This is a genomic window from Methylophaga sp. OBS3, from assembly GCF_026319325.1.
In the GTDB taxonomy this organism is placed as follows: Bacteria; Pseudomonadota; Gammaproteobacteria; order Nitrosococcales; family Methylophagaceae; genus Methylophaga.
Map to the genome: position 1 here is coordinate 1 of NZ_JAPDMU010000007.1, position 48,254 is coordinate 48,254.

The window sequence follows — 48,254 nt, forward strand, 5'->3', positions numbered from 1 at the left end:
GGTCATGCAGACCAGTTTTCAGGTTTACGCCGTTTGACCAGTTAACTGCTGGGTCATATTTTTCTGCAACCAGCAATTCACCTGATTCACGATCCATGGTGTAACCGAAACCGTTACGGTCAAAGTGAACAGCAGTTTTACGCATTTTGCCGTTGATTTTTTGATCCGCAAGGATAACTTCGTTAACACCGTCGTAATCCCACTCATCGTATGGTGTCATTTGGTAGACCCATTTCGCCATACCAGTGTCTAAATCACGACCCCACAGAGACATTGTCCATTTGTTGTCGCCTGGACGTTGTACTGGGTTCCAAGTAGATGGGTTACCGTTACCGTAGTAGAACAGGTTCAGGTCTGGATCATAAGAATACCAACCCCAAGTTGTACCACCACCGATTTTCCATTGGTCACCTTGCCAAGATTTCAGTGAAGAATCCTTGCCAACTGGTTTCAACATAGACATTGTTTTGTCTGGGTCAACCAACATTTCTGCATCAGGACCAGTGCTGTACGCTTTATATTGAACGTTACCGTCTAAGTCGTATGCTTGAACATAACCACGAACACCGAACTCACCACCTGAGATACCAACGATGATTTTGTCTTTGAATACGTGAGCAGCAGCTGTGCTAGTCGCACCAACTTTTGGATCATCACGTTTGTCAGACCAAATCGCTTCACCAGTTTCAGCGTTTAAAGCTACCAGAGTAGTATCCGCTTGGTTCAGGAAGATTTTGCCGTCAGCATAGCTCAGACCACGGTAAACAGTGTCACAGCACATAACTGGCACAGTTTCGTCGTAGTTTTGGCTTGGCTCATATTTCCATTTGATAGCACCGTCGTTGTTTAAATCCAACGCGTAAACGATGTTAGGGAATGGCGTGTGAACGTACATAGTGCCGTCCATGACCAAAGAGTTACCTTCGTGGCCACGCAGAACACCAGTTGAGAAAGACCAAGCCATGTTCAGATCTTTGACATTGTCTTTATTGATTTGCGTCAAAGTGCTGTAACGAGTGTTTGAGTAGTTACCAGCAGGCATTACCCAGTTGTTTTCATTTTTTTGCAATGTAGCAAGTTCATCTGCAGCAACCAGACCTGGTGCTACTAAACCCATCATTGCAATTGATAATGTTTTCAGCTTCATAAAGTTATCCTCTATATTTTTTGTGTTCATGATGTTCAGCAGTGACTGCTTATTCATGAGGTTGTGACTTTATTCCGGTTTTGCCCCAAAATCATTAGGAGGTAATCACTATGTAATTGGGATTTTTTCCCGAACCAGCCTGTAAACCTTATAAAACCTTAACTAACACAAAAAACAAGAACGGGAAAAATATCCCGATTAGTCATTATTGATGACGTTGTACTTTATGGCTAAACGAACCAATTCAACCGATGAAGTAAAGCCAAGCTTATGTTTCAAAACGGTTTGATAGTTTGCAACGGTTTTATGTCCCAAACTGAGCTTTGCGGCAATTTCATCAAGTGGCAGCCCCTCAGCCAACAATCGGAACACTTCAAATTCCCTAACACTCAAACGGCGAGTCGGGTCATCATCACCTGACACACTCTGTAATGCGATGCGTTGTGCCATGTCAGAACTAAGATATGTTTTCCCCGTTGTAAAGACATGTCTGATGGCCGCTAATAATTCATTTGCATCACCAGACTTAGACACATATCCGACAGCACCGGCTGCCATCGACTGCACAGCCAATGTTGCGTTTTCATGCATGGAAAACATGATGACCCTTGCTTGTGCATAACGCACTTTTATTCGGCGTAATGCTTCAAGGCCACCAATCCCCGGCATGGTCATATCCATCACCACAACATCAGGATCGAGCTCGGTATACAACTGGTAGGCCTGTTCCCCACTTACCGCCTCACCGACAACTTCCATATCCTGATGACGCTCCAACATGCGTGCCAGCCCAGATCTGACAACTTCATGATCATCCGCTAATAATATTTTTATTGTATTCATATCGATACCCACTACAACGGTATACTCAACATCAGCTTCATCCCAGTCCCTGGTGATGATACTACCGTAAACTCACCCGATAGAGATTCAACTCTCTCCCTCATTGCCAAAAGACCATAACCGTCACTCACCTCATCAAGATCACAACCGTAACCATCATCACTTACGGTCAAGGTGACTTTCTCTGGTGTTTTCAGCAAATGTATTTTGACGGTTACTTTGTCTCCGGCATGTCGGAAGCTATTGGTAAGTGCTTCCTGTACCGCGCGATATACCGTCAAGTTTATCGTATCGGTTAAGCCGGCTAATTCGCCGTCGATACGAAGTTGGATATCCTGTCCTGGGTGACGTTGTCGTGAGTCATCGACGAGGTCAATCAAACTTGCTGCCAATCCAGCCGTCTCGAGAGACGGTGGTCGCAAACGTTTTAACATTGAGCGGACAATACCCGTGAGTTGCCGATTAATTTTATCGATCGACTCGCCCGCTTGTTTTGCTTCATCCAGATCTACCGCGGTTGCTATGGTCGCGGTATCAAATCTAATTGCCGTTAAATGCTGACCAATTTCATCATGTAGTTCGGCGGAAATACTTTTACGTTCATCTTCATGCAAGGTCAGTAGCTGTTCATTCAATTGACGTAATTGTCGATTGTAACGCTGCAATTGTTCGCCAATTTTATCGAGCTGGGTACCCGCGGTAATAATACCGGTCATCCCGGCTAATCGGCGGTGCTTCACAGGCTGGTTTTCAGTCATCTGGCGACTGATTTTTAATAATTTTTCGACCGGTTTAAAAATAAATGACGCTAAAACAGCAATCAGCAAACTACCGATAAGAAACATCAACATCAGCGGGAAAATAACTTCGGTACTGGTTTGCCAAACCTCGTTGATGACACTATTAAGATTATGGGTAATCCGGATCTGACCAAGTTGCTTACCGCCAAGCTTTACTTCTTTTTCGATAGGCTCGACATAAAGGTAGTTAGCCAGCATGTCGTAAATCCAACTTGGAATTGCGCTCGATTGGTCGATATTGAGCGGTTTATTGGCATCTAGTAACTCGCCCGATGGACTAATGAAATGCACATCGAGATGCTCAATGTTATGCATCCGTTTAAGATCAAAGATTCGCTTTATTGCGCGATCACTGGGGTACATGCCAGTTTGTTGAAATTCGGCTTGAAGTGCAACGGTCTGCAATTCGACAAGATAGTCTGTCAGCGCCGTTGTCATTTCCATATCGGCTTCGACTTGAGTATGCACATCCCTAAGTGCCATATACTCAGCAATGACAAGCCCTACCAGCAGTATGCCCATAGCGATGGTATTAATTCGGAGTAACAATCCCATGTTTACTGCCCAATGAACATGCTTGAATGACCTTGCTGCTAAATGGATTCTTATTTTAAATATACTTAGCTGCGTGAAAATATGAAAATGTGATCATTGATTATCTTACGACAGACAAAAAAAAGCCCCGAACTAATCGAGGCTTTTTTATTAAATGCGTTATCTGCGATTAACGATTGCAGATGTACATGGTTACTTCAAAACCGAAACGCATGTCTGAATATTCTGGTTTAGTCCACATGGTAATCACCTCCCAATTTATTCGGCCAATTCCGAATTACGATTACATGATAGGACGCAGCGTCAAATGACCACAGAGAAATTTACGCGTTAACACTCAGGATTTTCCTGAATGGTCAGGCATCTAGCAAACCACTACGAATTGCAAGGCGTGCCAGCTCTGCTGAGTTAGAGACATTGAGCTTTTGTTTGATATTGGTGTGATGCGTACCGACGGTTTTAGGGCTTAAACTCAAAATATCTGCGATGTCATTGACTGTTCTGCCCTCAGCCAATAATCGAAATACTTCAAACTCCCGCTGACTCAACACATCTAAAGGATTTTCTGAGCCGGTAAGTTTTTGCATGGCTATCTGCTGCGCGATTTCTGGTGCGATACAAGTTCGACCTTGTGCAACTAACTCTACGGCCTTCAGCATTTCTTCAGGTGCACTGCGCTTAGGAATAAAACCGAGTGCGCCTGCTTGCATAGCTCGCGTCGTAAATACGCTATCTTCATGAACACTTAACACCAAAATCTTGGCTTTGGGCTCACGGGCAATAATCCGCTCAATGGCACCGACACCACCAATACCCGGCATGGAAATATCCATGACCACCACATCGGGATGATGTTTGCCAAAGTCCTGTACTGCTTGCTCGCCACTGCCCGACTCACAAATCACCTCAAACTTTTCGCCATCTTCGAGTAAACGACGAAAGCCGGCCCTGACCAATTCATGATCATCAACAAGCAACACTTTAGTTTTGGTCAGACTCATGTCAGTTTTTTACTCCCAGAGGTATTACAACAGTCAGGTTTACACCTTCACCTAAACGACTGTCTAGGGTAAATGAACCACCCAGACTTTCCGCGCGCTCACGCATTCCCAACAAGCCAAAATCTACATCAGAATGAAAATCATGTACTTCCATCCCTTTACCATTGTCACGAATATTGATTTCTAATACGTCGCCACTATCAATGGTTTCACGATGAACAGCAATACTAATACGACTTGCACTAGCATGACGTACGGCATTGGTCACAGCTTCTTGTACAACTCGAAAAACTGTCATATTCGTTGATTCATTCAAGCCGCTGACATCACCCTGTACATCAAGGCTGAAAGTAATATCCGACTGACGTTCTTGCCAATTTTTCACGGTCTCTTCGAGCGTTGCTAGCAGGCCCAAATCATCTAAAGGACTTGGCCGTAAACGCGTAATCATATTATGCACAACATCATAAATATGACTTGCCGTATCAATGATTGCCTGCGAGCTTTGATATAACTTAGGCTCAGTATCTTGTGTTCGATTACGAATCAATACCGCATCCGTTTTAATCGCTGTCAGACATTGTCCCAACTCATCATGTAACTCCCGAGCAAGATGGCGACGCTCCGCTTCTTGGGCCTCATCCATATGTTTGGTAAGCATGCGAGTTTCATGTAATTGCGCACGGGCTTTTTCGGCTTGGCGATGTTCGGTGATGTCACGCAGCGTACAAATCACGCCGATCACACAACCATCTTTTTCAAGCAGCGGCACTGTCGACATTAACAAAGCGATTTTTTCACCGTCTGGTTGTACCAAACTGGTTTCCAGATTTTCTACCGCGCGGCAGCCTTCGATAACACTGATAATTTCATTACGATTTTCTTTTAAACCCAATGTCGCCAATGATTCACCAATCAACATCGGTGTTTGCCGAGAAAACATCCTTTCAGCGGTGGCATTACAGAAAGTGATATAGCCAGCGTGATCTAAAGACAAAATCGCATCACCGGACTGTTTTACCAAGGTGGCTAAACGACGGTTTTCTGCACTACTTAACTCTAGCGCTTCACCAACTCGATTAAATGTCTGACTGATTTGATCCATTTCAGCTAGTGCAAATCGCGGCAAGCGTAAATGTAAGTCACCACGCTCAAACCCTGATAAAGCATCGAGCAGACGTTGCAAAGGTCGCATTAACCAACCAACGCCCCAATACAAAAAAGCCGCTAGTAAAATAAAAATCACAATACCCAGCGCCATAATGTCGCGAATGTCGCGCCAGCGCTCGGCGATTTCTAACATTGGCGCGGCATAAATCACCATGTGACCATCACCAAAACGACGCGATAACGGTTTTATTTCTGGAAATAAATAAGAAACGAACCAATCCGGTGGGGTATCTTGCAGATTTTTATCAGGTTGGCCTTCAAACATCAGACCTTGTTGATCAAACATCAAAATATGCAGGCTACGCATTTCACTTAATGCCATCACCAGCTCTTTCATGTGTTCGCTCACTTCACGATCACGATTTAATCGTGCACCCGCCAAGGTCACGGTAATGATGTGAGCGGTGGTGTCCATGGTGTCTTGAACTTCCACTTTCACCGACTGTTTGGCATTGACCATCAATACCAAACTGCTTGCTACCACTGACAACAATAAAATCAGGGCAAAGAACAGATTTACTTTGAGCTTAAGACTCATTGCACCTCAGTTTCCGTCGTACCTTTGGCGCCCATATTATCGACCCAACGCAAACGAATAACATCGCCTTGTTTACCACCTTTTAACTGAAATGCAAAAAATGGATTTCGTGATGTCGCCGTACCACATTTGATGGTCAGCACTTCCTTATCATTCCGCCAGCAGCGAATATCCTGAATAAATTCAGCCGGAATCAATTCATCATCAGCATTTTTTGCCCTACCCGTGTGCATTGGATGCGCCAGCAAAATACGCACTAAGGTATCGCCATTTTGTAATTTGGCTCGGATCCGATCTTTACCGCGAACAGCCATTAAGCACAGCCTCCGATATCAATTTCGACAAAACGACGCGTGACATACAATTTATCGTCAGCTCGAATAACTGCCAACATATCAGAATCTTCGGCAACCTTGAGCATGGTTTTAAATGGCAACATCACATCGTCATTTGGCTCAAAACTCATTGCCAATGGTGAAGGATTTTTTTCCACCAACAATGCAACGTGCTTGATATTTTCCAGCGTTGTATTAATTTCAACCGGCACAGTTGCACCATTAATGGCATAAGTCGGTGGTGAGCCAACACTGAAATGCACGGCATCATCATCGATTAAATCTGCTTCCCCCAACAACGCCAGTAAAGCATCTTCAACGGTTTCAGCTTTAAACGCATCTCGCGGCCAATGGGCTAACACTTGTCTTGGTAATAACAAACCACTGCTCGCCACCATTGCCAACGTGGCTGCCGAAACGCCTCGTTTCAGCCAATACCGCCGTGCTTCATCAAATTCGTTGCTCATTAGAAGTTTTCCATCGTTGCCAATTGCGTTTCGATTTCACGCAAACGCGCACTGATTTTGGCACGTTGAAACTCATCTCCGCGAGCATAATCTGCTGCAATCCTTAATTGGTCTGCCGCGGCAGCCAACTGACCACTTTCATAATATGACTCTGCTAACCAAACATGAGATTCACTCAGATTACCCATTCGTTCATGGGCTTTAGCCAATAAACGATACAATTCTCGTGAGCTTTCCCCCACGTCTAATTGGCGCTGCAAAACCGTTACCGCTTTACGTGCTTGCCCAGCCCGTAATAACGCTTCAACTTGTTTCAAAGAAAGCGCCCGGTCATCAGGGTATAAACGCTGAAAATCATCGTAAATATCTAACGCCGCCGTTGTGTTACCAACAGCCATCTCAATATCCGCTAATGCCAGTTGATAAGCCAAGCGGTCACCATCTTTTTCAATCAATGGCATTAATACTTTACGCGCCTCAGTATGTTTATTACCGCGCATTAATGCCTGTGCCAAACCATAGCGGGTAATATCTGCATCATCGCCGTTTTCAGCCAATTTTTTACGATATTCATCTGTTTGTTCACTGAGATTATCAGTCATCATCACCCGCAGCTTTTCACGCATTAAATAAAACTGCTTGGTGTCACGACGATTTGTCGGCACCGGATAATTCTCAGCTCGGGCACGCGTTTCGGCGATACGTGATCCCGTGATGGGATGCGTTCTTAAAAATTCAGGAACATGACCACCACCATAAAACCGGCTGGCAACCTGTAATTTTTCAAAAAAGCTTGGCATTGCATAAGGATCAAACCCTGCATTCACCAATGTTTGCATGCCTAGATTATCAGCCTCCGCCTCATGAGCGCGGGTGTAGTCGATTTGCATCTGAATCGCCCCACCTTGCACCGCCATAATCGCCGCACTACCCGCGCTTGGATCGGCAATACCCAATAATGCCGCCGCAATCATGGCGGCCGTCATTGGCACACTTAAGCGTTCAGTTTTTTCATAACTACGAAGGATATGACGTTGCGTAACGTGAGCGATCTCATGCGCTAGAACAGAGGCCATCTCATCTTCGGTATCTGCCGTTAACATCAAACCACTATGAATACCGATAAAACCACCGGGTGCAGCAAAGGCGTTGATCGAGGCTTCGGGGACCATAAAAAAGTTATAAGGTCGGAGTGGCGCATCACTACTGGCTACCAAACGATTACCCAGATTTTTAATGTAATCGTTGATTTCAGGGTCTTGGACTAGGTCAACCTGTTGCTGTAACTGCCAGAAAAAGCGCTGACCAACCTGATATTCCTCGATAGGTGAAACAAGCGCACCGGCACTATCGCCCATATCGGGAAGCTGAATATTAGGGTTTGCATGGCTCAACATTGCTGTCAGCGCCAATACCGACATCATAATAAGTTTTTTCATAGTACTTTTAGACTCTGACTGTTAAGTCCGGTTCCAGCATTAGTGCCATGCGAAAATGCTGCAATGTGTTTATCATGACCGTCTGAAGTTTAATTTTGGAGACCCAAGTATGTCAGATTTTTCTGCAGAAATTGACACTTCCGGACTGAATTGTCCGTTACCAGTGCTCAAGGCCCGCAAAGCGCTCTCCACTCTGACAGCCGGACAACGATTACACCTTATCGCAACCGACAAAGGCGCAAATAAAGACATACCTGTATTTTGTAAGATGACTGGGAATCCACTGATCTCAACGCACGAAACCGACGAAAAACTTTACTTCATCATAGAGAAAGGCTGATAACGTCACAGAACCGTGTTGGGATATTCCGCGATACTAATGCCGGTTTCGGTATCCAATAAAACAACATCATAAACTCAACCAAGTGGATTCGTTTCCATATTGATGCTGAACAAAAGCTGCATACCAATAGCGGTAACCATGATCGCACTGCAAGCTTTGAGCATTTTCTTGCGAAGCCAACCTATAAATATAGGCCGATAGGAGGCCCAACATGGATTTTATCTGGAAAACATTTTTAAAAGGGCTTGCAGCTCTTTTGCCTGTTGGCCTGACGTTATATCTCGTCTATTGGCTGGCACTGTCGGCTGAAAAAGCGATAAGCCCGCTTATCAAAGCGTTTATTCCAGATCATTTTTACTGGCCTGGAATGGGCTTGCTGGCAGCCATCGGCCTTATTTTTGTTATTGGTATTGCCGTAAATGCTTGGTTAGTACAACGCCTGTTTGCCATGGGTGAGTCGATGATTGAGCGTATCCCACTTATCAAGTCTATCCATGGTGCGTTGCGTGACTTTATGCATTTTTTCTCGCGCGACAAACAAAAAGATAATCTCAATAATGCTGTTGCCGTCACGATTGGTGATATCAAACTAATTGGTTTTCAGGTGCGCGATAACGTTACCAATATTCTTGATAGCAATGAGACAGATACTACTGACAAAGTCGCGGTTTACCTGCCAATGAGTTACCAAATCGGTGGCTATACCGTGCTCATTCCTCGCGAGCAAGTTCAGCCATTAAAAATGGGCAATGAAGATGCCATGCGTTGGATATTAACGGCAGGACTTTCAACCAATGATAAAGATACCCGCCAAAAACCGGTAATCGAAATTCACCAGTAACTGAAAGGTTATTGCGCCTCACCACGGGTAAATTTATAAAACAGGTTAGGCTCACTCACAATATACACAGCATCATCAGGGCCGATGGCAAGTCCTTCGGCCTGTGGAATGCTTGCCTGTAGTCCATGTGCACCACGACGCAGATTAAGAAAGCTCACCGCCTCACCCGCTAAATCATACTCAACTACCATTTTTGACTCATCACTAAGAAACACAAGATGCCTTGCATGTTGATCGTGGGTTACTGATGACAAATCTCTGAGCCATAGCCGGCTTTTTCGTTCGGTATGCAATTGTTGGATGACTAATTTATTAGTGCTCAAAGTCCCTTCAATCAACCCCGTTATTGCCATTACACGAAGTGGATTACGTTCCTGCACCAATAACATACGCTGGTTATGTTCATCCCATGAAATACCTTCAAGACCTTTATTTCGCTTTCCAGACAAAGCCAAGCTCATCGAGGGCGCATCGGCAGTATCAATATTTGTCGTTGCTGAATCTATGGTGATCCACAACAAGCGCTGATCTCTTTCATCAATAATGACAAAAAGATTGTCGTGTACATGGCTAATCCCTTCCATATCTTCCACACCTTCAACGGCGATTTTTCGTAGCAAATTGCCACTATCATCCAGCTCAACAATATAAGGCTGACCATTCAACACCGAAAATAACGTACCGGTCTCGTGATTAAAGGTCAGGCCAGATAAATCATCAATATCGTCAATAGGCTTTGCATCAATGTCTACTTGGTAACTATTAAGGTTAAGTTCTGATGCAGCATTATGCTCATTTAATGAGTACCAAATCAGCGCTTCGAGCTTAAGCGCGTAGATAGTGCCAGCAACCACCGTCAACAAAGTAATCAAGATAAGAAACAGCTTTCTCAGCACAGGTGCGCCCTTTAGATAAGGTCTAAAAAAATTGATTAATTTATATGGCGAAGCTGAACAACAGCTTAAAAAGTGGAGTATGTGACGTGATAACAAACTGGCGTCCCCGGCAGGAGTCGAACCTGCGACCTTCCCCTTAGGAGGGGGATTTCACATACTCTATCACAGCCCAGAAACAAAATAATAAATAAACTATATCAATAGCTTAAAAATAAACACCTGTCTTATTGAGTTGCGTTAAGTCGCATACTTTCTTGCCATATGTTTACTGATTTGTTTACTGATTCCTGTTAAAATTTTGCCATACCCTACAGGAGGATGGCCGTGGGCAAAAGCATTACTACAGATACCCAAATACGCTCTTTGAAGCCCGGAAAAACCCCATACACCAAGACAATACAGAGCAGTAAATTAGATAAAGGTACGCTTCTGTTAATCGTTAATCCTGGCGGTAAGAAATCATTTAAAACTCGTTATCGTTATGATGGTAAACAAAAAGGCTTCTATATCGGTTCATACCCAAGCACTTCGCTTGCTGAAGCAGTGAAGAGACATAATGAAGCTATGAAGGCCCTGGATGCTGGTCAGGATCCCAAAATATATTTTGCACATAAACTTGCTGACCTGAAGAATAAAATTAATCTTCAGCAACTTTTCGAAAAATGGCTTGAAGCAAAAAAAACTGACAAAAATCTCTCTCTTCAAACTATATCTCGCCATAAGTGGAGGTGGGAAAAATATCTCAAAGACGAACTGGCTATCCTCCAAGTTGACGCAACTCAGCGACAACACCTCACAAACACTCTTGAAAAAATTAGAAAAAAATCAAAAGAAGAGTCTAGAAAATCACTATCAACACTTAACATGATGTTCAATTATGCTGTCAGTGCGGGGTACATTAGAGACAATCCATTGTTAGGCATAAAGGCCAGTGATCTTGGCTTGCAAGCATCTAAACCTCGCAACAGATGGTTGAACCTGAGCGAACTAGTGAAACTATGGAAATATCTGGGTGACTTCAAAAACAAAATATCGATCCAATCCAGAATCGCAATAAAGATTGCTATTTTGACCGGTGCCAGAAGAACAGAAATAACCCAAATGGAGTGGTCAGAATTGGATTTTGATTCACAAATATGGACTATCCCAGCGCACAGAGCAAAAAACAAAATTGAGCATGAAATCTTCTTATCAGACCTAAACATTTCTCTTCTGAAACAAATTAATGAAACTACTGAGGATTACAAATACGTTTTTGTATCGCCACAAAAAGCTTCTAAAGGGATTGATGAACCGCTAAGTAAGGATGTTTTATCGAGAGTGATACTTAAACATCGAGATGAATTAAAAATTCCCGCGTTCACTTTCCATGATTTAAGACGCTCTGCTGCCACTAACTGGGCAGAAGAACTTAAAATTAATTCTGATGTTATTGAGTTAATGCTCAATCACAGACCCCAAAATAAGCTTGTAGCTACATATCAAGCGGCCAAAAGAAGTTCTGAACAAAAAGCAGCATGGATAGAATGGGGTAATTTTTTAGAAAAGAAACTCCTAAGTTAATACAAGTTTTCAAAGAATGGGTTCTCTTCTCATACGTACAGCAAACTCGTTGCGGCAACGTTGGTTCGCTTGATATTTCAGGGTGACTCCCTAGCTAAGAACCGTAAGTGCAAAAAGAAAATTAGATCCTGAAACTATAGTAATAACTAGGCTATACATAATTCACAGGGCTTGCCTGGATAAGCTGGTATTGATAATCAAACTTACCAAATACTATTGAATCTATCTCTAGATTAACTGTCTTAGTAAAATTTCTTCTAATGCATAGACAACGTAACTCATTGAATAATATTGTGATAGTTTAGAAGAGCAATCATGGCGTGCAATTCATGCTTAATCTAGCACTCAATCTAATTCAACCAGTGTTCTTACGGATAACGCTTTACAATGGACTATTAATTCAGCGCATAAATTGGAGAAGGGATGTTTCATTTATTGACGAGATTTAGGGGATGGGGTGATCACTCAGGCACTGTTATGACAGATAGGATGCATATCAAAGATAACGATCCTCTAGTCAGTCCCCTCTTAAAAAATGGCAAAACCGATTTGGAGTAGATCAGGCGCCACCCTGCTTTACTTGTCCAGGAACCGCAGGTTGCCAATCCACAGCCAGCAAGAGTGGTGTACATAGCCGATATTAAAGAGGTCGGGGGCGAATACCGGCTTGATTATTATCCTGCAACGGGTATTGATCCGATTCCTGCAAACCGAGCAGTTGAACTGCTACAGGAGACAGGATATTTATGCAGGCGTGCAGAAGACATCTGGGTGAACCAGCACATTATTCAGGATGTAATGGATTTGATTGCGAAGGCCGAATATGTAGTGTGTGATTTGACCGGTAAAAACCCGAATGTCTTGTATGAAGTGTGAATTGCTCACTCTTTGGGAAAGAGGGTCATCTTGCTGGCATAGTATATTCAGGATGTACTGCTTGATTTAAGAAGTATTCGTTGCCTAACCTACCATAACAACGATCAAGGGCGTGAGGAATTAAAAGCGAAGCTTCGAGGCAAGCTGTTGGAAGAGAGTTTTTTTAGGAAACAAGTGCGATGAATATGAAGTTAACCTTCGGTCTGTTTATTACATCATTACTGCTGCCCCTGGTAAGTCAGGCGGAGTCTGCTGAGTCATTTGTAGGGGTGAAGCCAGACAAGGAAAGCTGCAATCACGATAACAATGAGTTTTCCGCTTTACCCTCTATTACTGAAGAGAAGGCACCTTTTATTGATTTGTATGCCGAGGATCTCAATCAACGAATAAACAAAAACATTGGTGAGACGTGTCAGATAGACGGGATAGGCATCAAGGGAAGGATTTCAAAAGAGACTTATTTCACCATCAAGCTGGCGCTGGCATTGATAGATAAGAGGCCGGAAAGCAAGCGTTCGCTAAAAATCTGGCTTGAGAGTCCTGGCGGTGTTATTCGGGATGCCATGAACATAGGGCGGCTGGTATCAGCGAACAACATGGAAGCTATGATTCCATTTAATGGTGGCTGTTATAGTTCCTGTGTACTGATCTACGCGGCAGCATCATCACGTTGGGGTATCGGTGAGTTAGGAATACACAGGCCTTTTTCCTATGAGGTCTCGACCAAAGAAATAACGCATGAGGAATACCTATCACATTACGAGGTGATCTCAGAAGAGATGAGAACTTACCTGGCCAGTTACGGCGTCTCCCCCGGACTTGTAGATGAAATGAATGTGATTCCCTCTGATGATATTAAACTCATTGAACTGGGGCAACGAGACAAGTATGGGCTTGGTATCGAGAACATCGCTTTTGTCGAATACGATAAAGCAAAAACCATCGAGTTGTGTGGTCGGGACTATTATGAGCAACACCTGGCGCATAGTCAGTATTTGAAATCCTGTCGTGAACGTCTCCAGGTAACAGGGTTTGATAGTGATGCGCCATGCTGGGAAGAGGCCAAAACGGCCTTTCCTGAGTATAGACAAGACTTTCAAGGCTGCCAGGTTAAAAAGCACGAAAGGTTTCAAGGCCGTTGAGAATGTGAGGTGGTTTTAGTAAGCGGTAAATTTTGCCTTGGGATCGATAAGATATGGATTAAAGTGTATCAAGAGAAGATTGCAGACGACTGCTGAAAAATACTATAAATCAATAGGTTTGTGGCCTATTCAAATTTGAATTAAACAATTAGCTTTGAGAGAACCTCATTCTTATATTTCTTGAAATGTGCTTGCTTATAGGCCCTATTAACATACATAGGGTGATAAAAATGGTTCTCAGAGAATTTTCTCTTGTAAATAGTGCGAATTTTTTTTGAAGAGTTTACAAAGATATTCTCAGCCACATTGTGTAAGTAATGGTTTTTCAAAACATCTTTTCCAAAACCAAAATATGTAGGCTTGTCATTGAAGCGAGTGTATATGTTCTCAGAAAACATAAACTCCGATGAACTGGATGTTTTTTCTATTGCCTCGTGGATATTTTGGTTCTTTAAATTAAATGTGTTGAATAATTGAATTACGCCATCGAGTGATTGAGTTTTCGCCAAATACCAGCCATTAAATAATTTCTCAATAAACCCCATAGTTGAATCAACAGAAAACTCATACCACCAATCGCACATTGGCTGTTCATCGAATCTATTTTCATCATAAAAGCCAGAAATTAGACCGAAATTCTGCTTTGATATTTTCATCAAAGGCTCAGCACTACCGGGGTTGGCTAGGACTACATTACCAATTAAATTCCAACCTTTTCCAAACTGTAGAAGTGTATTTCTCCTGTAACTTAATCCATCAAGTTCAAAATATTCAGCGAATACTTTCAAAAACTCCCCCTTTCAATTTGGACAAGTAAGGACCATTCTAACTCAACTCTGAGTAAGTAGAACTTCTCTGCTTCTTTGTACTGTAGATGGAGCACATCCAACAATCTCAGCAGTCTTTCTGACACTAAAGCCTTTTTTTATCAATTCATGGATTTTTTTGTGCATGCTTTCATTCAGAGGCCTCCCTTTATACCGCCCTTCAGATCTAGCTTTCTCAATGCCCTGCTTCTGACGTTCTTTCCTTTGTTCATAATCCTTACGAGCAATAGCTGCAAGCATATCTAACATCATGTTATTGACTGCATCTAACATCCTGGAAGTAAATTCATCTGAATTTGCAGTCTTCATAGCTGCATGACTTGTAGGTAAATCAATAGAAACAACCCTTAGACCTTTCGAATTAATACTAGCCCGTAATGACTCCCAGTCATCACGTTTAAGACGGCTGAGACGATCTACAGACTCCACGAGAATAATGTCACCTTTCATTGAGTCTTTTAATAGTCTCAACAACTCAGGTCGATCTGATTTCGTTCCAGATTCGTTTTCAATAAACCAACTGGCAATCTTCTGGTTCGATTCTTTTGCAAACTGTTCTAAAAGGGATTTTGCACGGGCGGCATCTTGCTCTAAGGTAGATGCCCTAAGATAAGCACGAATGAACACTAGAATACGCTCCTGTACCGATTTGGGCTGTATTCATTATACTGTACTCGTATGGATAATAAAATTTATTTATCGATACACCATATCGGATAAATTTGGTGTATTCGTTAATGCATACCCAAAAAGAACAGTAATTTTGGTGAAGACTTTCGTCTTATGCTTTTAAGCCGTTAAAGTCTTTTTCGATAGCTTCGTAATCGACTTTATTCGCCATATCTTTGGTGAATGAATCTGATAGCACACTAGTCAGAGCAGCTTTAAATGGGTACCCCTGATCCATCAAATCAGCAGTTTGTGCTGCAATATGGTTGTACTCATCAAAACACTCGTTTTCTTTACAACACGTTCCCATAGGATCGTTTTCATACAGTGTTTGGCATAGATTATTGAATAGTGTATCCATCACATTTTTCCCTACTACATGACAAGCCTAGATGAATTTTCTTTCAACCAGTCACGACAATTTTGATAGTCAGGCATAACCCTGGCCACTTCATTCCAAAACTCAGGTGAGTGGTCGTTTCTGATTAAGTGACAGAGTTCATGAATCACAACGTAATCAACCATTCGATTGGGAGCCATCATGATCTGCCAGTTGAATTCCAACTCACCTTTTGGCGTACAACTTCCCCAACGAGATTTGAAGGTTTTAACGCCAACATTAGGCACTTGAACGCCAACAATCGGTGCAAACCTTTTCACTTTCTCAACAAGCTTTTGTTCAGCTTGTCGCTTGAACCATCTAACAAGAGCATTACGAATGATATGTGGCTGATTACCATCTTGGGGTACGGTAACAATCAAACGCCCATTAATTAAACGAACTGGTGTAAAGCTTCCACGTTCGACTTTCAGACGGTAATTTCGTCCTAGGTAGGAAAATGCCTCTCCCGACACAAATTGCTTGTCACTAACCGGTGACATTTCTCTTTGTAGCGTTATTTTGTGTTTAATCCACTGACGCTTCGACGATAACAGTTCATCAATTTTTTCTAGTGACGTAGAGATGGGAACAACGACTGAAACAGCACCCTCTTCCACTTTGATATCTGCAGACTTTCGACGGTTGGTACGAATGACTTCTGCAATAAAGCCATGACCATCAAGGTATTCTGGTTTATGGATCACCATATTGGATTAACCAAACTTCGTTTTTGCTAAATCAACAAATTTATCCTGGATGGCATTAATTATTGTTTTGTCAGCAAATGAACAGTCAATCAACGTTCGTTTTATTTCTTTTCTTGCATGCTTAACCTGGTTTGGTTTGTTAAAGAAATCGATAATTTGTGTCACTTCATCAAACATCTTCACCAGTGCTTGCGAAGCAGTTCTGACTTCTTCAACAACACCATCATCGACAATATCGCTGTCATTATCTCGCGTCACTTCAGCCATTAACGCGTTATAAAACGCATATTCGGTATCACTCAAATTTAAGTCTTTCGCTTGCTGGCTGTATTCTGTTTTGATGTTGTTGAGCATATCTTTGAGCATTTCTAACTGAACCTCCCATTTGCCATCAGTTTTCTCAATGATGTCACGCAGACGCAAACTCAATGATTTGTAGTACTCAGGATCTTCTTCAAGATTGACTGTGATGTGGTGCTTGATAGCACTCTCTATTTCAGAAGCGCGTGACTCTTTGGATTGAATCTTTTCCAGACTCTCTTCAAAGTTTGCGGCCATCAAATCAACCGGTGGGATTTTTGGATCAATCCCTGTACTGATAATGTGCTCATCCACAAGCCTTTTCACTTTTTCACCAGCATCACTAATATTGAGGCTGTCATCGCGATATTTGTTTCTCGCCGCGTTCTGAATTTTGCCCCAAAGTTTTAAGTCGGGGATAAATGGCTTAGCAGAAGCATCTGGCAAAATGATGTCGATTTGCTTGGCAAAACGTTTAAACAAAATATCAAACTGATGCCGTAAATCTTCATCTTTCAGATACAACACATAATCATCTACATCATTTCCAGTTACAGGACTCAGAAATTGTTTGATCTTGGTCTGTGCTGCTTTCAGTTTCGGGACTTCATCTTTCAGCGAATAATACGTGCCTTCAACATCGTCATTACTAAATGATTTAAGAGCACTGCTGAGATCATCTGACAATCCGTAGTAATCAACAATGAAACCAGCGGACTTGCCTTTATATGTTCGATTTACCCTGGCAATGGCCTGCATGAGAGTGTGATCTTTCAAACTTCTATCGATATACATGACTTGTGCAATAGGCGCATCGAAGCCCGTCAGTAACATATCTTTGACTATTAAAAAACTCAGCGGACTCTTGTCTAATGGCTTTTTAAAACTCTCAACCGCGTTGTCTTGTGAAACTTTGTTTGTGTGCTTAGCGATATATTCAAGGTCATTGTGATTACCCGAAATAATAACTTCTGAAGGAGGTGCCTTTAACAAATCCAACTGTTTCTTGTATTCAGTTGCTGCGTGGCGGCTACCAACTACAATCATGGCTTTAAAACCATTTGGCTGAATATGCTCCCTGTAGTGCTTCAGCAAATCCATACATACCCAACGGATTCTAGCGGGCGCTTCTCGCACAGCCCGTTCAACACCATACTTTTTCTTTATCTCAAGCTTTTCTTCTTTGCTTTTATCTTTGAAGTATTCTTCGAATAAGGCATCCAGCGAACTACCAACGACGTCCGTTTTTACCTGGCGACCTTCATAGATAATTCTAACTGTAGCCCCATCTTCAACAGCTTCATGGATTTTGTAATGATCAATATAGTCACCAAATGCCTGATCCATTTTCTGGCTTTTCAGCAATGGAGTTCCTGTGAAACCAATCTTAGGAGCGTTCGGTAAAGCAGCGTTAATGGTGGCACCCAAATTACCAAATTGGGTTCGATGTGCTTCATCCGCCAGCACAATAATTTTGTCACTGGGGTTTAAATCAGTGAAATTACCCTCTTCTTCTGCATCCTGAAATTTCTGCACAGTGGCAGTGACAATATCTGAAGCATCACTCTTTAGTAATTCTCTAAGCTTACTGACAGATTTTGCATTTTTAATGGTTTCATCTTGGGCATTCGCAAAAGTATCCGTTAGCTGACCATCAAGTTGTGTGCGGTCAGTGACAAAGACCAATTTGTATTGCTGTAATAGAGGATCTCGGCGGACTTTTAACGCCAGCATCACCATAGTCAGAGACTTACCCGAGCCTTGTGTGTGCCAAACCACACCTGATTTATCTTTTCGTGACTCACCTGTCTTTAAACGTTCAACAACTTTCCTGACCGCTCTGAATTGCTGGTACCGAGCAAGCTTTTTAATCAAGCGACCTTCTTCAAGTTCGTAAACAGTGAAGTTAAGGATTAAGTCGAGAAAAATCTCAGGCTTGAACATCCCCATCAACAAACGTTGTTGGGCGTTGATTTCAGGCTTATCTTTATCCAACTGAAAAGCCACTTTTTCAGCATTGGTTAGATATTCTGCTGATGCGACATCTTGTAGGTTTTTGGTTCCATTCACATTGCTGTTTTGATCATTCAGCAAATTGTTGATGTCACTGTCAGTGAATGGGTAAGGATCTTTCCAGTCACTATAAAATTGCGCGGTGGCGCTGATAGTACCGACTTTGGCATGATCGCGAGACATCGCCACCATCATCTGGTTATACCAAAACAGCTTCTGCGCACCCTCATCGTTTTCTGGCTGACGCAGGTTGGCATAGCGACGAAGTTGGTCAATACCCTCAGCAATGGGGTTACTAGCAAGGTAAGGTGATTTACATTCAATGACCGCTAGAGGCAATCCATTCACGAAACAGACAATATCAGGAATGATGGTTTGATTAACGCCCTCAACCTTGAACTGGTTGGTACAGATAAATTCGTTATTCTCAGGATTATCAAAATCGATAATTTTGATCGTCTGATCTTTACGGCCTGTTCCCAGATCTTGAGGTTTGGAGGTGTAATGAACCAGCAGCTTATAGATGGACTGGTTGTATTCCATCAAGCCTGCGTGATTCGGATGCGTTATCTCACGTATCGTTTTACGTAAGTTTTCGTCACTAATCCATGGGTTCAGGCGAACTATAGCCGCTTCCAGACGCTTTACCAGCACCACGTCTCGGTAATAACCTCTTTCACCTTCAGAGGTGCCGTCAGCAAACAACGTCGGGGCAAGTTCAGCACCGGGTACATATTTCCAGCCAAGTCGCGTTAGTTGCTCAATGGCGGGAAGTTCAACTTTTTCTATTTCATCCTGAAACATGACGTGCATGGATGCACTAATGCCGCGAGCGCATGGATGCGCAGGAGCGGCGACTAGACAGCCACTCGACCCTCCAAATTATTATTATCGAGTTTGACCCGGACTTTACCGGTTAATAGGTCTTGCATTAAGGCTTTTTTTATTTTCTCGAACTGATTGAATCTATCATTTGCTAATTCAAGTTTCGATTCGACCGATCGCACTACTGATGCAATCTGCTTTTGCTCATGACCAGATGGCATTGGCAAATAAAGCCCCTTGATGATTCCAATTGTAAGTTGGGGTTGCGCACTCCCAAATGCTAGTAGTTCTATTTGTTCACGTAATACAGGGGCATTCATTAAAAGATGAAGGTACTCAGGAATAACCTTTTCTGAACCATTACGTATGATAGCCATGCCTGAGTTAATTCGGATATGCGCATATGGAACGTCATCACCGTAATACGCAATATTTCCCACAGTACCCCTTGTTGTTATCACTATATCGCCACGAATCAGTTTTCCTTTTCGCAAAGCATCATCTTTATCCTTGATAAGGAACATTTTTTCTTCAAAAACAAAACCGCGCTTGGTTACATTCTTTGCAGACAAAAACAAGCAATGCTCCCACTGGTAAAAATCTTTCTCCTTCGGATATTCACTTCCGCGATCACCATCTAAGACTTCGATATCAAATGAATCGATAGTGCCAACATCCCACCCCACCGGTATCCGCCCCACCGGCGAATCCTTGAACTCAGTATGCCCTATCCCTTTGGTCAACAACTCTTGCATCATGCCTGTCTTAAGGTCTTTCAGCTTGTCGATCTGTGCGCGGGTCTTTTCGATCACGTCATCGACGGTGGACAGGATGGCAGCGATTTTTTCTTGTTCGGGAAGTGGGGGGAGCGTTACACGTATTTTCCTAACATTTGAGGACGAAATTTCGGCAAAGGTACTCCCGGCTGAAACTTTTTCAAGTTCACCCCGAATCCAAGTAATGTATTGATACAAGTATTCTGCTAGTACATCATCCTTACACCGCAAAGACTGAAACCCTTGATTGGTTGTCATTGGCACAGTATTAATCGCTACATACCCGATACTAGCCCGACTGGTCATCAATACTGTACCCGGCGGGTGTAGCTTGGCGGAACTTTTATCTAGCCCAAACTGAGTTATGTATTCCTTCGTACCTGATATGTATTTTGAAGTTCGAGAAGTAATTTCACTCGGTGACACCCAAGGAATTTCACCGCCCCAATATTCACCTACCGACCTATCTGGGGTTCCGCCACCGACAACATCACAGAATGTGGCAAGTTCAGCTGAAGACCACCCTTCAGGAACTGGATTACTCATACCCCAACTCCGTCAGATACACCTTCATCACTTCTTCAGCTTCTGCCACTTGTGAATCCAGTTCTTTCAACGACACCCGGTATTTGTCCCACCACCGTTCAAGCTGGGTTATGACCTTGGCATCAACATCACCAACAAATTCTCGAATCTGCTCCTTGGATTCTATTGCGGGATTAAAGTCATAGTAGTCTTCATCGCGTTTGATAAAGACACCGCTGACATCGGTCGCTCCCGGCGTCCTGCCTCCCGCGACACTCGTACATCCCTGTACATCGAACTCTTCCAGTATTTCTTCGCGAATATATTCGCTCTCGACTTCTCGAACCGGAATACCACCATGCAAAATCGCCCGTACATCAAAAATTTCTGGTGGTGGGCTAGTGTCGGCATAGCGGCGAATATTCAGGTTGTAGTCTTTTTCGGCAATATTCTCCAAAGTCACGATCTTTGAATACCGTTTGATTTCTTCAAAGCCATCAAAGGTCTGAACAATCTTTTCAAGATCTTGTGGGCGAAGTTTGTTTTGGTTTTTGCCTTCTTCAAATTCCAGTTCGCTGTTGATAAACAGCACCTTGCCCTTGCGTTCAGCCGGTTTGTTTTTATTGATAATCAGCAAACAGGCAGGGATACCAGTCCCATAGAACAAAGCTGCAGGTAGACCAATCACAGCTTCTAACAGATCATCGTCAAGAATGCCTTTGCGAATAGCTTTTTCACTGGAGCCACGGAACAGCACACCGTGAGGCATTACTACCCCCATCATGCCCTCTGCATTCAAGCTGGCGATCATGTGCTGAACAAAGGCAAGGTCACCGGCATCTTTGGGAGGTGTACCATAGGGGAAACGTCCATAAGAATCAGCGTCGGCTTCATCCTTACCCCATTTTTTAAGGCTGAATGGTGGGTTGGCAATGACCCTATCAAAGGTCATCAGTTCGCCATGCTGAGTATGTTGAGGTTCTCTTAGCGTATCGCCCTTTTGAATGTCAGCACTGTAAACACCATGCAAGAACATGTTCATCTTGCAGATTGCCCAGGTATTCAGGTTCATTTCCTGACCAAACAGGGATAGGTTAGACGGGTTTTCACCATGCTTAGCCAGATAATTACGTGTTTGCACCAACATACCGCCAGAACCGACTGTAGGGTCGTAGATACGCATACCCGCATGCGGTTTGAGCAGTGAAACCAGTAAGTAGACCACCTCTGATGGCGTGTAGAATTCACCACCTTTTTTACCCGAACTATCAGCGAACATTTTGATGAGATACTCGTAAGCCGTACCCAGTAAATCTGGTCGTTCGAAATCTTCATTACGCAGACGGTAGCGGCTGAAGTGAGAGAGCAAATCTCTCAGCTTCTTATCAGACAGTTTGTTTTTGATATTGAAATCAATCGATACCAACACACCTTCCAGTGTCGGATTGTATTCTTCAATCGCTTCAGTGGCTTTGTTTAACTCTGATCCGATATCGTGTTTGAGATCTTTGATGGTTTCCCAACGGGCAATGGGCGGAATGTAAAAGGTTTTGTCATATTCGTCTTCATCATCCGCCAGTTCTTTTGCTTGGGCTTCTGATTTGCCCTTGTCCATGTAGTAACGAATAACACCTTCCTGAGCCTCTTCAAAGGCATCTGAAAGCCGTTTGAGGAACATCATGCCGAAGATGTAATCCTTATACTCTGAGGCATCCATATTGCCCCGAAGAATGTCAGCGGTTTCCCAGAGAAAAGACTCTAGTTGTTGTAACGTAATCCCATGACTCATCAATACAAATCCATCTACTTTAGTTTTGATTGTTATTTAACTTTGCGATAACACATTGTGTTGCTCAATATGCCGCAAACACAAAAACGCCAAAAATACCTATAAACATTAACCCTTTAAACCACAGCCTGAAAGGTGCCCAAAATCGTCTCTGACAGAGTCTTTCTATGTTTTTACGCTGGTCATCAGGTATCTCTTCGAAATCGCCCACATTGAATTCTAGAGCCTTATTAGTCTTCAACTGGGCATTGGCAAAAATGGCATAAACAATCCAGGCAAGGCCGCCCCAAAACATTATTGCTGTCCACAGTATTGCCACGAGTGGTGGAATACTTCTAAAGTCTTCAAACATCACCCTTCCACCCAGACAAAATTATCCTCAGAAAGGACATGCTCGCCATCCCAACGATAGGCACAGAGTTTACCCTTATGGCCAGATGATGTGTGTTGGGCTGCGATACTGTAATCGAGAATGGCAATGTGATCGGTTCTCGGCTTTGGTGTTCCCGTTAGCCAGTAGTGACCTAAGAAAAGTGGCTTGTCACCTTCATAACCAGGAAGGAGATCATCCGCGATGGGATCGTGGGGCACCTTTTCAATCACATCATCAGGAACAATTGCTAAATCTCTGTAGGTGAACTTGTCTGTTTCCCACCAGCGTGTACGAATATTCATTCTGTGATTGTTATCTTTATCAAAGAATCCTTCACTATCAGCCGGCAATGGAATTTCCAAGCCTTTCAACAGAGTTTCTGCAGCCTCGAATGCATCCGTTCCTTTTTCGGTGACGTCATACCATGCCAAATTCTTCAGTGTGTTATCTGATTTCAATAGTGGCTTTATGTTCTTCAGAGATTTTTCATCCCAACAAGCATGAATGACTCTGAGGCCTTCCAAATCCAAGAAAACAGGTAATGTTTTAAACCAAGAGATGAACTCATGATGAAGCTGACTCCCCTCCCCAACCTGGTCGAGAAAAGCTGCATGTTGGTTTTGATTTTTTTCTGAATGAGGACGAAGGTACTCACCCTCGTTTTTAGGGTCTGGTGTTGCATAAGCCACTGCGTTGAATTCATGGTTACCCATCACCGCAAGTGCAGTGTTGTTTTCAACCATGGCTTTTGCAATGAGTACGGAATCGATTTGCTCTGGGCCTCTATCTACAAAGTCACCGAGGAAAATCACTTTCCTTGTAGAGTGTGACCAGTACTGGCCATTGTGCTGATAACCGAGTTTTTCTAGGAGTTTTTTGAGGGGAGTTGCATAACCATGAATATCCCCGATGAGGTCGTACATCACTTTCTCCATGTGATCATTACTAAAACTAACGCTGAGTTATGCCAAGCTTCTCTGATGGTATATCGTTTTCCCAAAACAAAGCCTGTGTTTTGATTTTCCCTTTGTCAGGAAGTGTAGTTAGTTCAATTTGGCCAAGGTGTTCATCCTCTAATTCGAGGAAAAGCTGATGGACGTAATCCAGATCGTAGTAACCATCTAGCTTTTCGACTAGGACAGCTTCACCATCATGGACATCAATATAGCTGTATTTCGACTCACTTGAGTAAGGCACAGAGACATCATCACCACTAACAAAACCACCAACGGATGCTCTGATATTTTTGATTGTTCTGCCACTGTTATTGACCAGGTATATTTCTTCGCTTCCACCGGAAATCCAGATAGTTGCTTTACCTAGCTTTTGGCTAATGAGTCGATGAGGTAATTCGGGGCTTGGTATTCGTTCAGCCATGTCATGACATCCTTGTGTTTTCGTTGTTATCATCGCATTTTAAAGCCGTAAGCGACATATGTTGTCGCCAATGAATTAGATAATCTTGTCGAGATTAACAGAGAAAGGGAAAGTATGTCTGATACATCATTACGCTATCTTTACATGCTACAAAGTATTCCAAGACACCCAAACTCTGTAAGCACTCTAGAACTAAAAGAAAAATTAGCTGATGCTGGATTTGAAATAAATCTGAGAAGTATTCAACGAGACTTAGAAAAACTCTCTGTTAACTATCCGCTGTTTTGTGAGGAGCAAATACGACCATACCGGTGGTCTTATTCTGCTGACGCTTCTGTACAGTTTTTACCTGCATTGGACTTACCTTCAGCGATTACTTTAGAACTTGCTAGAGCCTACCTACAGCCTCTTCTTCCGCCAAAGCTGCTAAACCACCTAAAACCACACTTTGATGAGTCTCAGGCTGTTTTAAGACGAAATGGTAACCCGATCTCACACTGGCCTGAAAAGATCCGCTTTTTAAGTCGTGGCCTGATTGGTAAACGCCCCGAAATCGAAGCAGAACATTTGGAAATACTCGCTGAAGCGATTCTTAATAATGAAAAATGTCTGGCCATTTATCAAGCAAGAAAATGGAAGGAAAAGGAAGAAATTATTATTTCACCACTAGGATTAGTGTTTAGAGATCCTAACACCTATTTGATTGCTAAAGTTGATGGTAAAGACAACATAAGACAGCTTGCTCTACACCGCTTTTCACTCGTTGAGAAAATACAACAATCTTTTGTAGATAGCTTTGATATTGATGATTTCATTGACTCTGGTGAGATGCATATTCTTCACTCAAATAAGCAAGTACATCTAGAACTTATTTGTGACAAACCAGACATGAATCATTTACTCGAAACACCTTTAGACATAAGCCAGACAATCACACATGAAAAAGACGATAAATTCCATTTAAGCGTTACGCTACCGGATACGACAGATTTGAGGTGGTGGCTAATTGCTCAATCGGCACATCTAAAAGTTGTTGAACCGATATGGCTTAAATCTGAAGTTATTACACTCCTGGAAAAAGGGCTGAATAAACAGAAGTAATTTCTCCCATAAATACATTAACGACAGTATTTGTCGCTTTGTATGTAAAGCTGTAATTATCAGTAAAGGAGATTCGAATGGACTTCAAACAACTGCTAGAAAATGAAATTGCTCATCTTGGAAACCATTACATTCTCTCCAAGCTAGGTTACCTAAAACCAACAATCAAACAACAGAGTCGTTTGAGTAGCGTTATTTCATCCCCCCACCTAGGCATTGACGATACTCTATTTGATATTAAATACAGTAATAAAGACTACATCTATAAACTTGCTGAGATATGCGGGATTAATAAGAATCTTGCAAAAGAGTTTATCCAAAGTGCAGAAGTTGCTTTAGAAAAAGAAGCGAATACTTTTAAACCCTATATTTTTATTAATACTGGTTTCAAAAGGACTTCTCAGCCTGTTTTTGCACTAGCAGCGAGCGAGCATTTGAGATACCTAACGTTACCCAAGGACTTAATCAATAAACCTGCCCTAGAGCAACTATCAATAGTTCATGAAAAGATTGATTTACACCTGACTCACTCTCAAGGAGTCGTGGGAATATGGGGTAACGTAATTTCCTATTTCTACGTTTATGATCGTGGGGCTGCACTTGAAATATCACCTGCAGGGAAAATACTGAGTAGTCATGACGACTATGAGCCTGACTCGCATGCACAGCTTTCAATCAAAGGTAGAGAACTTAAATTTGGATAATGCTACGAAGTTTGAGATTTAAAACCTTCATATACTGGTTTTAGTCTGCAGTGTAAAAAAGCTTCCAGAAGATTCAGGACAAAAACCCCATAATTTGCATCAACAAATAAACTGGTTCGTGCCGTATTATTTTTTATCCAGTCAGCAATATTCTTCTCGTTCACATTATGAGACTTCGCAAACTCTTCATCATTCACTAATGACCTAGCTAATGTGCTTTTTGCAGCTTTCGCAGAGTAGTGCTGACTGGTAAACCGTAGTTTACTTTTACTCCCTGCCTTACCAATTTTTAATACGCTATCACCATAGTGAAAGATATAAATTGCCGAAAAGCCATTCCGCCATTTTGGTACTTGATGGGGAACACCAGTGACTTCAAAGTGAATAACGTAATCACCCGGGTTCAAGCCAGATAGTTCGAGTACTTTTTTGAAATCATTAATCAATAACTCGATCATTCAGTAACCACTGGATATACAGCACTTCCCCATAACTCACTTGGATTTGTCATCATTAAAGAAATCACCAAAGGAACAACCTCTTTCATGATTTTCACTGCGTCCAAAATTTGAGATCGATTCACTTTACCCTGCCAAGTTGAACCACCGTGTACTAATTGATTTCTCAAAATATATAAGCGACTAAAAATAATTGATAGAACAGAAAGAATATCGTTAGAAGCCAACGCTTTATTAGCAGCATTCTTACTTAATGCAAACTTATTTTTAAACTCATCTTCAGTAATAACGTTATTTTGAAACTGCCAAAATGCTGAAAAAACGTATGGGTTATCAATCAACACTCGGATAGCACCAGAGTAATGCTTCCAAATCAGTGAATAAAAAAGTTTATCTTTATCTAATGAGACTAACTTTTCTAGAAATAGAACAAAGTGCTTTTGTTCTGAAAACTCTCGTGAATCTATTTCAGATGCATATGCTGCATTGAATGCAATCCAGAGAAAAATGAATTGTGCATCAGGATCATCAGATTCATTTTCAGCTTTGTCGAGCCAACTCAATGCACGGTGAACTCGTAAACCTAGACTTTCAGGAAAGCTATCACGATGTAACCTTTGATAACTCTTTAATTCTTGATGCTTCATTGAAGATCCCTTTCATTGCTGTAAAACATAATCCATGTTCTTTATTAACAAACTTTCTAACGAAGTTTATATGTCTTCATCAACAAACTCATGATCATAACTGACAAAGATATAATCGCCCTCTCTATCGACGGATATTAGCCCTGATGCTGACTTTGACAGCGCCTTTCGTACTTTGGCTTCTAATTGTTTATCTGTGTGATGCCCCATTTTAGAAGCTTCAATACTCATGCAACAAACTTTTAAATCTTTATGAACTGATTCATTAGGTGATTCTGCCAGCATCGGCTTTGAACATCTTAAATACTCAATAATATTGCATTCATGGCCATCGAGTGTTGAGACACTGTCAGATAACTTTTCCCAATATGTAGTTGTTAAGTTTGGTTCGAATTGCTTTGAGTACATATGAAGCATCCTTCATTAAAAGGTTAATATGCTTCGAATATAGCTACACTTAACGACAGAAATTGTCGTCTTACTTATTTGCTAAACCTTTCTTTCCCAAAGAGAACATTATCAATTCTATCGCCCGATATGTTGTCACCTCGTAATTTAAAATAGAACTGACTAACTTTTTTAAATAGTCATCATTTTGCATATCATCTTGAGCAAGCTTACAGAGTAGATTCATGTAATTTGTGAAGTTTTTAGGATTATTTAAGTAATATTGTGACGGTTCTTTATTTTCATTAGATAGTAAATAACGTGCAACGCGACTATCCCAAATGGCATATTTATTTGGTGCAATAAAGTGAAGTAACTTAGATACGCCAACCAAGCTGTTATTGGTGACTTTACTCAATACCAAAACTTCCTCAATGCTAAGTTCATCTGCTTCTTCAGAACCTCTCATTCGGTTAATGCTGATTTCAATATCATCACTAACCTCACAAGCCGTTTTGTTTATAGTTGGCATCCAGGCATAGGTAAAGTTTGCCCCAATGAAAATATCACTTTTCGTTAAATACGCTTTACTATCAAAAAACTTCAGAAATTCAATATATGTAAAGTGGTAACTATCATTTGAGTTAAGCAGTTCCGTTGCTTTGTTTGAATCAGCCAGCAAATCCTCGTATGTGATCATCTCTCACCAACTCACAAAATGTAATAACGAACGCGATTATAGATATCTTGAATATTTTTTATATAGATTATTCATCAAGATACCAACAACTAACAGACACAAATAAACTAAGTGATAACACCCCAAATTTTTTATCAAATTTTAGACTAGTCAACTTTTGACCGAATGTTAATCGCGAAAGTACGATGATCTAGTCTTTGTTACTGATCCCAATAAAATTCATCAAGATCTTCAAAAGAAACGCCCATTTCCTTAACTAAGTAATCAAAAAAGTTGTACCCACTTGGTAAAGAGTAGTGGTTTTGAATATCAATTTGTCTTGAGTTAGTACTTTCTTTCCAAATTGATTTTATTGCACTTTTTAATTTAAACCCTTCTCTAAAGGTTGGAACTGACGGATATCTAACCCTCAGGTGAAAGTGAATCTGTCTCTTGTATTCCAAACCAAACTGGATTGCTACATCACTTGGTTTTTCTTTTCTAATTTTTTTTAATGCGTTCTTACCAAATGCTTTTTTCTGCAATTTTGAAAAAAATTCATTCAAACAAAAAAATGCATAATTCTTACCTACTTTGTATGGAAAAGTTAAGGTAACTGAATAAACATATCCATACTCATCACTGAATTCTTTGTATGCTTCCTTTGTTGCCTGATTTAAGGATTGAATACTGTAATTTGAGACATTGGGACTCAACATTTTCCCAATGCCTCTTCTTGCCAAGCTAATACTTCTGACTCTAGCCACCTAACAGTGTTAGAGGCCAATTGTTTTCCCCGTGGAAACTCTTCACTCTCCATCCATCTATATATAGTGCTTCTTGAAACACTGAATATTTTTGTCAAATCTTTTGCTGTCAGTAATTTATCGTTCATCTTTTTCCTTCTTATTCTTATTATTTTTTTGTGAACATTTATATTTAGTAACATCCATTTTTAAACATTGAAGACGGATGCAATTTGTTGCTGCTGCATAGTTATTTATGTGACAAAAATTCAAAATCTCATTATTTTTTAACGCTTTTTACGATTAAAAATAAATAAACAATCTATTATTTCGATAGAAATACGCAAAAAGAAGCCTTTGAGAACAAAAGTTCATCACCTTGAACACCAGGAAAAGGAAAAGGAAAAGGAAAAGGAAAAGGAAAAGGAAAAGGAAAAGGAAAAGGAAAAGGAAAAGGAAAAGGAAAAGGATGGTAATTGTTTACTAAAATGTTTACTGATTTTAATTCACTAAACTAAAAATAAAATCAGAAAGCAACCAGACCCTTATTTATACTGGCGTCCCCGGCAGGAGTCGAACCTGCGACCTTCCCCTTAGGAGGGGGACGCTCTATCCAGCTGAGCTACGAGGACAATGGCTGGGCATTATAACAGGCGATGAAATCGGCTTTGAGTCGCATTGTATGAACCGGCTGCTAAACGGCGGTTGGTGATGGACACAATGACATGCCCCCTCTCCCCCTGAATCTATGCCTGAAAAAGCCAACACCTCGAAATCAGGGCTTATCACGCATATTTGATACCTTTTTTGTTGCCCGAAACAAGCTTGCAGCGAAGAGATGGCTTTGTTAGTTTAATTGAAGCTTGGCCTGCCATTGTGTGCCCGCCATATGGAAATGAATCTTACCTAAAAAGGAGGCGCACTAATGCGCAATGTTATGCCCGTCAGACATCCACCAACACTACTCTCCATTGCCATCTCTATTGCCCTCAGCGCTCCGGCCTATGCCGCTAGTTTTACGATTGAAAATGGTGAGACAGTTACGAGCGGACAAACCCTCAACGACAATGAAACCGGCACTATTGAAGCAGGTGGTGAGCTCAGCACATCGGGCATCATCCCTATTCTGGTCCCCGGCGACAATGTTATTATCGAGAACAATGGCAGCATCAAAACTAGTGGTGATTATGAAGAGGCCATTTATTCATATTCATCAAGCGAAAATACCACTATCCATAATAGCGGCAGCATAACAACCAGTGGTAATTATGCGCGTGGCATTTACTCACAAGGCAGCAATGCCACCATCAACAATAGCGGCAAAGTAGAAACCTTTGGCTATTTTGCTAATGGTATTGAGTCCCGCGGCGAAAATGGGATTATTTCAAACAGCGGTAGTATATCAATCAATGACGAGCTAGGAGCCGGCATCTTTGTCATAGGTATCAACAGCACTATAGACAACAGCGGCAATATTACAAATAGCGCCTATAACAATGATGGAATTTATACATCTGGTTCAAACGCCATCATTAGCAACAGCGGCGATATTTCGATGGGCGGAGTACAATCTAATGGCATAGTGGCCTTTGGTAATGACAGCAATATTCATAACAGTGGCAAAATCACTACTACCGGCTCATTTTCAAGCGGCATTGCTGCATTTGGCGAAAACTCAGTAACTAACAATTCAGGCACCATCATGACCAGCGGTAACGATGCACGAAGCATTTTATCAACTGGCAACAACGCCATTATCAATAACAGCGGCCTTGTGTCAGCAACAGGCGTTGATTCCTATGCCATTCTGGGCGATTCCAATGACATCACGCTTAATCTTTTGTCTGGCTCTCAAATCATTGGCCGAATTGATTTGGGTGATGATGGTGGCGATAACGATACCGCCAATGTTTATGCCGATGGCATATCTTCTCAACTCACTTTTGAAAATACCGAAAACATTAACCTGTTCGGCACCGGTGTAGTATCGGGCAATACGGTTATCAGCGTCGACCCTACAGGTGAATCCACCCGCGGTGTTGCCCTGGCCGGTATGACTTCATCTATTCATAATGTGATTGGTCAGCGTATGTCTCAAACCGCACCACTCAAACCCGTACAGCTGGCAGCGCTTGAATTATCGCCCGGTATGTACTTTGAAGAACATAAACCGGTCGCTTGGGCACAGGTTTTTGGCGGCAGGTTTGACCGAGACGCCGAAGGCAGCGCCCTTGGCTATGACCATAACCATGTCGGGATGAACTTCGGTTATGAGTGGGATATAAGTGGTCACCGGGCAGGTTTAATGGGTGGTATTGTTCGTAGCAAGACAGATACCCAGACCGCATCATTTGAAACGGAAGCAGATAACTATTACATCGGCGCTTATGCCAACCGTAAAACCCATGGTTTGAATATCACTGGTTCCTTGATTGCCGGTTACGGCGACCATGAAAATGACAGGCTTGTTGTAGATAACCTGAATGGTTTTGAAACAGCCAAGTCTGACTTTAATAGCTGGTTTATCAGTCCCGGTGTCACTCTTGGTTCTGCCTTTACCGTTAATGAACGTATTGAGCTACGCCCATCTGTCAGCGTCAATTACAGCATTGCTTGGCTGGATGGTTACCGTGAGTCAGGCACCACCAGTTCCAATCTGAGCATTGATGACAGAAAAGCCAAGGCATTAACCGCCCGGGCACAACTCGCCGCCGCCTATCAGTTTGATGAGGCCAGTGAGTTTGAATTCCGGGTGGGAATGAACTCACGCCATACCAATGATGATGACAGCAAAGTCAGCATTGCCGGCAGTCAGTTCAAGTTTGCAACAGCAGGTGATGAGAGTGTCACTGGTGGTTTTGCTGGGGCGAGCTTACGTGTCGCTACTGAGAACAATCTGAGTCTGATTGCCGATATGGAGTTCGGTGGTAACAGTGATGAGAACTACGCGGCAGGCAGTATCAGTCTGGAGTATGTGTTTTAAACCACCAACACATTATTGAATAGAGCCTCAACAATGTTGGGGCTTTTTTATGTCAGCGCTCTATCCAGCTGAGCTACGAGGACAATGGCTGGGCATTATAACAGGCGATGAAACCGGCTTCGAAGCTGGTGGTTTTAGCCGGCGGCTGAGCGACGGTTGGGCAGAGGATACTAAAGACCCTTGATAGCTATGTTTTTATTAAAAATAGAACTGTTGCCAAGTTGAATGTAATTTAGTCAGTATTCAAGATTCATTTACAACGGAAAACTGCGAGGCAGATTCTACAAGTTTAATGATGTCCTTGGCTTTTGTAAGTGTCTGCACAAACTTACTCCGAGAGAAGTCATCCTCGAGATTATAATCAGCATCTACCCTGTTATTTCTACAGAGCTGAAGTCTATGACCTATTTTCTTTTCATGGGGATCGTTGGAAGCTTTTAGGGTGTTAATTAATCTGGCATGTGTGCCTTGGTTGGGGAATCTAGCTTCATCTGCTTGGTGACAGTCACGCACTGCATAGTATGCTGCATAATAAGACCGGCCCGCGAGGATACGATAATCAAGCTCACATTTTGAGTTAGGTTGCTCCCTATCTATCCACTCAATAAGATCCTTGTAGCTTATTGCCATCAAACTCTCCGTGTCATTCCGAAGGTATAAAACTTCCGCTGAAGCTGGACAAGAAATTATCGCTAAACTCTAGCTCAACGAGTTCATCGATTAGTTCGTCATTAAGCTTTGAGACAACTTCCTCATCAGCTTTCACAAGTATATCCCTTACCAAGTTTTCTTCGGGAGAAATCCACTCATTGAGTATTGATGGGAGTATATGGGCACTTTTGAGAATGGTATTCATAACAGATGCGTAGAGCGTGACTTCGGACTTTTGCAATTCCTTAGTATCGATCAGCTCGTATACTCTGATTATGTTCTTCATCTCAGCAACATCAAGAGGTTCTGCTCCCTCAATCTCGTCGAGAAACCGACTAGAGAATTGACTTGCAAGTTGATAATCACCAGTAAATGCTTTGTTATAAGCCATTTTCCTGAGACTGTTTGCATAATCGATGTGATTCTCAATCATCACATGCAGAACATCGGATTGTTCTTCAAGCAGATAACTGATTGCCAAGGAAGAAGCGAAATTTGACAGCACAAAAGTATCAAGTGGCGCTAGCCTCTTGGCCTTCTCGTGAAAATCAATCATGCCATCGATATTACCGCACACGCACTCGATTGCTCCTAGGACTGTGTATCCCTCTGCGGGGTCTGCTTTCAATAGAGCGTTAGCGTCTTTTTTCAAGCTCGCAATAAGAAGTTCGTTGCGAGAATCGTCTAAGAATGCTTCATTAAGCCGATCAATCAGCTTATTGCCAATTGTTTGGGCAGCTTGTGCCATCGCGAATAAAATCCGTTTATGATTACTAAACAAGTATAAGATACTACGAAGCAAAGATTCGTTTCAAAAAATCTTTACCCTTGGCTTCCTACCTTGGCTTGCTAAACTGGCCTTAAAACCAGCTACAGAGTCGTTTAATGGACTATAAACAGAAGCTAACACCCGCCCTTGCTACTCAGATGAGCAAGACGCAAACAGACAATCATTTTGAAGTCACTGACACAGTTATGGCTGGCTTCAAATTGAAGCGTTACATTTCGGGCACAATGACATTCAGCCTGATTTACACCGCCCCTGATGGCAAGCGTCTACGTTATACGATGGGTAACTACCCTGCCCTGTCTGTTCCGGCTGCCCGTAAGCTTGCTGAGCAGCTATATGCACAAGTTAAGCTTGGTCGTGACATCCAACGTGAAAAACAAGCTGCCCGAAATGTAAAACCAATGCCAACGCTTGGCGATTTCATCAACGAAACGTATCTACCTTGGTTCATCACTCACCACAAAGCGCCCAAAGCCAAACTACCTTTCAATCAGTTCAAACATCTGTTTAAAAAACGCTTAGATAAAGTCACAGGGTGGGAAATTGAAAGCTGGCGGTCGAAACGACATAAGGATGGACTTAGCGCTTCCACGTCAAATCGATACATCGGCACACTTAAAGCCATGTTCAATCGTGCGGTTGAATGGGAAGTGATTGAGCAAAACCCGCTCAATAAAGTCAAAAAACAGAAGTCTGACAGCCGCGCTATCATCCGTTATCTATCTGTTGATGAAGAACAGCGCCTGAGATCCACCCTGCGATCGCGTGATCGTCGTTTGGCTCAATCTAACCCATTCTATGCTGGCGGTCGTTTTACACGCTTAGAAGCGATCCTAGGCGGTTTTCCCGATCACGTTCACCCTATGGTGTTGTTACTAATGAATACCGGCATGCGTCGTGGTGAGATGTTTAACCTTCGCTGGCAAGATGTCGACTTCACCAACAAACGTATTACCGTCGTTGGCAACACGTCAAAAACAGGCCAAACACGATACATACCACTCAACGAAGAGGCGTTTCGCGTATTGGATATTTGGCATAAACAAACCCAACGCCATTCCGGTCATATTTTTGTTGGTAAGAATGGTAAACGCTTTACCAACATCGACAAAGCATGGAAGGTGCTTTTACGTGATGCCAAGATTGCTGATTTTCGACTGCATGACCTTCGCCATCATTTTGCAAGCCGCTTAGTGTCTGCCGGTATTGATTTGAACAGCGTCCGTGAGTTGTTGGGCCATTCAGACATCAAAATGACGCTTCGTTATGCTCACTTATCACCAGCACATTTACACGATGCTGTTGCAGTGTTGAACCGGTAACAAATGAGCCGAACCGCTGTATTGATCACAGAGCCTTTTACAAAGCATCTAAGCTACCCTACTTAGGGTCAGTGCAAGATAGTCGCTCAGACGATCACACAGATCGTTTTACGACTATATTTCCACCCGAACCTGGCTCACCGACTAACCATCAAACTTGTTACCGTCTAACTTTTCGCCCTTTCATTCTTACGTTTGTTTTATCAAATATGAACCGATCCACTCAGCTCATTTTTAAACCGTCGTGACAGTTTGTGTATAGGGTAGCTTGGGTCTGACTGAGAAAACTGATCAGAACGATCTACAGTGCCATATAGGTACCTTCCAAACCGCTATGTAAACCCATGCACGTCCACAACGCCCGCGTAATGAAATATTCAAACCGTGCCGCCCATTTTTCACGAACAACTAAACTTGCCATACCCCTCGCGCGTTCGCATATGCATGGTTATTAATTAATTTCTTTTTTTAAGTTATTTATTACGTAGAACTCACACTTTTACCCGCACTGAGAAAACCATTGAATTTAAAAGACAAAACCTCGGTTTGGGAAAATTGGAAGTCCTAGAAAAAACCGTAAGGTGCGTGGGGGATGCGTTTTAAATAAACTGGCTTTCCCGATTCGTCCTTATACAGGCGGAATTTGATGATGCTGATGCTGATGCTGATGCTGATGCTGATGCTGATGCTGATGCTGATGCTGATGCTGATGCTTAGCTATCTTAAAGTATTAATTTTTTTAAATATTAACTCTGATGAGAGGCAATATTTCCCTAACCCTGTGTGCTTACACAGGGTTAGTTGAACCTGCCCAAATGAATCTATCTCTGCATAAGGGGACTCGACTTCATCACATTTTGTGTTGTTAATGCCCCTAGTCGTGACGGCTCAAGACATTAACTCACCAGCCCGACTGTGATGACCTCTCTCGAGGCAACTCCGTCTGTGCACCCTATTGCTGGATTCCTTCTAGGTGCTATCACTTTGCGTGATTTATAAACAATACCCGAACGTACAACTATACCGATAAAGTATTGAGTGAATACATCGATATAAGATCACATTTTTGCATTCCGTTCAACAACCATACTTTTACCCAAAACAAGAACACATCAATGAAAGATCAACGGGAGATCAATAGCAAAATGACTGTTTGTTGTGCCCTCCCCCTCGACATGCACGTCAGAAGCAACAGGATCAATTCTGCTGGATCCGTAAGGTCATACCCACGTAACCCTATTTCATAGCAAGTAAAGAGGCTCAGATCGCTTTACAGATCGTCATAGGTTTGCACTCAACAAGTCGTAACTAACAGGTTTGTTGTTTTAAAAATTCACACTAGTCAAAACAGCCTTATACAAGCATTGAATACCGTGTATGTCGTTGGTAGATAAATACATGGTCGTAAGCTATTCTTCTGAAATTGCATTCATGGATGAATTAATGAGATCGCCACTTAAAGATAATCCCCTTCACAACCCAGCCGAATCTTTGGATAAGGAAATTGAAAAGCTGGTTCATGAGGATGCGACCAAATACATAATTATGCTGGTTTTCATGGTCGTGCTTACGCTTCAAGAATGGTGGCGATGGTTTTTTGAACTTAAACCAAATCCAATTATTGTCACTGCGATAGCTTTTATTGTTATTCCATACGCAGTTTGGAAACTTTATAAATTCCGTCTCAAGCTTAAGAACCTGAGGTTAGGCCGTGATGGTGAAAAAGCCGTTGGTCAGCACCTTGAAAGCCTTCGTGAATCATCCGCACGGGTATTTCATGACATTCCAGCATCGAACTTCAACCTTGACCATGTTGTGATTGCGAAAAGCGGCATCTACGTAATTGAAACAAAAACGTACAGCAAACCGGCGTCAGGCTCACCTAAAATTGTTTTTGATGGCACAACGCTCAGAATGAATACAGGTGTAAAAACGGACAAGCCCGTTATACAAGTTCAAGCTGCTTGCCGCTGGTTGAGTGACTTACTCAAGCAATCGACCGGCAAATCGTTTCCTGTGAAGTCTGTGATCGTGTTTCCGGGCTGGTTCATTGAACCAACAAGTGAAGCAAAGAACAGTGATGTTTGGGTTCTCAACCCCAAAGGCCTTCCGACATTCATCAGCAACAGTGCGGATAGGCTAAGTTCTGATGAAGTAAGCATGGCTGCATACCATCTTTCCCGGTATGTAAGAAGTTACAAAGCTTAAATTTTGTAATTCTGTTTTGAGGGTATAACGCCCCTTACACCACCCCTTGGATCAACCATATCGCCATCTCGTCTTGGGATCAAATGCATGTGAACATGCATAACAGTTTGTCCGGCCGATGTATTCACGTTTATACCAATGTTCCAACCAGTAATCGATGCATCCATTTTTTCAAGATGATTTTTCTGCTGTTCAAGCAAAAGATTAAGGCCATTCACTTCTGAACGATACAAGTCAAAATAGTTGGCAACATGCCTCTTAGGAATGAAAAGCGTATGACCTTCTGTAACGGGGTAACCATCATAAAGTGCGTAGGCAACGTCATTTACCAAAAGCTTTTGATCATGTTTCACAAGCCGCTCATGACCATTTTGAAACTGACAAAAGTAACAGCCGTCATCTCTATCATTAAAACTATCGGTTATGGCTCTAAAATCAGTATTATCCCTGTTACCTTTTTGCGCGTTGCACTTACGACATAAAACTTGAAAGTTACTTTCATCATTACTGCCGCCTTTAGACACCGGCTGAATATGGTCAACGTCTAATTGTCGTTCCTGACTACTAATGCCACACAACTCACATCTATTTCCGGCTCGTTTCAGTATTTCAAACCTACTTCTACCGGGAATGTAGCCCCTTACGTTTGTATTGAATGGATCCGTCAGCCCAAGGTAGTCGTCAATTCTATTGCTCAAAATACCTTTAATTTCATCTAATTGGGCATCTGACAAGCCATCAAATATTTTTGAGAGCTTATAACTATTAGCGTGCCTTTCAATCAGCCCTACGCCTTCCAAACGCTTTCCGGGCATAGGGTAAACTCTCTTTTCATATTCTTTCTGCATTCCAGCATCAGCCAATATGAACTCTCTTGCGATTTCAGAAGTTGATGCAACACCGTTGTTATTGATGAGGGTCAATAATAAAACTGGCTTATATACGTGCGACATACGCATTCCAGTTTTGGAACGCAGATAACTTTTAAGCCCTTCAAAATCTTCTAGCATTAACTTTCCTTAGTTCTCATCCTTAGTTAAAACCAACAATATCATTAACCGGATGCTAACCGGAAACTCAGCCACAAACTCAATAAAATCACGGGATTGCCTTGCCGTAGAAGGCGGCTTCGATAATGCACTGGAGGACTTAGGAGGGGGACGCTCTATCCAGCTGAGCTACGAGGACAAATTGTGGGCATTATACATTGCTTCAAATAACCATCACATGGAGACCAGTAAAGCAGCTTCAAACGTCATACGCTATGCATAACATGGCTTGGCTCGACGTCAGAAACAGTATCGATACGCTGCCAAAACTTTTCGTGAATATAGAATGCAACGGTATTAATCGCTGGCTCAACAATCGCCAATGCGCTGCCAAACAAAATACTACCCGTCATCAAATAGCCAACGGTGAATGCCACACTAAAATGGACAACCGCGAAGCTCATTGTTTTAGTCATAATCATTCCCCTTGCACTTGTTGAGAACAATTATCATTAATATTTAAAATTGAGTAAAACGATTAAATCCACTTAATACAATAGAAAAAAACGATAATATTGTTCTCAACAGGTAAACTCAGGCTCGAACAAATGGCCTAATTTTTCAAACAGATTGTGACTGTATGTAACTGCTCACAGGACTTGATGTAGTGCTCAACCATCTGCTGAATCGTTTTAATCAACTCCATGATCGCCATCGCACTTTGAATGGTCAGCGTTGATGACATTGCATAACGTAATGTCTTCGTTTTCATGTTTTGATAAGCCTGTTTATTTTCAGCTAATTTATTCTCAAAAAAAGCCTGAGCATCAGCACCATCAGGATTCGTACTGGCAGCAAGCATGACTCTTGTTGCCCGACAATAATGCTGCAACTCAGTGAATACGACAGGCTCAAGTTCAGCGGCAACATCATCTAAAGTGGCGCTTACATTCAGTGCATGGTCAGCACTCGATAAACAATACTGTTGTGCCAAAATAAGTGTTTCTACTTTGGCCACCAAGTCTTGGGTCAACGTTTGCTTCTCGATAGCGGTAATAAACTGAGCAACTTGATCACCAAGTTGCTCAATCCCCCGGTAATTCGCTACCAATTCAGTGGGATTGTTGTCTTCTGTTTTTAATGCCGCTCTTAACAAACTTTGCAGCAATCCATTAAAACGTAGTAATTCTTTATGTAAAGCAACCACGGCAATTGCTGGGGAGACAGCAACGTTTTTATCGATAAATTGTGGCTTTGAAATAATGTCCTGTTGGCTAACAAAGCGATGTTCCAGAAACGAAGATATTCTGGCTATCAATGGCCAAACCAAAATCACCCCAAGTACATTAAACACAGTATGAAAAAGCGCCAATACCACTTCAGGTGTATCTGCCAAATTTAATAAGTGACTCAGTTGTGCTATCAACCACATCAACAGTGGCAAAACCAAAACTGCCACACAAGCAGTCAGTAAATTAAACACCACATGCGCAGCGGCTACACGCTTGGCATTGGCAGTGGCGCCAATCACTGCCATCACCGCGGTTGAGGTGGTGCCCAAATTTGCACCAATTATCATTAAAGCGGCATCGTTTAAGCCAACCACGCCACCTGCTGCACCAGTCAAAATAATAGCAATTGCAGCACTAGACGATTGGGTTAATAACGTCATCAAAAAGCCGATAGCAACAAAGGTGATCGCGCCACCGGCATGTTCAGATGACAACTGTTGAAAGTCGATCCCTGATGACAAACCATCAAATGCTGTACGCAAAACATCGATGCCAACAAAAAACAAGCCAAAACCGACTAAAGCCCAGCCAAAGTGAGCAAGGCGTTTGCCCGTCCAAAACAGATGCAAAAACATGCCAATCCCAATCATAGGCAAGGCAAATAATTCTATTTTGAATTTGAAACCGATCAGTGCGACTAGCCAGCCTGTCATGGTGGTGCCAACATTGGCACCAAAAACAACCCCTAAAGACTGACGCAAGGTCATCAATCCAGAATTTACAAAACCAATCGTTGCGACGGTGACTGCACTAGATGATTGCACTATCCCGGTAATTGCCGCGCCGCTTAATAGCCCATGTAGTGGCGTATCCGTCCACTTCTCAAGAATTTTTCTTAAAGTACGGCCGGCGACAAGCCGTAAACCATCACTGATGATGCCAACAGCCAACATGAACAAACCCAACCCACCAAACAAAACGGCCAGACTTTGAAGTAATGCCATTAGCAGCTCCTTAGCGTTGAGCCATTACCTAGGTATATTTTCTTAGAAAATGATCTGCTTATCGGATAGTAGGATACGGGCATGGCAAATTTTCAAGTTCTGTAACCATTTGCATCACTTGCTCTCGGGCAGCAGCATCACATTTACCTAATAGGTCTTCTGTTATTGACGTATTTACTTTGCAATATTGCCCTTTCGAGTAATGCATAAAAGACGCAATAGAACGGGGAGCGACTGAAAACGTCTCAGGGTAAATAACCCTAATGTGCCTGCCGCCCCAATCATGGTGTTCGCTGTAAAAACCAATATCACCACAGATAACACGATTATCGTATTCCGCTAAAAGCCGCTCTCGATAACCTTTTTCATAAGCCGCGACCTCTTTCTGATACATATCTTTATTAATGTCATTCAAAAAGGCGATACTGAAGAAAATAGCAATACCATTGGCTGTTAAAACAAGCCATAACGCTTTTCTAAGATGCTTTTTAACAATGCAAAAGAGCGCCAACAGATTCAGTAATAGAACGACAACAATCGATAGTTGCATCGCTTTATCAACAAAGCTGGCAACCGAGCCCAAATAAATGAACTGGGCAAAGATCAAAAATAATCCTGATAGCAATATCAATAAGCCAAGTCCCAGCGACTTTAAAATGTAGTTTTTATTTGTCATTTCTGGCTCACTTAAACCAAAACATCTGAAATCGTAGCTCGCCAACAAGCCAACTTGATTTCAATATAAATGAAAATACAAAACCTGATGATGAATTTATCGGCTTTTATCGCCTCGCCGACATCATAAGAAACCAATTTGCTTGCAACAGGTCATTAACCTAAAAAGGACTCTGGGATGACTTCGATAGCAGTGATAGGCAGTGGCTTGAGTGGACTAACTTTAGCCCATAAATTACGTAGCCAGTTTGAGGTTCAGATTTTTGAAAAGGCACCCAAGCCAGGAGGCCGAATTACCAGTCGATTATCACCACACTTCACATTTGATCATGGTGCACAATTTTTTTCTGTAAAAACCCCAACCTTCGCCGAATTCATCCACCCAATGCTTGAATCAGGGGTGATTGCCGATTGGCAGGCAAGGTTTGTTGAGATTGATGTTGACGAAATTACCAGTCACCGTGAGTGGACAGGTGAATTTCCACATTATGTTGGCACACCATCAATGGCTGCTATCAGTGAGTGGCTCTCCAATGGCCTCAACATTCACTACGATGCTAAAGTGACTCAGCTTATTCAGAAAGATAAGCAGTGGATAGTTGAAACAGAAGATGGCCTTAGATCTCAGCCATTTGATTGGCTCATCACCACCCCACCGGTTGAGCAAGCATCAGCCCTACTGCCAGATCACATCGTTTACAAAACATCATTAGCGGCTATCAAAATGCTGCCTTGTTATGCACTGATGGTGGCATTAAAAGAATCCCCCAACCTTGCATTTGACGCTGCACTAGTTAAAGACCAAAACCTCAGTTGGATTTCGGTCAATCACACCAAACCCGGTCGAAAAGGATTTGGTCTAGTGAGTCATGCAGCAAATACCTGGGCTGCTGAAAACATTGATATCCCGCTGCCCGAAGTAAAAAAGAAGATGTTAGCGACCCTACTTAAAATCACTAACATTTCACCAGAAATAATTGTAGAAACAGATATTAAACGCTGGGTTTACGCCAATATTGCAAAGCAAGATGGTCCGCCCTACTTTATTGATCATGCAAACCGTATTGCCAGTTGTGGCGACTGGTGTATCGCGGGCCGCGTTGAAGCGGCATTTACCAGTGGTTCACTTCTCGCCAACACGATAATTGAAATGAACTCACCTTAAATAAATAAACCGTTAGCTCAACATATTGTAGTTAATGGTCACAATTTAACCATTTACAAAACAGGTATTTGTATGGTCACATTAATCATGCCTGACCGCTGGAGTGCCATGTGAGCGCTAACTTACCTAACTTTGATCAGCTTGCCATCGAAGCCTTACTTGAGGTTGTCAGTGATGGCATCTGGTTTTGGCATGCTGACACGGGATATGTGTATCGCAGTCCTGGCTGGTACACCATGCTCGGTTACAATCCTCACTCGCTAGATAATACGGTCTTCACATGGGAGAGCGTCATTCATACCGATGACTACCCCAAAGTCATGAAGCACTTTGAGCAATATATCGCAGGTTCTATAGACGCTTACCTTATCGAATATCGCTGCCGAACCAAGCGCAATGATTTTATCTGGATAAGAGATCAGGCACTGATTATCGATAGAGCCGAAGATGGTTCAGTGTCTCGAATGATTGGTGCCCACCATGATATCGATGCAGAAAAAAGTCTCGATCAAGTTGATAAATATCAGTCACAAAATCTGCAAAATATTATCGATGAACGCACAGCCGAACTCTATCGAATCAACAAACTGCTGACCCAAAAAGCTGCCGAAGCTGAACGAAATGCCACAACCGACTACCTGACCTCACTTTCCAATCGATTTAATTTTGAAAAGTGTCTGGAAACTGAAATCGCCCGCGCCAAACGTTTTCAGGAAGCTATCGCCTTAATTGTTTTTGATTTAGATAACTTCAAACAAATCAATGATCGCCATGGTCACCCAACTGGCGATGAGGTCTTAATTAGCGTAGGCAAAGTCTTGCATGCCTCCGTCAGAGAAATTGATGTTGCCTCAAGATGGGGAGGTGATGAATTCGCCCTATTACTCCCCAATACTAGCCTTGACCAAGCGATGGCCGTTGCAGAAAAACTTCGGGTATCAATTACTGAGGTAATGCAACAACTCGACTTAAATAGCAGCGCCAGCTTTGGCGTAGTCGAACTTTTAAAAGATGAATCAAAATTAGACTTTTTACGCCGCGCTGATAATGCTCTATACCAATCAAAAAACGCAGGTAGAAATACCGTCTCTACACACGTTTAAAACCAAAACTTCAAACCAGCCACAAAACTCACTCGACGGGCATCTTCGCCCTCTTCTCTCATCAAAGATTTGGTTTCACCGTAGGCATTTTGCCATTCGACGCCAATATACGGTGCAAACTCAGGCACAAACTCATAACGCAATCTAAGCCCTGCTGTTAATGACGAAAAGTCATCACCAATACCTCGGTCAACATCCGACTTGGTGTAATACGTCGCTTCAACACGTGGCTGCAAAATCAGCTTTTGCGTCAGTAATAATTCGTAATCGGCTTCTAAACGAAAGGCCGCTCGCCCCGAGTCTGACACATATGCCGTGGCATCTACCTCAAACCAATACGGTGCCAACCCTTGAAACCCCGCCGCGAGCCATGTGCGATTTGGCCCATCACCACTATCTTGTCTGAGACCAATCTGGGCATCCCAAAAACTCGACACGGCTGAAGAAAAGAGTAATTCGGTACGTGCTTCTTCAAGGCGAGAATCATTTACCTCACCTTCAGCTTTCAGCACCAACCGCTGATAGTCTTTGCCATACCAAGCAAAAACATCATATTCGGTCGACACATCGCCCTGATAAAAGCGCTGCTCTAAGCGATTCACAAACAAAGCCGCAGACGTCATTTCATGCGCCATCGCTGGTCGTTCAACATTTTTACCAAATGCCAAATCACCGGCATAAGCGTGCGGATCACGTAACGATGAGGTATCAACCTCATCACCGTGCGTTGAATGATCATGTTGCATGGTTGGCTGCGATGATGGCTCAGGCATTTCCATCATTTGATGATGCTCATGGTGCATATCACCATGGCCACTATGTTCACCCTCGGCAAAACTAGTCTGAGCAAAACCAGCGATCATCACCGCCAATAACACCTGCCTCATGAAACCACCACCTGACGGAACATGCCCGCTTTCATGTGGTACATCAAATGACAATGCCAAGCCCATTGCCCCAAGGCATCCGCCGTCACCAAAAAACTCACCCGCTGTGCGGGTTGCACCATGATCGTGTGCTGCCTGTTAATCACTTGCTGTTGTTCATCGAGCAAATCACTCCACATTCCATGCAGATGCATCGGATGCGTCATCATCGTGTCATTGTGCAATGTCACTTTCAGGCGTTCGTTATATCGAAAATGAATGGGTGACGAATCGGCAAACGACAAACCATCAAATGACCAGGTATAACGCTCCATATTGCCAGTCAGATGCAGCTCGATTTCACGTTTGGGTTCGCGTTTATCCTCAAAATACCGATCCAACGAATGCAGATCGGCATAGGTCAACACTTTACGACCATTATTTCTTAGCCCGACACCGGGATCATCCAAATTAGTTCTCGGCGTATCGACACGCATATCGACACTTGGGCCAAACTCAGTTGACGCATGCCTCACTACCGGTGCATTCGCTGCCATTGCCTGATGCATGGTGTGATCCATTGAGGTCATATCATGCATCATCGCCCCCATCATATCGGCCATGGTTAACCATTGTGGTGGATCAACATCTGGCACCGATGCTGTCATCTCAGGGTGTGGCGTAAGCGTGCCTCGGGTAAAACCCGAGCGGCCAATTGTCTGAGAAAAAATCGTATAGGCTTGTTCTGAGGATGGCATCACAATGACATCGTAAGTTTCCCCAGAGCCAAAACGAAACTCATCCACCGTCACCGGCTCAACATCAATGCCATCAACCTGCACCACCGTCATTTTTAGCCCCGGAATACGCACATCAAATATTGACTGCGTACCACTACTAATAAAACGTAATCGAACTCGCTCACCTTTTTTAAATAGACCGGTCCAATTTGCCGCTGGCGGCTGACCATTCATTAAATAGGTATAAGTCATCGATGACACATCAGCCAGATCGGTTGGGCTCATCCGCATCTCATTCCACATTTGCCGATCTTTGACCGTTTGTCCTAAGCCTTTTTGCTGCGCCTCATTGATAAAGTCGCCCAAGGTTGGCTTATGCATATTGAAATAATCACTTTGCTTTTTCAGTTTATGAAAAACATCCATCGGATCCTCATCCGTCCAATCCGATAACTGAATGATGTAATCACGATCAGCTTTTATCGACTCCCCCTCAGCGGGATCGATAATGATCGCACCGTACATACCCGTTTGCTCTTGAAAACCCGAGTGCGAGTGATACCAATAAGTCCCCGACTGCTGCACCTTAAAGGTATAGGTAAATTCCTGCCCAGCGCCGATGCCATCAAAACTAATGCCCGGCACCCCATCCATTTGATACGGCAAAATGATGCCGTGCCAATGAATCGACGTACTGGTTTTTAGCCGGTTTTTAATTTTTATAGTGACCGTATCACCTTGTTTCCAACGTAAAGTCGGGCCCGGTATCGAGCCATTAATGGTCGTCGCTAGTCTGGGTTTACCGGTAAAGTTCACGAGCGTCTCATCAATCACCAACTCAAAGTATTGACCAGTTAAAACAGGCGCCGTGCCAATCTCTGTATTAGCAATATTGTTAGTCGCATAACTGGGTTGAAAAATGGCAGTGCCAATCCCAACCGCACCTAAACCTTGTACAAATCGTCTTCTCGTTAGATTCATTTCACTAGTAATCATGATGCCGATAAATCAGCTGACAATTTAAGGCAACACAGGTTCAGATGCTAGCGCTCACAAGTCGCTTAACCTTGCAAATTACAACTTAGATACACCGCTCAATATCTGATAAGCCTATTTTTCGACATCTGTCTATGCCCTATTTAGGTCATATCGGCTTTTTTCTTAACTTTGTATTATCCCCGCTTATCACCACCAACCCAGTGTTTTTGATAAGGATTTTAATCATGGTCTCTCGCCCAAAAGCGGCTTTATGCCCACTCTCTGCCGCTATCTTGCTGGCTATTTCGTCACCAGCTTTTTCAGCCAGCTTTACCGTCGAAGATGGGGAGACCGTTAACTTTCAACAACTAAACGAAGGGGAAATCGGCACCATTGAAGCAGGCGGTACCGTATCAAGTGGCGGAACGGCAGTGGCAATTCATGGCTCAAATACCACGCTAGATAATGCGGGTACAATTTCATCACCTGCTAATCGAGCCATTGCGGTCGACCCCAACCTAAACAATATCGCGCTATTCAATAGCGGTACTATCCTGTCACAAGAAAGCCTTGATTTACATAATGCCTCCGACAGTCAGTTTATTAATAGTGGTTTTATTCGAGTAACATATGGCCACGGTATAAACTCAACTGGAGACAATAATACATTTCTCAATACCGGCCGTATGGAGATCTCATTTGGCAATAGGAGTGTTTTCAACATTATCAATGCCAACAATATTCGTATTGAAAATCAGGGTGAAATAGAAGCTTCAAATAATACTTACGCTCGCGGTATTTTCACCTCAGGCAATAACCACCTGATTCTCAATAGCGGCAGTATCCTCACTTACGGACAATATTCTGAAGCGATTTCGACCAGTGCCACGAATAGTCTGATTGATAATAGCGGCACAATTACCACACGTAATGTTGAATCTCATGGCATTGAGTCCACTGGTGCCAATAACCAAATCATTAATAGCGGTACGATTAACACACATGGTGGTCAATCACATGGCATTGAGTCCACCGGCGCTAATAACCAAATCCTCAATAGCGGTACGATTACAACACATGGTGAAGAGGCCGTTGGTATTGAATCACAAGGCGGTAATGCCAATATCATTAATAACGGCACAATTATGACAAATGGCCGCTGGGGATTCGGCATTGCTTTGAGAGGCAGCAATGCTACCCTCAACAACAGTGGCAGCATCACTACTAGCGCCGACTATTCACATGGTATTTTTTCAACGGACATTAACGCTATCATCCACAATATCGGTAGCATCTCTACTAGCGCCAGAGAGTCCTTCGGCATTTATTCATCTGGCGACAATAGCACCGTTAATAATAGCGGTAGCATCACGACCACTAATGATTATGCATATGGGATTTATTCGTCAGGCAGTAACACTAGCATCAACAATGGCAGCATTATTACCAGTGGCTCCAACTCACACGGCATTTATGCTCAAGAAAACGATGCCACCATCATCAATAACGGCAGCATCTTAACAACGGGCGACCCTGCTAATGGCATCCGCGCTTTAGGTGATAACGCTATTATTTATAACCTCGGCTCAATATCTGTATCCGGTGAGTCTTACGGTATTTCCTCATCAGGTGACAATGCCAATATTTTCAATGCTGGCAGCGTATCAACTGCCGATGATTATTCTTATGCCATTCGATCTTCAGGTGATGATGACAATATTGTTAACACTGGAAATATTTTTACAGCAGGTTTTGAATCCGAAGGTATTCGCTCGACTGGCGACAACGCAACCATTAATAACAGCGGCATCATTCAGACTGATGGAGGGGAAGCAAATGCCATTATCGTTGAGGGTAATAATGTCACTATCAATAACAGTGGCTTTTTAGTCGCTAATGGCATTGATAGTTATGCTGTTTTTGGACGCTCAGGCGCCTCAAACATCACACTTAACATTCTCCCAGGTTCGCAAATGTTGGGTGGTATCGACTTGGGTGACACCGGCGATAATGACACGGCCAATATTTATGCGGGTGGCATATCCGGTTATTTGACCATGGACAATGTCGAAAACATTAATGTCTTTGGTAATGGTGTATTAATTGGTAACACCACCATCACCGATGGCCAAACTACCTCAACACGTGCACAAGTTGTTACCGTGGACCCCACCGGCGAGTCAGCTCGCAGTGTGGCTTTGTCAGGGATGACCTCGTCTATTCACGGTGTGATTAATCAACGTATGAATCATGCAGCACCGTTAAAGCCAGTCCAGTTAGCGTCGCTTGAACTCTCAGACGGCATGT

Annotated in this window: 47 protein-coding genes and 2 tRNA genes; 13 read left to right on the top strand and 36 right to left on the bottom strand. The window is 42.6% G+C overall.

Annotated features, from left to right (window positions below; all coding sequences use genetic code 11):
• The 9 genes from OMP94_RS10910 to OMP94_RS10950 all read right to left on the bottom strand — a co-directional run.
• Window positions 1-1,147, bottom strand: a 1,147-nt coding sequence (locus OMP94_RS10910) for a PQQ-dependent dehydrogenase, methanol/ethanol family (protein ID WP_323135084.1), incomplete at its 3' end; no start/stop codon positions are given.
• A 198-nt stretch (window positions 1,148-1,345) separates the two neighbouring features.
• On the bottom strand, window positions 1,346-1,990 hold the full coding sequence (locus OMP94_RS10915; RefSeq protein WP_266278337.1) for a response regulator transcription factor: 645 nt from the start codon (window positions 1,988-1,990) through the stop codon (window positions 1,346-1,348).
• 11 nt (window positions 1,991-2,001) lie between these two features.
• Window positions 2,002-3,345: a sensor histidine kinase gene (locus OMP94_RS10920; RefSeq protein WP_266278338.1), complete on the bottom strand. Its 1,344-nt coding sequence runs from the start codon at window positions 3,343-3,345 to the stop codon at window positions 2,002-2,004.
• Window positions 3,346-3,514: 169 nt separating this feature from the next.
• Window positions 3,515-3,586 (bottom strand): pyrroloquinoline quinone precursor peptide PqqA, encoded by a 72-nt coding sequence (gene pqqA, locus OMP94_RS10925; RefSeq protein WP_081443609.1) that lies wholly within the window; start codon window positions 3,584-3,586, stop codon window positions 3,515-3,517.
• Window positions 3,587-3,701: 115 nt separating this feature from the next.
• On the bottom strand, window positions 3,702-4,346 hold the full coding sequence (locus OMP94_RS10930; RefSeq protein WP_266278339.1) for a response regulator: 645 nt from the start codon (window positions 4,344-4,346) through the stop codon (window positions 3,702-3,704).
• Between the two features lies 1 nt (window position 4,347).
• Window positions 4,348-6,054 (bottom strand): PAS domain-containing protein, encoded by a 1,707-nt coding sequence (locus OMP94_RS10935; protein WP_266278340.1) that lies wholly within the window; start codon window positions 6,052-6,054, stop codon window positions 4,348-4,350.
• Window positions 6,051-6,368: a thiosulfate oxidation carrier complex protein SoxZ gene (gene soxZ / locus OMP94_RS10940; protein ID WP_266278341.1), complete on the bottom strand. Its 318-nt coding sequence runs from the start codon at window positions 6,366-6,368 to the stop codon at window positions 6,051-6,053. Before soxZ ends, OMP94_RS10935 begins: the two co-directional genes overlap by 4 nt.
• Window positions 6,368-6,856: a thiosulfate oxidation carrier protein SoxY gene (locus OMP94_RS10945; RefSeq protein WP_266278342.1), complete on the bottom strand. Its 489-nt coding sequence runs from the start codon at window positions 6,854-6,856 to the stop codon at window positions 6,368-6,370. Before OMP94_RS10945 ends, soxZ begins: the two co-directional genes overlap by 1 nt.
• Window positions 6,856-8,295, bottom strand: a complete 1,440-nt coding sequence (locus tag OMP94_RS10950) for a M48 family metalloprotease (protein ID WP_266278343.1) — start codon at window positions 8,293-8,295, stop codon at window positions 6,856-6,858. The genes OMP94_RS10945 and OMP94_RS10950 overlap by 1 nt, the downstream gene beginning before the upstream one ends.
• Window positions 8,296-8,404: 109 nt before the next feature.
• Here OMP94_RS10950 and OMP94_RS10955 point away from each other — a divergent pair, with 109 nt between their 5' ends.
• The gene (locus OMP94_RS10955; RefSeq protein ID WP_266278344.1) at window positions 8,405-8,635 is read left to right on the top strand and encodes a sulfurtransferase TusA family protein; all 231 of its coding nucleotides are present in this window, start codon (window positions 8,405-8,407) and stop codon (window positions 8,633-8,635) included.
• A 214-nt stretch (window positions 8,636-8,849) separates the two neighbouring features.
• Window positions 8,850-9,479, top strand: coding sequence for a DUF502 domain-containing protein (locus OMP94_RS10960; RefSeq protein ID WP_266278345.1), 630 nt, complete (start codon window positions 8,850-8,852; stop codon window positions 9,477-9,479).
• 8 nt (window positions 9,480-9,487) lie between these two features.
• Here OMP94_RS10960 and OMP94_RS10965 read toward each other — a convergent pair whose 3' ends face one another.
• Window positions 9,488-10,375 carry an SdiA-regulated domain-containing protein gene (locus OMP94_RS10965; RefSeq protein WP_266278346.1) on the bottom strand — a complete coding sequence of 296 codons (888 nt, stop codon included), beginning with the start codon at window positions 10,373-10,375 and terminating at the stop codon, window positions 9,488-9,490.
• A gap of 98 nt (window positions 10,376-10,473) precedes the next feature.
• Window positions 10,474-10,541, bottom strand: a tRNA-OTHER gene (locus OMP94_RS10970).
• A 158-nt stretch (window positions 10,542-10,699) separates the two neighbouring features.
• Between OMP94_RS10970 and OMP94_RS10975 the strand changes: the two genes are divergently transcribed.
• The 3 genes from OMP94_RS10975 (at window position 10,700) to OMP94_RS10985 (ending at window position 13,956) form a co-directional block, all read left to right on the top strand.
• The gene (locus OMP94_RS10975) at window positions 10,700-11,938 is read left to right on the top strand and encodes a tyrosine-type recombinase/integrase (RefSeq protein ID WP_266278347.1); all 1,239 of its coding nucleotides are present in this window, start codon (window positions 10,700-10,702) and stop codon (window positions 11,936-11,938) included.
• Window positions 11,939-12,562: 624 nt separating this feature from the next.
• The gene (locus OMP94_RS10980; protein WP_266278348.1) at window positions 12,563-12,814 is read left to right on the top strand and encodes a hypothetical protein; all 252 of its coding nucleotides are present in this window, start codon (window positions 12,563-12,565) and stop codon (window positions 12,812-12,814) included.
• Between the two features lie 179 nt (window positions 12,815-12,993).
• Window positions 12,994-13,956 (top strand): hypothetical protein, encoded by a 963-nt coding sequence (locus OMP94_RS10985; RefSeq protein WP_266278349.1) that lies wholly within the window; start codon window positions 12,994-12,996, stop codon window positions 13,954-13,956.
• Window positions 13,957-14,096: 140 nt separating this feature from the next.
• Here OMP94_RS10985 and OMP94_RS10990 read toward each other — a convergent pair whose 3' ends face one another.
• The 10 genes from OMP94_RS10990 to OMP94_RS11035 form a co-directional block, all read right to left on the bottom strand.
• On the bottom strand, window positions 14,097-14,744 hold the full coding sequence (locus OMP94_RS10990) for a hypothetical protein (RefSeq protein WP_266278350.1): 648 nt from the start codon (window positions 14,742-14,744) through the stop codon (window positions 14,097-14,099).
• Window positions 14,745-14,786: 42 nt separating this feature from the next.
• Window positions 14,787-15,410 carry a recombinase family protein gene (locus OMP94_RS10995; protein ID WP_266278351.1) on the bottom strand — a complete coding sequence of 208 codons (624 nt, stop codon included), beginning with the start codon at window positions 15,408-15,410 and terminating at the stop codon, window positions 14,787-14,789.
• 154 nt (window positions 15,411-15,564) lie between these two features.
• Window positions 15,565-15,813 (bottom strand): hypothetical protein, encoded by a 249-nt coding sequence (locus tag OMP94_RS11000; RefSeq protein WP_266278352.1) that lies wholly within the window; start codon window positions 15,811-15,813, stop codon window positions 15,565-15,567.
• A 14-nt stretch (window positions 15,814-15,827) separates the two neighbouring features.
• Window positions 15,828-16,541, bottom strand: coding sequence for a M48 family metallopeptidase (locus tag OMP94_RS11005; RefSeq protein ID WP_266278353.1), 714 nt, complete (start codon window positions 16,539-16,541; stop codon window positions 15,828-15,830).
• Window positions 16,542-16,547: 6 nt separating this feature from the next.
• Window positions 16,548-19,667: a type I restriction endonuclease subunit R gene (locus OMP94_RS11010; protein WP_266278354.1), complete on the bottom strand. Its 3,120-nt coding sequence runs from the start codon at window positions 19,665-19,667 to the stop codon at window positions 16,548-16,550.
• Window positions 19,668-19,711: 44 nt separating this feature from the next.
• A complete protein-coding gene (locus tag OMP94_RS11015; RefSeq protein ID WP_266278355.1) occupies window positions 19,712-21,001 on the bottom strand; it encodes a restriction endonuclease subunit S in 1,290 nt (429 codons plus the stop codon).
• Window positions 20,994-22,769, bottom strand: coding sequence for a type I restriction-modification system subunit M (locus OMP94_RS11020; protein WP_266278356.1), 1,776 nt, complete (start codon window positions 22,767-22,769; stop codon window positions 20,994-20,996). Before OMP94_RS11020 ends, OMP94_RS11015 begins: the two co-directional genes overlap by 8 nt.
• 64 nt (window positions 22,770-22,833) lie before the next feature.
• A complete protein-coding gene (locus tag OMP94_RS11025) occupies window positions 22,834-23,121 on the bottom strand; it encodes a hypothetical protein (protein ID WP_266278357.1) in 288 nt (95 codons plus the stop codon).
• Window positions 23,121-24,065: a metallophosphoesterase gene (locus tag OMP94_RS11030; protein ID WP_266278358.1), complete on the bottom strand. Its 945-nt coding sequence runs from the start codon at window positions 24,063-24,065 to the stop codon at window positions 23,121-23,123. The genes OMP94_RS11025 and OMP94_RS11030 overlap by 1 nt, the downstream gene beginning before the upstream one ends.
• Window positions 24,066-24,093: 28 nt before the next feature.
• Window positions 24,094-24,519: a hypothetical protein gene (locus OMP94_RS11035; RefSeq protein ID WP_266278359.1), complete on the bottom strand. Its 426-nt coding sequence runs from the start codon at window positions 24,517-24,519 to the stop codon at window positions 24,094-24,096.
• A 114-nt stretch (window positions 24,520-24,633) separates the two neighbouring features.
• On the opposite strand from OMP94_RS11035, the gene OMP94_RS11040 reads away from it, so the two are divergent.
• Together OMP94_RS11040 and OMP94_RS11045 are read left to right on the top strand one after the other, a co-directional pair.
• Window positions 24,634-25,620 (top strand): helix-turn-helix transcriptional regulator, encoded by a 987-nt coding sequence (locus OMP94_RS11040; protein WP_266278360.1) that lies wholly within the window; start codon window positions 24,634-24,636, stop codon window positions 25,618-25,620.
• Between the two features lie 77 nt (window positions 25,621-25,697).
• The gene (locus tag OMP94_RS11045) at window positions 25,698-26,324 is read left to right on the top strand and encodes a hypothetical protein (protein ID WP_266278361.1); all 627 of its coding nucleotides are present in this window, start codon (window positions 25,698-25,700) and stop codon (window positions 26,322-26,324) included.
• A 2-nt stretch (window positions 26,325-26,326) separates the two neighbouring features.
• Here the strand turns inward: OMP94_RS11045 and OMP94_RS11050 are convergent, their stop codons facing one another.
• From OMP94_RS11050 to OMP94_RS11080, 7 genes are all read right to left on the bottom strand, one after another.
• The gene (locus OMP94_RS11050) at window positions 26,327-26,782 is read right to left on the bottom strand and encodes a hypothetical protein (protein ID WP_266278362.1); all 456 of its coding nucleotides are present in this window, start codon (window positions 26,780-26,782) and stop codon (window positions 26,327-26,329) included.
• Window positions 26,779-27,429, bottom strand: coding sequence for a HEPN domain-containing protein (locus OMP94_RS11055; protein WP_266278363.1), 651 nt, complete (start codon window positions 27,427-27,429; stop codon window positions 26,779-26,781). The genes OMP94_RS11050 and OMP94_RS11055 overlap by 4 nt, the downstream gene beginning before the upstream one ends.
• 66 nt (window positions 27,430-27,495) lie before the next feature.
• Window positions 27,496-27,837, bottom strand: a complete 342-nt coding sequence (locus tag OMP94_RS11060; protein ID WP_266278364.1) for a hypothetical protein — start codon at window positions 27,835-27,837, stop codon at window positions 27,496-27,498.
• 70 nt (window positions 27,838-27,907) lie between these two features.
• Window positions 27,908-28,516, bottom strand: coding sequence for a hypothetical protein (locus tag OMP94_RS11065; RefSeq protein ID WP_266278365.1), 609 nt, complete (start codon window positions 28,514-28,516; stop codon window positions 27,908-27,910).
• 200 nt (window positions 28,517-28,716) lie between these two features.
• Entirely contained in the window at window positions 28,717-29,238 is a 522-nt protein-coding gene (locus tag OMP94_RS11070; protein ID WP_266278366.1) for a hypothetical protein, read from the bottom strand.
• Window positions 29,208-29,444, bottom strand: a complete 237-nt coding sequence (locus tag OMP94_RS11075) for a helix-turn-helix transcriptional regulator (protein WP_266278367.1) — start codon at window positions 29,442-29,444, stop codon at window positions 29,208-29,210. The genes OMP94_RS11070 and OMP94_RS11075 overlap by 31 nt, the downstream gene beginning before the upstream one ends.
• A gap of 352 nt (window positions 29,445-29,796) precedes the next feature.
• Window positions 29,797-29,873: transfer RNA gene (locus OMP94_RS11080), tRNA-Arg, on the bottom strand.
• A gap of 293 nt (window positions 29,874-30,166) precedes the next feature.
• Between OMP94_RS11080 and OMP94_RS11085 the strand changes: the two genes are divergently transcribed.
• Window positions 30,167-32,224: an autotransporter outer membrane beta-barrel domain-containing protein gene (locus tag OMP94_RS11085; RefSeq protein ID WP_266278368.1), complete on the top strand. Its 2,058-nt coding sequence runs from the start codon at window positions 30,167-30,169 to the stop codon at window positions 32,222-32,224.
• A gap of 243 nt (window positions 32,225-32,467) precedes the next feature.
• Here OMP94_RS11085 and OMP94_RS11090 read toward each other — a convergent pair whose 3' ends face one another.
• Window positions 32,468-32,854, bottom strand: coding sequence for a HEPN domain-containing protein (locus tag OMP94_RS11090; RefSeq protein ID WP_266278369.1), 387 nt, complete (start codon window positions 32,852-32,854; stop codon window positions 32,468-32,470).
• 13 nt (window positions 32,855-32,867) lie between these two features.
• Complete coding sequence (locus OMP94_RS11095) at window positions 32,868-33,623, bottom strand: hypothetical protein (protein ID WP_266278370.1); 756 nt, start codon at window positions 33,621-33,623, stop codon at window positions 32,868-32,870.
• 137 nt (window positions 33,624-33,760) lie between these two features.
• Between OMP94_RS11095 and OMP94_RS11100 the strand changes: the two genes are divergently transcribed.
• Complete coding sequence (locus tag OMP94_RS11100; protein WP_266278371.1) at window positions 33,761-34,987, top strand: tyrosine-type recombinase/integrase; 1,227 nt, start codon at window positions 33,761-33,763, stop codon at window positions 34,985-34,987.
• Window positions 34,988-36,364: 1,377 nt separating this feature from the next.
• Window positions 36,365-37,195, top strand: coding sequence for a nuclease-related domain-containing protein (locus tag OMP94_RS11105; protein ID WP_266278372.1), 831 nt, complete (start codon window positions 36,365-36,367; stop codon window positions 37,193-37,195).
• Here OMP94_RS11105 and OMP94_RS11110 read toward each other — a convergent pair.
• The 4 genes from OMP94_RS11110 to OMP94_RS11125 all read right to left on the bottom strand — a co-directional run bounded on the left by OMP94_RS11110 (window position 37,192) and on the right by OMP94_RS11125 (window position 41,096).
• Complete coding sequence (locus OMP94_RS11110) at window positions 37,192-38,205, bottom strand: HIT domain-containing protein (protein ID WP_266278373.1); 1,014 nt, start codon at window positions 38,203-38,205, stop codon at window positions 37,192-37,194. The two genes, OMP94_RS11105 and OMP94_RS11110, sit on opposite strands and share 4 nt — an antisense overlap.
• Before the next feature lie 245 nt (window positions 38,206-38,450).
• The gene (locus tag OMP94_RS11115; RefSeq protein WP_266278374.1) at window positions 38,451-38,660 is read right to left on the bottom strand and encodes a DUF2061 domain-containing protein; all 210 of its coding nucleotides are present in this window, start codon (window positions 38,658-38,660) and stop codon (window positions 38,451-38,453) included.
• Window positions 38,661-38,797: 137 nt separating this feature from the next.
• On the bottom strand, window positions 38,798-40,420 hold the full coding sequence (locus tag OMP94_RS11120) for a Na/Pi cotransporter family protein (RefSeq protein WP_266278375.1): 1,623 nt from the start codon (window positions 40,418-40,420) through the stop codon (window positions 38,798-38,800).
• Between the two features lie 58 nt (window positions 40,421-40,478).
• Window positions 40,479-41,096 carry a hypothetical protein gene (locus OMP94_RS11125; RefSeq protein ID WP_266278377.1) on the bottom strand — a complete coding sequence of 206 codons (618 nt, stop codon included), beginning with the start codon at window positions 41,094-41,096 and terminating at the stop codon, window positions 40,479-40,481.
• Between the two features lie 177 nt (window positions 41,097-41,273).
• On the opposite strand from OMP94_RS11125, the gene OMP94_RS11130 reads away from it, so the two are divergent.
• Both OMP94_RS11130 and OMP94_RS11135 read left to right on the top strand, forming a co-directional pair.
• On the top strand, window positions 41,274-42,260 hold the full coding sequence (locus tag OMP94_RS11130; RefSeq protein WP_266278379.1) for an NAD(P)/FAD-dependent oxidoreductase: 987 nt from the start codon (window positions 41,274-41,276) through the stop codon (window positions 42,258-42,260).
• A gap of 110 nt (window positions 42,261-42,370) precedes the next feature.
• Window positions 42,371-43,363, top strand: coding sequence for a sensor domain-containing diguanylate cyclase (locus OMP94_RS11135; RefSeq protein WP_266278381.1), 993 nt, complete (start codon window positions 42,371-42,373; stop codon window positions 43,361-43,363).
• Here the strand turns inward: OMP94_RS11135 and OMP94_RS11140 are convergent.
• Window positions 43,360-44,250 (bottom strand): copper resistance protein B, encoded by an 891-nt coding sequence (locus OMP94_RS11140; protein ID WP_266278383.1) that lies wholly within the window; start codon window positions 44,248-44,250, stop codon window positions 43,360-43,362. The genes OMP94_RS11135 and OMP94_RS11140 overlap by 4 nt on opposite strands.
• Window positions 44,247-45,965 carry a copper resistance system multicopper oxidase gene (locus OMP94_RS11145; RefSeq protein WP_266278385.1) on the bottom strand — a complete coding sequence of 573 codons (1,719 nt, stop codon included), beginning with the start codon at window positions 45,963-45,965 and terminating at the stop codon, window positions 44,247-44,249. The genes OMP94_RS11140 and OMP94_RS11145 overlap by 4 nt, the downstream gene beginning before the upstream one ends.
• Window positions 45,966-46,192: 227 nt before the next feature.
• On the opposite strand from OMP94_RS11145, the gene OMP94_RS11150 reads away from it, so the two are divergent.
• A partial coding sequence (locus OMP94_RS11150) for a beta strand repeat-containing protein (RefSeq protein ID WP_266278387.1) occupies window positions 46,193-48,254 on the top strand: 2,062 nt, incomplete at its 3' end.

What these genes read in the sequence shown, in the direction of transcription:
- OMP94_RS10915 (WP_266278337.1), bottom strand. Translation starts at nt 1,990, where the DNA reads ATGAATACAATAAAAATATTATTAGCGGATGATCATGAAGTTGTCAGA.
- OMP94_RS10920 (WP_266278338.1), bottom strand. Translation starts at nt 3,345, where the DNA reads ATGGGATTGTTACTCCGAATTAATACCATCGCTATGGGCATACTGCTG.
- OMP94_RS10930 (WP_266278339.1), bottom strand. Translation starts at nt 4,346, where the DNA reads ATGAGTCTGACCAAAACTAAAGTGTTGCTTGTTGATGATCATGAATTG.
- OMP94_RS10935 (WP_266278340.1), bottom strand. Translation starts at nt 6,054, where the DNA reads ATGAGTCTTAAGCTCAAAGTAAATCTGTTCTTTGCCCTGATTTTATTG.
- soxZ (WP_266278341.1), bottom strand. Translation starts at nt 6,368, where the DNA reads ATGGCTGTTCGCGGTAAAGATCGGATCCGAGCCAAATTACAAAATGGC.
- OMP94_RS10945 (WP_266278342.1), bottom strand. Translation starts at nt 6,856, where the DNA reads ATGAGCAACGAATTTGATGAAGCACGGCGGTATTGGCTGAAACGAGGC.
- OMP94_RS10950 (WP_266278343.1), bottom strand. Translation starts at nt 8,295, where the DNA reads ATGAAAAAACTTATTATGATGTCGGTATTGGCGCTGACAGCAATGTTG.
- OMP94_RS10955 (WP_266278344.1), top strand. Translation starts at nt 8,405, where the DNA reads ATGTCAGATTTTTCTGCAGAAATTGACACTTCCGGACTGAATTGTCCG.
- OMP94_RS10960 (WP_266278345.1), top strand. Translation starts at nt 8,850, where the DNA reads ATGGATTTTATCTGGAAAACATTTTTAAAAGGGCTTGCAGCTCTTTTG.
- OMP94_RS10985 (WP_266278349.1), top strand. Translation starts at nt 12,994, where the DNA reads ATGAATATGAAGTTAACCTTCGGTCTGTTTATTACATCATTACTGCTG.
- OMP94_RS11000 (WP_266278352.1), bottom strand. Translation starts at nt 15,813, where the DNA reads ATGGATACACTATTCAATAATCTATGCCAAACACTGTATGAAAACGAT.
- OMP94_RS11005 (WP_266278353.1), bottom strand. Translation starts at nt 16,541, where the DNA reads ATGGTGATCCATAAACCAGAATACCTTGATGGTCATGGCTTTATTGCA.
- OMP94_RS11010 (WP_266278354.1), bottom strand. Translation starts at nt 19,667, where the DNA reads ATGCACGTCATGTTTCAGGATGAAATAGAAAAAGTTGAACTTCCCGCC.
- OMP94_RS11015 (WP_266278355.1), bottom strand. Translation starts at nt 21,001, where the DNA reads ATGAGTAATCCAGTTCCTGAAGGGTGGTCTTCAGCTGAACTTGCCACA.
- OMP94_RS11020 (WP_266278356.1), bottom strand. Translation starts at nt 22,769, where the DNA reads ATGAGTCATGGGATTACGTTACAACAACTAGAGTCTTTTCTCTGGGAA.
- OMP94_RS11025 (WP_266278357.1), bottom strand. Translation starts at nt 23,121, where the DNA reads ATGTTTGAAGACTTTAGAAGTATTCCACCACTCGTGGCAATACTGTGG.
- OMP94_RS11030 (WP_266278358.1), bottom strand. Translation starts at nt 24,065, where the DNA reads ATGTACGACCTCATCGGGGATATTCATGGTTATGCAACTCCCCTCAAA.
- OMP94_RS11035 (WP_266278359.1), bottom strand. Translation starts at nt 24,519, where the DNA reads ATGGCTGAACGAATACCAAGCCCCGAATTACCTCATCGACTCATTAGC.
- OMP94_RS11040 (WP_266278360.1), top strand. Translation starts at nt 24,634, where the DNA reads ATGTCTGATACATCATTACGCTATCTTTACATGCTACAAAGTATTCCA.
- OMP94_RS11045 (WP_266278361.1), top strand. Translation starts at nt 25,698, where the DNA reads ATGGACTTCAAACAACTGCTAGAAAATGAAATTGCTCATCTTGGAAAC.
- OMP94_RS11050 (WP_266278362.1), bottom strand. Translation starts at nt 26,782, where the DNA reads ATGATCGAGTTATTGATTAATGATTTCAAAAAAGTACTCGAACTATCT.
- OMP94_RS11055 (WP_266278363.1), bottom strand. Translation starts at nt 27,429, where the DNA reads ATGAAGCATCAAGAATTAAAGAGTTATCAAAGGTTACATCGTGATAGC.
- OMP94_RS11060 (WP_266278364.1), bottom strand. Translation starts at nt 27,837, where the DNA reads ATGTACTCAAAGCAATTCGAACCAAACTTAACAACTACATATTGGGAA.
- OMP94_RS11065 (WP_266278365.1), bottom strand. Translation starts at nt 28,516, where the DNA reads ATGATCACATACGAGGATTTGCTGGCTGATTCAAACAAAGCAACGGAA.
- OMP94_RS11075 (WP_266278367.1), bottom strand. Translation starts at nt 29,444, where the DNA reads ATGTTACTAAATATAAATGTTCACAAAAAAATAATAAGAATAAGAAGG.
- OMP94_RS11085 (WP_266278368.1), top strand. Translation starts at nt 30,167, where the DNA reads ATGCGCAATGTTATGCCCGTCAGACATCCACCAACACTACTCTCCATT.
- OMP94_RS11090 (WP_266278369.1), bottom strand. Translation starts at nt 32,854, where the DNA reads ATGGCAATAAGCTACAAGGATCTTATTGAGTGGATAGATAGGGAGCAA.
- OMP94_RS11095 (WP_266278370.1), bottom strand. Translation starts at nt 33,623, where the DNA reads ATGGCACAAGCTGCCCAAACAATTGGCAATAAGCTGATTGATCGGCTT.
- OMP94_RS11100 (WP_266278371.1), top strand. Translation starts at nt 33,761, where the DNA reads ATGGACTATAAACAGAAGCTAACACCCGCCCTTGCTACTCAGATGAGC.
- OMP94_RS11105 (WP_266278372.1), top strand. Translation starts at nt 36,365, where the DNA reads ATGTCGTTGGTAGATAAATACATGGTCGTAAGCTATTCTTCTGAAATT.
- OMP94_RS11110 (WP_266278373.1), bottom strand. Translation starts at nt 38,205, where the DNA reads ATGCTAGAAGATTTTGAAGGGCTTAAAAGTTATCTGCGTTCCAAAACT.
- OMP94_RS11115 (WP_266278374.1), bottom strand. Translation starts at nt 38,660, where the DNA reads ATGACTAAAACAATGAGCTTCGCGGTTGTCCATTTTAGTGTGGCATTC.
- OMP94_RS11120 (WP_266278375.1), bottom strand. Translation starts at nt 40,420, where the DNA reads ATGGCATTACTTCAAAGTCTGGCCGTTTTGTTTGGTGGGTTGGGTTTG.
- OMP94_RS11125 (WP_266278377.1), bottom strand. Translation starts at nt 41,096, where the DNA reads ATGACAAATAAAAACTACATTTTAAAGTCGCTGGGACTTGGCTTATTG.
- OMP94_RS11130 (WP_266278379.1), top strand. Translation starts at nt 41,274, where the DNA reads ATGACTTCGATAGCAGTGATAGGCAGTGGCTTGAGTGGACTAACTTTA.
- OMP94_RS11140 (WP_266278383.1), bottom strand. Translation starts at nt 44,250, where the DNA reads ATGAGGCAGGTGTTATTGGCGGTGATGATCGCTGGTTTTGCTCAGACT.
- OMP94_RS11145 (WP_266278385.1), bottom strand. Translation starts at nt 45,965, where the DNA reads ATGATTACTAGTGAAATGAATCTAACGAGAAGACGATTTGTACAAGGT.